The organism is Pseudomonas sp. 31 R 17 (assembly GCF_900004915.1).
GTDB classification, from domain to species: Bacteria; Pseudomonadota; Gammaproteobacteria; order Pseudomonadales; family Pseudomonadaceae; genus Aquipseudomonas; species Aquipseudomonas orientalis_A.
Genome location: NZ_CVTN01000079.1, coordinates 113,730 through 159,251 on the forward strand (window position 1 = coordinate 113,730; position 45,522 = coordinate 159,251).

At 62.2% G+C, this 45,522-nt stretch carries 39 protein-coding genes and 1 pseudogene (1 of these 40 cut by a window edge); 12 read left to right on the forward strand and 28 right to left on the reverse strand.

The window, feature by feature from the left end; translation table 11 throughout:
- The 3 genes in view from BFP89_RS22035 to BFP89_RS22045 are tightly spaced (at most 31 nt apart) and all read right to left on the reverse strand, a layout consistent with a single transcriptional unit that may run on beyond the window.
- Positions 1–840 carry the 5' portion of a DUF1513 domain-containing protein gene (locus BFP89_RS22035; RefSeq protein WP_065887767.1) on the reverse strand. It extends 261 nt beyond the left edge of the window, so 840 of the gene's 1,101 nt are visible here — the first part of the coding sequence; it begins with the start codon at positions 838–840; its stop codon lies off the left edge, out of view.
- Between the two features lie 2 nt (positions 841–842).
- On the reverse strand, positions 843–1,907 hold the full coding sequence (locus BFP89_RS22040; RefSeq protein ID WP_065887554.1) for an imelysin family protein: 1,065 nt from the start codon (positions 1,905–1,907) through the stop codon (positions 843–845).
- A gap of 31 nt (positions 1,908–1,938) precedes the next feature.
- Positions 1,939–3,366 carry a di-heme oxidoreductase family protein gene (locus BFP89_RS22045; RefSeq protein ID WP_065887555.1) on the reverse strand — a complete coding sequence of 476 codons (1,428 nt, stop codon included), beginning with the start codon at positions 3,364–3,366 and terminating at the stop codon, positions 1,939–1,941.
- A gap of 139 nt (positions 3,367–3,505) precedes the next feature.
- On the opposite strand from BFP89_RS22045, the gene BFP89_RS22050 reads away from it, so the two are divergent.
- Positions 3,506–4,069: an NAD(P)H nitroreductase gene (locus BFP89_RS22050; protein ID WP_065887556.1), complete on the forward strand. Its 564-nt coding sequence runs from the start codon at positions 3,506–3,508 to the stop codon at positions 4,067–4,069.
- A 123-nt stretch (positions 4,070–4,192) separates the two neighbouring features.
- On the opposite strand, the gene BFP89_RS29795 is transcribed toward BFP89_RS22050, so the two are convergent.
- From BFP89_RS29795 to gap, 8 genes and pseudogenes are all read right to left on the reverse strand, one after another.
- Positions 4,193–4,948, reverse strand: a complete 756-nt coding sequence (locus BFP89_RS29795; protein ID WP_370671231.1) for a methyl-accepting chemotaxis protein — start codon at positions 4,946–4,948, stop codon at positions 4,193–4,195.
- Positions 4,949–5,050: 102 nt separating this feature from the next.
- A pseudogene (locus BFP89_RS29800) lies at positions 5,051–6,322 on the reverse strand (HAMP domain-containing protein); the annotation flags it as partial.
- A gap of 144 nt (positions 6,323–6,466) precedes the next feature.
- On the reverse strand, positions 6,467–6,871 hold the full coding sequence (locus BFP89_RS22060; RefSeq protein ID WP_065887558.1) for a YbaN family protein: 405 nt from the start codon (positions 6,869–6,871) through the stop codon (positions 6,467–6,469).
- A gap of 93 nt (positions 6,872–6,964) precedes the next feature.
- Positions 6,965–7,573: a biliverdin-producing heme oxygenase gene (locus BFP89_RS22065; RefSeq protein ID WP_065887559.1), complete on the reverse strand. Its 609-nt coding sequence runs from the start codon at positions 7,571–7,573 to the stop codon at positions 6,965–6,967.
- Between the two features lie 136 nt (positions 7,574–7,709).
- On the reverse strand, positions 7,710–10,274 hold the full coding sequence (locus BFP89_RS22070) for a TonB-dependent receptor (RefSeq protein WP_065887560.1): 2,565 nt from the start codon (positions 10,272–10,274) through the stop codon (positions 7,710–7,712).
- A gap of 117 nt (positions 10,275–10,391) precedes the next feature.
- Positions 10,392–11,360 carry a FecR family protein gene (locus BFP89_RS22075; protein WP_065887561.1) on the reverse strand — a complete coding sequence of 323 codons (969 nt, stop codon included), beginning with the start codon at positions 11,358–11,360 and terminating at the stop codon, positions 10,392–10,394.
- 75 nt (positions 11,361–11,435) lie between these two features.
- Complete coding sequence (locus BFP89_RS22080) at positions 11,436–11,954, reverse strand: RNA polymerase sigma factor (RefSeq protein WP_065887562.1); 519 nt, start codon at positions 11,952–11,954, stop codon at positions 11,436–11,438.
- A 199-nt stretch (positions 11,955–12,153) separates the two neighbouring features.
- Positions 12,154–13,155, reverse strand: coding sequence for a type I glyceraldehyde-3-phosphate dehydrogenase (gene gap / locus BFP89_RS22085; RefSeq protein WP_065887563.1), 1,002 nt, complete (start codon positions 13,153–13,155; stop codon positions 12,154–12,156).
- Positions 13,156–13,377: 222 nt separating this feature from the next.
- Here gap and edd point away from each other — a divergent pair, with 222 nt between their 5' ends.
- The 4 genes from edd (at position 13,378) to BFP89_RS22105 (ending at position 18,473) form a co-directional block, all read left to right on the forward strand.
- On the forward strand, positions 13,378–15,204 hold the full coding sequence (edd, locus tag BFP89_RS22090; RefSeq protein ID WP_065887564.1) for a phosphogluconate dehydratase: 1,827 nt from the start codon (positions 13,378–13,380) through the stop codon (positions 15,202–15,204).
- Positions 15,201–16,157, forward strand: a complete 957-nt coding sequence (locus tag BFP89_RS22095) for a glucokinase (protein ID WP_065887565.1) — start codon at positions 15,201–15,203, stop codon at positions 16,155–16,157. Before edd ends, BFP89_RS22095 begins: the two co-directional genes overlap by 4 nt.
- An 83-nt stretch (positions 16,158–16,240) precedes the next feature.
- The gene (locus BFP89_RS22100; protein ID WP_370671229.1) at positions 16,241–17,014 is read left to right on the forward strand and encodes a response regulator; all 774 of its coding nucleotides are present in this window, start codon (positions 16,241–16,243) and stop codon (positions 17,012–17,014) included.
- Between the two features lie 31 nt (positions 17,015–17,045).
- Entirely contained in the window at positions 17,046–18,473 is a 1,428-nt protein-coding gene (locus tag BFP89_RS22105; RefSeq protein ID WP_205929255.1) for an ATP-binding protein, read from the forward strand.
- 120 nt (positions 18,474–18,593) lie between these two features.
- On the opposite strand, the gene BFP89_RS22110 is transcribed toward BFP89_RS22105, so the two are convergent.
- A complete protein-coding gene (locus tag BFP89_RS22110; protein ID WP_065887568.1) occupies positions 18,594–19,523 on the reverse strand; it encodes an AraC family transcriptional regulator in 930 nt (309 codons plus the stop codon).
- A gap of 328 nt (positions 19,524–19,851) precedes the next feature.
- On the opposite strand from BFP89_RS22110, the gene BFP89_RS22115 reads away from it, so the two are divergent.
- A complete protein-coding gene (locus tag BFP89_RS22115; protein WP_065887569.1) occupies positions 19,852–20,193 on the forward strand; it encodes a putative quinol monooxygenase in 342 nt (113 codons plus the stop codon).
- Positions 20,194–20,234: 41 nt separating this feature from the next.
- Positions 20,235–20,480: a hypothetical protein gene (locus BFP89_RS22120; protein ID WP_065887570.1), complete on the forward strand. Its 246-nt coding sequence runs from the start codon at positions 20,235–20,237 to the stop codon at positions 20,478–20,480.
- 107 nt (positions 20,481–20,587) lie between these two features.
- On the opposite strand, the gene BFP89_RS22125 is transcribed toward BFP89_RS22120, so the two are convergent.
- The 5 genes from BFP89_RS22125 to BFP89_RS22145 form a co-directional block, all read right to left on the reverse strand.
- The gene (locus tag BFP89_RS22125; RefSeq protein ID WP_065887571.1) at positions 20,588–21,220 is read right to left on the reverse strand and encodes a flavin reductase family protein; all 633 of its coding nucleotides are present in this window, start codon (positions 21,218–21,220) and stop codon (positions 20,588–20,590) included.
- 91 nt (positions 21,221–21,311) lie between these two features.
- Positions 21,312–22,631, reverse strand: a complete 1,320-nt coding sequence (locus BFP89_RS22130) for an MFS transporter (protein ID WP_057723872.1) — start codon at positions 22,629–22,631, stop codon at positions 21,312–21,314.
- A gap of 272 nt (positions 22,632–22,903) precedes the next feature.
- Complete coding sequence (locus tag BFP89_RS22135) at positions 22,904–24,229, reverse strand: sigma-54-dependent transcriptional regulator (protein ID WP_065887572.1); 1,326 nt, start codon at positions 24,227–24,229, stop codon at positions 22,904–22,906.
- Positions 24,223–25,989 (reverse strand): ATP-binding protein, encoded by a 1,767-nt coding sequence (locus BFP89_RS22140; protein WP_065887573.1) that lies wholly within the window; start codon positions 25,987–25,989, stop codon positions 24,223–24,225. Before BFP89_RS22140 ends, BFP89_RS22135 begins: the two co-directional genes overlap by 7 nt.
- Positions 25,990–26,168: 179 nt before the next feature.
- Entirely contained in the window at positions 26,169–27,692 is a 1,524-nt protein-coding gene (locus BFP89_RS22145; RefSeq protein WP_065887574.1) for a fumarate hydratase, read from the reverse strand.
- 213 nt (positions 27,693–27,905) lie between these two features.
- Here BFP89_RS22145 and BFP89_RS22150 point away from each other — a divergent pair, with 213 nt between their 5' ends.
- Positions 27,906–28,838: an iron-sulfur-binding ferredoxin reductase gene (locus BFP89_RS22150; protein WP_065887575.1), complete on the forward strand. Its 933-nt coding sequence runs from the start codon at positions 27,906–27,908 to the stop codon at positions 28,836–28,838.
- Between the two features lie 668 nt (positions 28,839–29,506).
- Here BFP89_RS22150 and pyk read toward each other — a convergent pair.
- The gene (pyk, locus tag BFP89_RS22155; RefSeq protein ID WP_065887576.1) at positions 29,507–30,958 is read right to left on the reverse strand and encodes a pyruvate kinase; all 1,452 of its coding nucleotides are present in this window, start codon (positions 30,956–30,958) and stop codon (positions 29,507–29,509) included.
- A gap of 175 nt (positions 30,959–31,133) precedes the next feature.
- Here pyk and BFP89_RS22160 point away from each other — a divergent pair, with 175 nt between their 5' ends.
- Positions 31,134–31,508 (forward strand): tetratricopeptide repeat protein, encoded by a 375-nt coding sequence (locus BFP89_RS22160; RefSeq protein WP_065887577.1) that lies wholly within the window; start codon positions 31,134–31,136, stop codon positions 31,506–31,508.
- Between the two features lie 204 nt (positions 31,509–31,712).
- On the forward strand, positions 31,713–32,072 hold the full coding sequence (locus tag BFP89_RS22165; RefSeq protein WP_065887578.1) for a PilZ domain-containing protein: 360 nt from the start codon (positions 31,713–31,715) through the stop codon (positions 32,070–32,072).
- A 55-nt stretch (positions 32,073–32,127) separates the two neighbouring features.
- Here BFP89_RS22165 and BFP89_RS22170 read toward each other — a convergent pair whose 3' ends face one another.
- The 6 genes from BFP89_RS22170 to BFP89_RS22195 are packed head-to-tail and all read right to left on the reverse strand — an operon-like array spanning position 32,128 to position 38,795.
- On the reverse strand, positions 32,128–33,459 hold the full coding sequence (locus tag BFP89_RS22170) for a DUF58 domain-containing protein (RefSeq protein WP_065887579.1): 1,332 nt from the start codon (positions 33,457–33,459) through the stop codon (positions 32,128–32,130).
- Positions 33,460–33,466: 7 nt separating this feature from the next.
- Entirely contained in the window at positions 33,467–34,465 is a 999-nt protein-coding gene (locus tag BFP89_RS22175; RefSeq protein WP_065887580.1) for an AAA family ATPase, read from the reverse strand.
- Entirely contained in the window at positions 34,462–35,619 is a 1,158-nt protein-coding gene (locus BFP89_RS22180) for a DUF4350 domain-containing protein (RefSeq protein ID WP_065887581.1), read from the reverse strand. The genes BFP89_RS22175 and BFP89_RS22180 overlap by 4 nt, the downstream gene beginning before the upstream one ends.
- Positions 35,616–37,145 (reverse strand): DUF4129 domain-containing protein, encoded by a 1,530-nt coding sequence (locus BFP89_RS22185; RefSeq protein WP_065887582.1) that lies wholly within the window; start codon positions 37,143–37,145, stop codon positions 35,616–35,618. The genes BFP89_RS22180 and BFP89_RS22185 overlap by 4 nt, the downstream gene beginning before the upstream one ends.
- Entirely contained in the window at positions 37,132–38,106 is a 975-nt protein-coding gene (locus tag BFP89_RS22190) for a stage II sporulation protein M (protein ID WP_065887583.1), read from the reverse strand. The genes BFP89_RS22185 and BFP89_RS22190 overlap by 14 nt, the downstream gene beginning before the upstream one ends.
- A complete protein-coding gene (locus BFP89_RS22195; protein ID WP_065887584.1) occupies positions 38,103–38,795 on the reverse strand; it encodes an RDD family protein in 693 nt (230 codons plus the stop codon). Before BFP89_RS22195 ends, BFP89_RS22190 begins: the two co-directional genes overlap by 4 nt.
- A 166-nt stretch (positions 38,796–38,961) precedes the next feature.
- On the opposite strand from BFP89_RS22195, the gene sbcB reads away from it, so the two are divergent.
- The gene (gene sbcB, locus BFP89_RS22200; RefSeq protein WP_065887585.1) at positions 38,962–40,389 is read left to right on the forward strand and encodes an exodeoxyribonuclease I; all 1,428 of its coding nucleotides are present in this window, start codon (positions 38,962–38,964) and stop codon (positions 40,387–40,389) included.
- A 90-nt stretch (positions 40,390–40,479) separates the two neighbouring features.
- On the opposite strand, the gene mvaT is transcribed toward sbcB, so the two are convergent.
- Entirely contained in the window at positions 40,480–40,854 is a 375-nt protein-coding gene (gene mvaT, locus BFP89_RS22205; RefSeq protein WP_003175830.1) for a histone-like nucleoid-structuring protein MvaT, read from the reverse strand.
- A gap of 344 nt (positions 40,855–41,198) precedes the next feature.
- Here mvaT and purU point away from each other — a divergent pair, with 344 nt between their 5' ends.
- Positions 41,199–42,047: a formyltetrahydrofolate deformylase gene (purU, locus tag BFP89_RS22210; RefSeq protein ID WP_043050024.1), complete on the forward strand. Its 849-nt coding sequence runs from the start codon at positions 41,199–41,201 to the stop codon at positions 42,045–42,047.
- Between the two features lie 115 nt (positions 42,048–42,162).
- On the opposite strand, the gene BFP89_RS22215 is transcribed toward purU, so the two are convergent.
- From BFP89_RS22215 to BFP89_RS22225, 3 genes are read right to left on the reverse strand one after another with little or no spacing between them, the layout of a single operon-like run.
- Positions 42,163–43,272 (reverse strand): lysylphosphatidylglycerol synthase transmembrane domain-containing protein, encoded by a 1,110-nt coding sequence (locus BFP89_RS22215; RefSeq protein ID WP_065887586.1) that lies wholly within the window; start codon positions 43,270–43,272, stop codon positions 42,163–42,165.
- Positions 43,260–44,012, reverse strand: a complete 753-nt coding sequence (locus tag BFP89_RS22220) for a DUF2334 domain-containing protein (protein WP_065887587.1) — start codon at positions 44,010–44,012, stop codon at positions 43,260–43,262. Before BFP89_RS22220 ends, BFP89_RS22215 begins: the two co-directional genes overlap by 13 nt.
- Positions 44,005–45,126: a glycosyltransferase family 4 protein gene (locus tag BFP89_RS22225; RefSeq protein WP_065887588.1), complete on the reverse strand. Its 1,122-nt coding sequence runs from the start codon at positions 45,124–45,126 to the stop codon at positions 44,005–44,007. Before BFP89_RS22225 ends, BFP89_RS22220 begins: the two co-directional genes overlap by 8 nt.
- Positions 45,127–45,522 lie beyond the last annotated feature (396 nt).

A 45,522-nucleotide genomic window follows, 5' to 3' on the forward strand; every position in this document is an offset into this window, starting at 1 on the left:
CGCGACGCTGGCGGTGTAGTGCCCCATCGCCTGCCACTGCGCATCATCCACCGGGAACGCCATGAACGGCTGCCCCGGGCGCTTGATCGCGAGTAATTCGGAACGCTCCTGGGACGGTCCCATGAACTGTTGCCCGGTGAGGATGGTGCCATCGCTGGCGATCCCCATATGGCGCACGCTGTTCATCTGCTGGCCCAGGGTTTCCTTGCTGATCAGGCCGCCGTCGCGGTGCATCAGTACCAGGCTCGGCTCCATGGCGTTGAGGTTCATCTCCACGCGGCTTTCGGCTTCGGTGCGGATGCCGCCGTTGGCCACCACCAGGGTTTCGCCATCGGGCATCCAGGACACCTGGTGCGGGCCGATGCCGTGGGTGGAGATCTCGCCGCTGTGCACCAGCCGCTCGCCTTCGAACTTGTACACACCCAACAGGCCACGGCCGGGGTCGGAGGTGTCGTTTTCGGTGGCATACAGCCAGTCGCCGCTCTTGTGGATCACCGCGTGACCATAGAAGTGACGATTGGCTTTCGAGGTGATGGTTTGCAGCAACGTGCCGTCACGCAGGTCGATCAGGTAGCTCTCGGTGCCCGGGCGGCGGGCGACAAACAACGCAATGGGCAGCGTCGGGTGGTTGATGATGTCGTGGCAGCGCTGGCCGACCTGGGTGGCGAACACCTGCTTGCCGTCCAGGCGATAACCGACGGCGTAGTGCCTGCCGTCGGCATCATCGCGCGCCGACAGCAGCAGCGGGTGCTTGTCCTTGTGTTTGAACGGCGTCCAGCCGCCCAAGGTGAGGGCGCTGAGCAGCACGCTGCCAACCGCCAAAGCCTGTCGCCTGAGCATCATCAGTCACCGTCGTTGGCGTTGAAGCCCAGTTGGATGCCCAGCGCCTTGGCCAGCTCGCCTTCGTGCAGGCGATGGACCACGTTGAGGCTGTCGTAGAGGTCGTTGAGTTGCTGGCGCCCGGCGTCGTCGTTCAACAGTTCGTTGAGGGTGCGCTGGTTGCTGGCAAACAGTTTGAGGGACGCGGCATAGGCGGCGTCGATCTTGTCGGCCAGAGCTTTCTGATCGGCCGGCAGCAGGCCGCGCAGGCCTTTGTTGTCGACGCCCACCCAGACGGTCTGGGCCGCCGCGAGGCTGGCTTCCAGGCTCTGCAGGGACGACTGGCTGCGCCATGCATCGGCCTGGAACGGTTGCGGGATGCCCTTGGTCTGGCGGCCCATCGGCGTGCCGAGTTTTTTCTTCAGGGTATCCAGGGCGGTGACTTGCACGCGCAGCAGATCCGCGATGGCTTCATGGGAATCGGCGTAGCGCTGGTTGGGGAACTTGGTCATCTGCGCAAGCATGCCGTCGGTGCTGTTCCAGCTGGCCAGGATTTCTTCGGCCAGGGCTTTCTGGCGTTCGCCGATGGCCATCAGCAGCGGGCAGTAACGGGCTTTCTGCGCCGGGTCGGCGACGTCGGGCTTGGCGTCGTAGAGGATATATTCATAGGCCGACAGGCCTTGCACCACCACGCTGGATTTGGCGAGGGCGGCCGCATCGATCTGCGGCTGGGCGCTGACCAGTTGCTCGACCTGGCGACCCACCAGGTTTTTCTTGTCCGGCCAGAACTGGATCTGCCAGGCGCGGTTGCCTTCGGCCAGCGGGCCGATCAGCAGCGGTTGCAACTCGGCCCAGGCTTTTTGCGCGTGGAGGAAGTCGGCGCGGGCGGTGTCCAGGCTCTCTTGATCCTGGCAATAGGCCAGGGCGCTGACGGCCAGTTGGCGGTCGGCTTCAACCCAACGGCTGTAAGTCGGCAGGATGACTTGCTTGGCGATGGCCGCCGAGGTCACCGCTTGCGGGTCCTGGGGCGAGCAGGCGCCGAGGGCAAGGGCGGCCAGGCTGGTGAACAACAACTTGGGACGGAACATGTCGAGCTCCCTTCTGTAATTGGGGCAAAGCTTATAGAGAATTCAGGAACGCCAGCAACGCGGCGCGCTGCTCGGCGTTGAATGACAACACATGCTGCTGCGCCGCTTGCGCCTCGCCGCCATGCCAGAGCACGGCTTCGAGCAGGTTGCGGGCGCGGCCGTCATGCAGAAACTGGGTGTGACCACTCACGGTTTGCGTCAGGCCGATGCCCCACAACGGCGGGGTACGCCAGTCGCGGCCACCGGCCTTGAATTCGGTACGGTTATCGGCGAGGCCTTCGCCCATGTCGTGCAGCAGCAAGTCGCTGTAGGGGCGGATCACCTGATTGGCCAGTTCGGGTTCGGAGGCAGAGGCCGCCGTGGTGAACGTCGGCTTGTGACAGCCCTGGCAGCCGGCCTGGTAAAACAGGTTCTTACCGGCCAGCACCTGCGGCGCATCGACGTCGCGGCGCAGCGGCACGGCGAGGTTACGCGTATAGAACAGCACCAGGCGCAGGATGTTGTCGCTGACTTCCGGCTCGCCCTCGGGGCCGTTGCCGTTGGGTGCCTGTTTGCAGGCCGCCTGGGCGTCGGTGCAGTCATCGAAGGGTCTCAGGGACGTGGTGAGGCCCATATCACCTGAAAATGCGTGAACATTTTGTTGATTGAGGTTGGGTTGCCCGGCTTTCCAGCCAAAGCGCCCTAAAACAGTCTTTTGCTCGGCGTCATCCCACACCTGATTCGCCCGACCGACGATGGCTTCACGGTCGGCGGTTTTCGGCTCGGTGTTGCGCAGGATGTCGGCGTCGCTGATGGCTTCGAGCAAACCCAGGCCAATCATCGGCGGCGCGATGCGCGCAGAAAAGCGCGTGTCGGGATGCATCGGACCATAGCCAAGCTGGGTGATCTGCAGCTCGGGCTTGCGCAGCTCGACCACCGTACCGTCCTTGAACCTGACATTGACCGGCGTGTAATCGACGCGCACCTTGCCCTCCGGCGCCACGCCCGGCACGGCCATGTCCTGCAGTTGGCCGCCGTAGACCGGCTCGGGCACCACGCCGATGTGCTCGATGAGTTTGGCGTAGGCAGGCGCATCCGGAATTGACAGGCGCACCAGCATCGAGACCGCATTGGGCGCATCGGCCAGCGGTGGGTGGCCCCGGCCGTCCTTGATATGACAGTTCTGGCAGGCGTTGGTATTGAACAGCGGGCCCAGGCCGTCGCGCGCAGTGGTGGTCGAGGGCGCGATCACCCAGGGGCTGCGAAAGAAACTGTTGCCGACGCTGAAGTCCAGGCGGCGGGTAGGCGCCAGGTTGGCCGAGGGCAGGGAGAACGCGTTCTGGTCGCGCTTGTTCACGGTCGCCGCGCCGCCGGCCCGCGCTTCACCCGGCTCAGCCTGGGTGAACCTGGGGGCGTCGTCGCAGGCAGTCAGGCCCAGGGCCATCAATGCTGCGCACAGGCGTAGTAGCGAACGGAACATCGAGTTTCCTGAACGAAGGCGAAAAATTCGGTGGCAAAGTCTAACAGGGCAGGGCAGTTTGAATAAGAGCAATTATCGTTTGGTGGCGGCCCGATGCATTCCGCTAGAATGACCGTACATTTTTTTCTGGAGGTGGCCAATGCAGGCTCTCGACGCTTTGCTCAACCGTGTTTCCGTGCCGCGCTTGCTGGAACCGGCACCGACCCAGGAGCAGCGCGATGTGCTGTTCGCCGCCGCCATGCGTGCGCCCGACCACGGCCAGTTGCGCCCGTGGCGTTTCCTCACCGTGGAAGGCCCGGCCCGTGAGCGCATGGGCACGTTGCTGGCCGAAGCGGCGCGTTTGCAGGATGCCGACGCCCCGCAAGCCGCCATCGACAAGGCCCAGAACGGCCCATTGCGAGCGCCGCTGGTGGTGGTGGTGATTGCGCGCCTGCAGGAGCATTTCAAAGTGCCGAAGTCCGAACAATTGCTGGCAGCCGCCTGTGCGGCTCACGGCATTCTGCTGGCGGCGTATGCCCAGGGGATTGGCGCGGTGTGGCGCACCGGTGAGTTGTCCTATTCGGCCCATGTGGCCAAAGGGCTGGGGCTGAGCGCAGATGAAGAAGTGATCGGCTTCCTGTACCTGGGCACGCCGCAAAACCCGCCGCGCACCGCGCCGAAGGAGGATGTTGCGGCGTTCGTCCAGGCCTGGACCGGTCTTTAAGCGGCGCACGGTCAACATGTGGGAGGGGGCTTGCCCCCGATGCGGTGTGTCAGCCACCCATTTATTGACTGATACACCGCTATCGGGGGCAAGCCCCCTCCCACATTGGACCTGCCCTGTTTCTTATACCCTGAACTGATCCATCAACTTCATCTGCTGGCTGGCCAGGGCGTTGAGCTGGCTGCTGATGGCCGCCGACTCGGTGGCCTGGCCGGTGAGGGTTTCGGTCACGGTGCGGATCGCCGAGACGTTGCGATTGACCTCTTCGGCCACCGCGCTCTGCTCTTCGGCGGCACTGGCGATCTGCAGGTTCATGTCGCTGATCACGGTCACGGCGTCACTGATCTTGCCCAGTGCCTGCACGGCTTGATGGATCTGCCCGGCATTGCTCTGGGCCTGATGCTGGCTGGAATGCATGGTCGCCACCACGCCGCGGGTGCCGGTCTGAATGCGTTCGATCACCAGGCGAATCTGTTCCACCGAATCCTGGGTACGTTTGGCCAGGTTGCGCACCTCGTCGGCCACGACTGCAAAGCCTCGCCCGCTTTCCCCGGCGCGTGCGGCTTCAATCGCGGCGTTCAAGGCCAGCAGATTGGTCTGCTCGGCAATGCTGCGGATCACTTCCAGCACGGAGCCGATCTGCTCGCTGTTCACCGCCAGGGCTTCCACTTCCGCCACGGCCTTGCTGACTTCTTCGGCGAGGGTGGTGATGTCGTGGGTGCTTTGCTCAATGATCGACGTGCCTTCACGGGCTGCCTGGTCCGCCTCGCGTGCCGCGTTGGCGGCGCTGGATGCGCTGTTGGCCACCTCATGGGCGGTGGCGCTCATTTCATTGGACGCGGTGGCCACCTGGTCGATTTCGCGGAACTGCACCTGCATGCCTTCACTGGTCTGACGGGCGATCGCCGAAGACTGATCGGCCGTGACCCGCGCTTCGGTGATGCTTTGCTTGATCTGGGCGATGGTCGGTTGCAGCTTGTCGAGGAAGCGGTTGAACCAACTGACCAGTTCGCCCAGTTCATCTTTCTTCGTGTAGGTCAGGCGCTGTGTCAGGTCGCCGTCACCACTGGCGATGTCCTTGAGCATGGCCGCCACCCCATTGATGGGCCGGGTCACGCCGGTGGCGGTCAGCCAGATCAGCAGCAAACCGAACAGCGCGGCGGCGGCTCCGACGAGCAGGGCCTTGAGGGTGCCGCTGGCCTGGGCCTTGTCGAGAAAGTCCTGCAGCTTGATCGAGTCGGCAAGCAGCACCTTTTTGGGCAGGTCGATGACCACACCCCACGTTGCGGCCTCGGCAATCGGCTTGACCGGGTAGACCGCCCGGATCACATCATCCTGTTGAAGAATCTCACGGCGGCCACTGGCCAACAGTTGCATGACTTCCTTACCCTCGACGCTCAACACATCGCCGATGTTCTTGCCGATCTTGTCCGGCTGGCCGCTGTAGGCTGCCAGCAAGCCGCTGCTGGCGACCATTTGCAGGTGCCCCGCGCCGTCGAACAGCTCGTGCTGGGCGGCGTCGGCCGAGGCTTGCAGGGCGTTGAGCGCAATGTCGATACCGACAATGCCGAGCACCTTGCCGTCTATCAGCAAGGGCAGGGAAATGCTGGTCATCAACATGGGTTTGCCCGCCACGTTGTCTTCATACGGGTCCAGCAGGCAAGTGCCGCGTCTTTCCCGCTGGCAGATGTCGCCGGCTGTACCGCTGAGGGTGGTAGAGGTCTTGACCAGGTCCGCTTCCGCCATCACCGAGTTCGCGCCTGCACCGCCGGTGCGGGTCCAGTAAATGGAGAAGCGTCCGGCGTCGTTGGACCCGCGGGCGGTGTCGTTGATGAAGTCGCTGTCCTTGCCGTCCAGGGCGTTGGGGTCGAAGGATAGCCACACGCCCAGGACCTTGGTATTGCGTTCGAAGGTGGTCCTGGTGCTCTGGTTGAGCGCTTCGCGCAAGGTCGCTGCGTCGATCAAGTGCCGGGTGCCCATGGTGTGCAGGTCCTTGACCTGGTCGGCTAGGGCGGTGATGGCCATCAGGCTTTCGCTGAAGGTTTTTTGCACGTACGCGGCCTGTTCGGCGGCCTTGGTCTGCAGCAGGTCCTGCACGCTGGCAGTGAGCGTCCGCGAGCTCGACGCGCTGATCAGTTTGTGGTTCTGGTTGGTTTCGTAGAGGTTGATACCGACTATCAGCGCAATTACGCCCAATAGGCAAAGACCGGACAACAACACGATTTTCAATCGGATGGAGACTGCGTTGAACATGGCGTTTACTCGCGTTTTTACTTATTAGAATGCAAGCGGACAAGCAGAGGCGATTACTCACTCGTATGGCCAAGTCCATTTGACGCTACCTGCACTATCGGCACAGGTGGGGTATTCATGAGATAAATCGAAGAGCGGTGGCGTTTACGGGGGGGTGGAGGCCAAGCGTTCGGGGCGCGACCAGATCCAAAGATTGCCCAGGCTCATCCCGGCAATCGCCAGGTAAATCGGCCAGCCATGGTCGAGAATCACCAGCATCAGGACGGCGCACAGCAGCATGCTCACGGTGGCGCTGACTTTGGCCCGGCGCGCGATGATCTTGCCATTGCGCCAGTTGAACAGGATCGGCCCGAACAGGCGGTGGTTTTCCAGCCAGGCGCTCAGGCGCGGTGAGCTTTTGGTCGCGGCCCAGGCGGCCAGCAGGATGAATTCGGTGGTGGGCAAACCCGGTATGACAATCGCCACCAGCCCGATTCCCAGGCTGACGTAGGCCAGCAGGCCGTAGAGGATCTGCGCGATCCTGGAGGTGGATTGGGTTTTGCCGGTCATAGGTACGATGATCACAAAATCAATATGAAATGCGTTCCAACTGTGGGAGGGGGCTTGCCCCCTCCCACAGTTGATTGCATTTCAATCAGTAGGTCAGGCCAGTTCAGGCGCCGTAGCGTACGCCTGTTCCAGCAATACGGTGAAGCGTACAAACGCATCGATGGCGCCTTTTTCTACCGCGGCTTCTTCTTCGGCGCTGAACTGCAGGCCGTCGAGGATGCGCGTGAAGCGTTTCCAGCCCTCGGCGCGACCGCCTGCCGGTTCGCCCAGGTGGCGGGCGCCGAAGGTCTCGCTCAGGCCCAGGCCCACGGCCCGTTTGATCAGGAAGGCGGCGCCCAGTTTGGAGCCCTCGGAGACGAACAGCCAGCCCAGGGCCTGGGCCTTGTCCGGGTTGTTCACGGCACCGGCAACCGGTGCCGGTACGTCGGTGTCGAGGTCGCCCAGATCAAGCCTGGCCGCTTCGGCGCGGCAGCGCTCGGCCAGGTCCGGGATGATCCGGTTCAGTTCGGCATCGTTGTACAGCGCGACCAGCTCCGATTGGAACAGGTACTGCGCCACCACGAAGCGGGCGAAGTTGGCCTGGGTCTCAAACGGGGCGTGCGCCTTGACCAGTGCGTCGAGCTTGGTGTGCGGCTCATGGGTGATCTGGTTCAGGCGCTGGGAGCGCAGGGCTGGACGTTCTGCGGTAGGAGATGCGGTCATGAAAAAATCCTTGAGGGGGGTAGCGCCTTGTGGCTCTAAAGAGAGCGGTTATCAACTAGACGAACAGGGAGACGCGGCACAGTAAAAAATCCTCACCCCGCCGCACGATCATTGCGGCGAGGTGCGGCAGGTTTCCTCAGATGTCCCAGATCAGGTTGATCGCAAAGTTGCGTCCCGGCTGGGTCAGCCGATCAAGGTTGGCCGGGCCGGTCACTGCGGCTTCGCCGACGCTGTCGTAGCTGCGCACGTCATCCCAGTTCCAGTACTTCTTGTCGGTGAGGTTGTAGATGCCGCCGTTGACGGTCACGTCGTTGGTGACCTTGTAGTAGGCGGTCAGATCAAGAATGCCGAAGCCCGGCGTCTTGAACGGGCCGCTGGTGTCACCGTCGGGGGCGTGGAAGGTGCTGCTGTCGACGCGATCCTGTTTCTTGACCAGGGTCCAGCTCACCAGGCCGCCGTAGTTGTCCTGGTCGTAGCCCAGGCCGAAGACGCCCTTGAGCGGGTTGACGCTGTTGAGCGGCTCGCCGTTGTCGTTGTTGCGGCCATGGGCGTAGGAGATTGCGCCTTGGGTGTACAGGCCTTGCGGCGCGCCGAATGCATCCAGGTTCAGGCGGCCCTTGGCTTCGGCGCCCTTGACGGTGGCGCGTTTGATATTCACGGCCTTGAACTGTTCGACGGTACCGCCGACCACTGCGTTGTCTTCGTCGATGAAGTCGCGGTACTTGTTGTAGAACACGGCGATCTCGAACGAGCCTTCGTCGAACTTGCCGCGCAGCCCGGTTTCGATGCCCTTGCTGGTTTCCGGCTTGAGGTCGGGGTTGGGCTGCACGGTGTAGCCCAGGTTGAGGTTTTCGAAGCGGCCATACAGCGCTTTGGCGGACGGGGTGCGGAAACCCTCGGCGTACTGGCCGAACCAGGTGTACTGATCGGTCAGGGCATAGGTCAGGCCGAACTTGGGCGTGACGCGGTGCCAGGTTTTGTCCTTGCCGTCGACCGTGTCCGCTCCGGTGGGGTTCACGGTGCTGAGGAATTCTTCGGTCAGCTTGGGCTTGAGCCGGGTGTAGTCGTAGCGCACGGCGGGCAGGAAGGTCCACTTGTCCCAAGTGATCTGGTCCTGGGCGAACAGCGAATAGGTGTTGATGGTCGGGTCGGGGAAGTCGCTGGATTTCTTCACGCTGTCGCTGGCCATCGGGCTGGGCGCGCCGATGGCGGTGCAGCCGCTGCCGACCGCCAGGCAGGTGGCGCCGCCTTCACGGGAGCCGGTGACTTTCTGCTGCTTGAGGGTGGTGCCGTAGGTCACCTGGTGATCGGTGTCGCCGAGGCTGAAGGCCTTGTCCAGTTGCGCATCGAAGACCCACTGTTTTTCTTCGTACAGCGTGTCGCGGGTGCGCAAGACACGGCGGCCGGACTGATAGATTTCGGCGGTCGTCTGGTCGGTCTTGGCGATCTGGTAATTGAGGCTGGTCTTGATGCGGTCGGCGATCGGCGACTCGAGGGCGAAGCTGTTTTCCAGGCCGAAGCGTTCGCGGGTAATGGTGTCGTTGCCGCGACGGTCACGGTACAGGTTGAAACCACGGCCACCGATGAACGGGCCGCCTACCGCATTCTTGAGGTTGACGTCGCGATCATCCTTGTACTTCTCGTAGGTCAGGCCCAGGCGGTTGTCGTCGCCATAATTCCAGCCCAGTTTGGCCAGCACGTTGGTGGTGCGCGCGTCTTCCGGGTTGGCGCCGGTGCGGGCGAGGCCGGTGGCGTTGTTGCCATCATAGGATTCGGTTTCGTGGCCGTTACGCTGGCTCAGGTGCAGCAAGCCGTCGACATCCTGCACGCGGCCGGCGACGGTGGCGGAGGTCAGCCAGCTTTCGTCGGCGGAGCTGTAGCCGGTTTTCAGGCGCGCGCCGACGTCCTGACCGGGCTTGATGATGTCATCCGCATCGAGGGTGAAATAACTCACCGCGCCACCGATGGCGCTGCTGCCGTACAGGGCCGACGCCGGGCCGCGCAGGATCTCCACGCGCTTGACGATTTCCGGGTCGACGTAGTTGCGCCGGGTCTTGGCGTAGGGACCGTTGAAGAAGCTGTCCGGCACTTCCACGCCATCGACCTGGGTCAGAATGCGGTCGCCGTCGATACCGCGAATGTTATAGCCCGCGTTGCCCGAGCGGGTGCCGGCGCCGCCCACGGACACGCCCGGTTCGTAGCGCACCAGCTCCCGGCTGTTGTTGACGTTCTGGCGGTCCAGTTCCTGGCGATCGTGCACGCTGACCATGCTCGGTACGCTGTCGACAGCCTGCTCGGTTCGGGTAGCGCTGATGGTCACTTGCTGCAGGTTGAGGACGCTGCCGGCGGCACGTTTCTCCAGGACGATGTTGTTGTTGCCCAGTTTGCGGTAGCTCAGGTTGGTCCCCACCAACAGCCGCTCCAGCGCCTTTTCCGGCGACAACGCACCGCGTACGCCCGGGGACGACACACCCTGGGCCAACTCGGCCGGCAGGCCGACTTGCCAGCCGGTCACGCCGGTAAACGCGTTCAGCGCCGCCACCAGCGGCTGCTGTTCGATGCTGAAGTGGTAGTTGCCGTGGCTGCGCGGCGCAGGTTCGGCGGCAGTGGCGGCCATTGCCGGCACGCCGGCCAGCAGGATGGCGGCGGTCAGCAAGGACAGAACGGGAGAACAAGACCGGCGGTTGAAACGAGAGGACATCGAGAGCGCTCCGGAAATACGAATCTTATAGTTGCGAACAGAAACCAAATAGGAATCAGTTGCATTGGCTATAACGAGACGTATCGCCGGTTAACATCGAGTAAAAATATTTCTCATTCAGTTCAAAATCACCAGCGCCGGGTATTCCGACAGCTTGGCCGAGGTGATGTGGGCCAGGGAACGCACCACGTCCAACGGTTGATCGAGGCGATAGTTACCGGTGACCGCGACGCTGGCGAGCTTGTCGTTGGTGTTGACGATCCAGCCCGGGTAATAGCGGCGCAACTCCGCCAGCACTTCGCTCATCGGGCAGTTTTCGAACACCAGTCGGCCCTGGACCCAGGCCAGGTCCTTGCCGGCGTCCAGCTTGGCCGGCTGACTAAAGCCCTTGGGCCCCACGCGAATGCTTTGGCCGGCACTCAGGCGCACCCGGGCGTCGTCGAAGGTATTGCTCAGGTCGACATCACCGCGTTGCACTTGCACCTGGGCTTCGCCGTCCAGATAGCGCACGGCAAAGGCGGTGTCGCGCACGCTGGCGCGCACCGGGCCGGCGTCGATTTCCAGCGGCAGGCCACGGGCGGGGGCGATGTCGAAGAACGCTTCGCCCTGGTAGAGGCGGGCGATGCGCTGGTGATCCTGGATACGGCTGGAAAACGCCGAATTGGTGTTCAGCAGTACGTTGGAGCCGTCATCCAGTTGCAGACGCTGGCGCTCACCGACCACGGTGAGGTGGTCGGCCTGCAGGCGTACCGGCAGGTTGCTGAAGCTGAACAGACCGAGCAGCAGCACGGCAGCGGTGGCCAGGGGTTTCCAATGCGGTTTGACCCGGCGCCAGGCGCTCGGTCTGCGCGGCGCGGCCAACGCCACGGCGGCGCTGTGCACCGGCGCGCCACCCCAGGCGGACTGGGCCTTGCTGAACGCATGGGCATGCGCCGCGTCCTGCGCCAGCCAAGCCTGGAAAGCGGCTTGCTGGCCGGGTTGCGGGCACTGCAAGGCGATCAGCCAATCGAGCGCTTGGTCCATGGCTGTGTCTTGCAGCACCTCATGAGCCAGCTCATGGGGGCGCAGTTTATTCGGGTCCGTCACGGTGTTCCTCGGGTCTTCGCCACGTTTTATTCATTATTTCCTACAGCTTGGATCGATACCTCTGTCGGATGGAGCTTAAGGCTGATCCAACCGTTCGGCCACACCTACACAGATGGCCATGATCAATTTCAGTTCCTTTTGCACGGTGCTCAAGGACACCTGCAACTGATCGGCAATCTCCTGGTAGCTGCAACCATGCAGGCGGCTGAGGATGAAAATGCGTTGCTGGCGCGCGCTCAGTCGGCCCAGGCTGACGCTCAGGTGCTCAAGCAATTGCTCGGCCTGGGTGGCGTCTTCGGGCGTGCTGATGGGGGCGGCGACGCTTTGCAGGATATCCAGCGGGACATCTTCCTGCAGGGTGCGGGCCTGGATCCTGCGCGAACGCAGATGGTCCAGCGCCAGGTTGCGCGCGGTCTGGTAGACGAAGGGTTCAAGGTGGTCGATCGGCCGTTCACTCAAGGCCCGAGTCACACGCAGGTAGGTTTCCTGCAACAGGTCCTCGGCGGTGCTGTGGTTATTCACCATGCGCTGCAGCGTGCGCAGCAGGATCACCCGTTGGGCGAGAAAGACGTGGTTGAAGCGAGATTGGCTCACAGTGATACCAGACTGACATGCAGTGAATGATAATGCTTATCATCAACTGAAATGGCAAGTGGCGATTTCTGCTGCCCCGCGCAAAGCAAATGTGGGAGGGGGCTTGCCCCCGATGGCGGCGTATCAGCCAGCTTACCTGTAGCTGACCCACCGCTATCGGGAGCAAGCCCCCTCCCACACAAGCGAGATCCCAGAGGGATTATTCGGCGTTACACAGCGCCAGGCAGTTATCCAGCATCCGGTTGGAGAAGCCCCACTCGTTGTCATACCAGGCCAGTACCTTGAGCAGCTTGCCGCTGACCTTGGTGTGGTTGGCATCGAAGATCGACGACAGCGGGTTATGGTTGAAGTCACTGGAAACCAGCGGCAGTGTGTTGTAGCCGAGGATCTTCGAGTGCTGGCTGGCCTGTTTCAACAGCGCGTTGACTTCGTCGGCCGTGGCTTCTTTTTTCAGCTGTACGGTGAGGTCCACCAGCGATACGTTGATCACCGGCACGCGCACGGCCATGCCGGTCAGCTTGCCCGCCAGTTCCGGCAATACCAGGCCGACGGCTTCGGCGGCGCCGGTCTTGCTCGGGATCATGTTCTGGGTGGCCGAACGCGCGCGGTACGGATCGGTGTGGTAGACGTCGGTCAGGTTCTGGTCGTTGGTGTAGGCGTGAATGGTGGTCATCAAGCCGCTTTCGATGCCCAACTCGCGGTGCAGCACCTGGGCGACCGGTGCCAGGCAGTTGGTGGTGCACGAAGCGTTGGAGATGATCTGGTGCGATTGACGCAGAATGTCATGGTTTACGCCATAGACCACGGTCGCGTCCGCGCCCTTGGCCGGTGCGGAGATGATCACCTTGCGCGCGCCGGCGCTGATATGGGCGGCAGCCTTGTCACGGTCGGTGAACAGGCCGGTGCATTCGAACACCACGTCGATCTTGTGCGCGGCCCATGGCAGGTCGGCCGGGTTGCGAATGGCACTCACGGCAATCCGGTCACCGTTGACGGTCAGGCCTTCCTGATCGTGGGTGACCTCTGCGTCGAATGTGCCATGTACGGTGTCGTATTTGAGCAGGTGGGCGTTGATCGAACTGTCGCCCAGGTCGTTGATGGCGACGATCTGCAAATCCTGGCTATAGCCTTGGGTATACAGTGCGCGCAGGACATTACGGCCGATACGGCCAAAACCATTGATTGCGATACGTAGAGTCATTGGAAAAGTGCCTGTCGTCGATTTGTTGTAAGAATTACAAGATTATTCGCATAAAAATAGAAAACAAGCCTTTTTAGTGGCAATATTTTGTTCAATCTACAACGAGTGACCTGAATCAACTGGTCCGATGATCCAAACGACCCCCTGCCATCCCATGAGCCGTGGGCGTTTGATCAGCATAGACTCTCAGGTCGCCACATCCGTTAGCCTGGAGTTCTATACATGCATCCCCGCGTTCTTGAGGTCACCGAACGGCTTATCGCCCGCAGCCGCGCCACCCGCCAGGCCTACCTTGCGCTCATTCGCGGCGCCGCCAGCGACGGTCCGATGCGCGGCAAGCTGCAATGCGCCAACTTTGCCCATGGCGTGGCCGGTTGCGGCACCGAGGACAAAAACAGCCTGCGCATGATGAATGCCGCCAACGTGGCAATTGTTTCTTCATATAACGACATGCTCTCGGCGCATCAGCCGTACGAACATTTCCCTGAACAGATCAAAAAGGCCCTGCGCGAAGTCGGCTCGGTCGGCCAGTTCGCCGGCGGCACCCCGGCCATGTGCGACGGCGTGACCCAGGGCGAGCCAGGCATGGAGCTGAGCCTGCTCAGCCGTGAAGTCATCGCCATGTCCACGGCGGTAGCGCTGTCCCATAACATGTTCGACGCCGCGCTGATGCTGGGCATCTGCGACAAGATCGTCCCCGGCCTGATGATGGGCGCGCTGCGCTACGGTCACCTGCCAATGATCTTCGTGCCCGGCGGGCCGATGCCGTCGGGTATCTCCAACAAGCAGAAGGCCGATGTGCGCCAGCGCTACGCCGAAGGCAAGGCCAGCCGCGAAGAGCTGCTGGAGTCGGAGATGAAGTCCTACCACAGCCCCGGCACCTGCACCTTCTACGGCACCGCCAACACCAACCAACTGTTGATGGAAGTCATGGGCCTGCACCTGCCGGGCGCCTCGTTCGTCAACCCGTACACGCCGCTGCGTGATGCATTGACCCGCGAGGCTGCGCACCAGGTCACGCGCCTGACCAAGGCCAACGGCAACTTCACACCGATCGGCGAGATCGTCGACGAAAAATCCATCGTCAACTCCATCGTCGCCCTCAACGCCACGGGCGGGTCCACCAACCACACCCTGCACATGCCGGCCATCGCCATGTCGGCGGGCATCATCCTCACCTGGCAGGACATGGCCGACCTCTCCGAGGTGGTGCCGACCCTGTCTCACGTGTATCCGAACGGCAAGGCCGACATCAACCACTTCCAGGCGGCGGGCGGCATGTCGTTCCTGATCCGTGAGCTGCTCGAAGCCGGCCTGCTCCACGAAGACGTCAACACCGTGGCGGGCAAGGGCTTGAGCCGTTACACCCAGGAGCCGTTCCTGGTCGACGGCGAACTGATCTGGCGCGATGGCCCCATCGAAAGTCTCGACGAAACCATCCTGCGTCCCGTGGCCCGTGCGTTTTCGCCCGAAGGCGGCCTGCGTGTGATGGAAGGCAACCTGGGCCGTGGCGTGATGAAAGTGTCTGCGGTCGCACCGGAGCATCAGGTGGTTGAAGCCCCGGCGGTGGTGTTCCAGGATCAACAGGACCTGGCCGATGCCTTCAAGGCGGGCCAACTGGAAAAAGACTTCGTTGCGGTGATGCGCTTCCAGGGGCCGCGCTCCAACGGCATGCCCGAATTGCACAAGATGACCCCGTTCCTCGGCGTGTTGCAGGACCGTGGTTTCAAAGTGGCGTTGGTAACAGACGGGCGTATGTCCGGCGCCTCGGGTAAGATTCCCGCCGCGATCCACGTCAACCCCGAAGCCCAGAGCGGCGGGCCGCTGGCGCGGGTCCAGGATGGCGATATCATTCGCGTCGATGGCGTCACCGGCACCCTGGAGCTTAAGGTGGACGCCGACGTATTTGCAGCGCGTACGCCTGCCACTGGCCTGTTGGGCAATAACGTGGGCGCCGGTCGCGAGTTGTTTGCATTCATGCGCTTGGCCGCAAGCTCCGCAGAGCAGGGCGCCAGCGCCTTTACCTCTGCCTTGGAGACGCTTAAGTGAAGTTAGCGCTGGTCGGTGATATCGGCGGTACCAACGCCCGTTTTGCGTTGTGGCGGGATCAGGCATTGCATTCGATTCGTGTGCATGCCACGGCGGACTACGCCAGCCCTGAAGACGCGATCAGGTTCTATCTGGCGGAAGAAGGCTTGAATATCGGCGATATCGGCGCAGTTTGCCTGTCGGTGGCCGGGCCGGTGAGCGGCGATGAATTCAAGTTCACCAACAATCACTGGCGCCTGAGCAAGACCGCGTTTTGCCAGGCGTTGCAGGTGGATGAATTGCTGCTGGTCAATGACTTCTCGGCCATGGCCCTGGGCATGACCCGCCTGCAGCCCGACGAATTCCGCGTGGTGTGCGAAGGCACCCCGGAGCCGTTGCGCCCGGCGGTGGTGATCGGCCCGGGCACCGGCCTGGGCGTCGGCACCCTGCTGGACCTTGGCGCAGGGCGCTTTGCGGCATTGCCGGGGGAGGGCGGCCATGTCGACCTGCCCCTGAGCAGTGCGCGCGAAACCCAGTTGTGGCAGCACATCCACAGCGAAATCGGCCATGTCAGCGCCGAAACCGCCTTGAGCGGCGGCGGTTTGCCGCGCCTGTACCGGGCGATCTGTGCGGTGGACGGCCACACACCGGTGCTGGACACGCCCGAAGCCATCACGGCGGCGGGCCTGGCCGGCGATCCGGTGGCGATGGAAGTCCTGGACCAGTTCAGCATCTGGCTGGGCCGGGTGGCGGGCAACAACGTGCTGACCACCGGCGGGCGTGGTGGCGTGTACATCGTGGGCGGGGTGATACCGAGGTTTGCCGACTTCTTTATCAACAGCGGTTTTGCCAGGAGCTTCGCCGATAAAGGCTGCATGAGCGACTACTTCAAGGGCATTCCGGTATGGTTGGTGACGGCACCGTATTCCGGGTTGACCGGGGCGGGTGTGGCGCTTGAGCAGGCATTTGCTTAGGCTCTGAGGGCCCCATCGGGGGCAAGCCCCTCCCACATTTGAAGGTATTCACAAATCGATAGGTGGGAGGGGGCTTGCCCCCGATGAGGCCCTCAAGAACACCCCATAACAAGGAGGACCCCGTGAGCGTAATCAGTAAATCCATTCTCCTCGTCGACGACGACCAGGAAATCCGCGAATTGCTGCAGACCTACCTCAGTCGCGCCGGCTTCCAGGTCCGTGGCGTGGCCGATGGCGCGGGGTTTCGCCAGGCGATGAGCGAGGCGCCGTGCGACCTGGTGATCCTCGATGTGATGTTGCCGGATGAAGACGGTTTCAGCCTCTGCCGCTGGGTTCGCCAGCACCCGCGCCAGGCGCAGGTGCCGATCATCATGCTCACCGCCAGTTCCGACGAAGCCGACCGCGTGATCGGCCTGGAGCTGGGCGCCGATGACTATATCGGCAAGCCGTTCAGTCCCCGCGAGTTGCAGGCGCGGATCAAGGCGCTGCTGCGTCGCTGCCAGTTCGGCCAGGAACGCAGCAGCGGTGGCGAAGTGCTGGTGTTCGACGAATGGCGCCTGGATACGGTCAGCCACCGCCTGTTTCACGTGGACGGCGAAGAGGTGATCCTCTCCGGTGCCGACTTTGCCTTGCTCAAGCTGTTTCTCGACCACCCGCAACAGATCCTCGACCGCGACACCATCGGCAACGCCACCCGTGGCCGCGACCTGATGCCGTTGGACCGTATCGTCGACATGGCCGTCAGCCGCCTGCGCCAACGCCTGCGCGATACCGAGAAACCTCCGCGGCTGATCCGCACCGTGCGCGGCAGCGGCTATCAACTGGCAGCCAGCGTGGTTGCCGGCAATGCCCACTGAACACCTGAGCGAACGCCGCCGCCGTTTTCCCGTGCCACGCTCGTTGCTGGGGCGCATGTTGCTGCTGACCTTGCTCGCCGTGTTGTTCGCCCAGGCGCTGTCCAGCGTGATCTGGCTCTCGCAGCTGCGCGCCACGCAGTTGGAAGGCCTGGTCACCAGCGCCCGTAGCCTGGCGCATTCGATGACCGCCAGCGTGAGTTACTTCCGTTCATTGCCGGTGGCCTATCGCCCGCTGGTGCTCGACCAGTTGCGCAGCATGGGCGGCACGCGTTTTGTGGTGACCCTCAATGATCGTCCGCTGGACATGCAGGTATTGCCCGAAACCCCGCGCAAGCAGGCGGTGCTGGTGGCTGTGGACGACGTGTTGCGCCAGACCCTCGGCGCCGATGTGCACATCTCGGTGGAGTTCGTCAGCGCCGAAGACCTGCGCATCTTCAATGCCGGCCTCAAGCTCGACGAACTGCCGCGCTCCTGGGCCCACTACGCGCTGACCCTGGAGCCGGTCAACCCGCCGGTGCTGGTCACCCAGATTCAGCTGGCGCAGGGTGAATGGCTGTACATCGCCTCGCTGTTGCCCGAACCCTACACAAGCCTTGAAGAGCAGGGCCTGCCCGCCCAGCAGGTGTGGTTTATCGTGTTGACCAGCGGCTTCCTGCTGCTGTTTATCGGCCTGCTGGTGCATTGGCAAAGCCGACCGCTCAAGCGCCTGGCACGGGCGGCGCGGGACATGTCCCTGGGCGCGGATGTGGAGCCGGTGGCCGAAGGCGGCGGCAGTGAAGTGGTGGAAGTGGGGCGTGCGTTCAATGCCATGCGTGAGCGCATCAGCCGCTACCTGACCGAGCGCAGCCAGTTGTTCAGCGCCATCTCCCACGACCTGCGCACACCCATCACGCGCCTGCGCCTGCGCGTGGAACTGCTCGACGATGAGAATCTGCAAACCAAGTTCGGGCGTGACCTGGATGAGCTGGAATTGCTGGTCAAGGGCGCGCTGCAGTGCGTGAAAGACACCGATATCCACGAGAACATCCAGCCGGTGGACCTCAACCACGTCCTCGAATGCCTGGTGGAGCCCTACCTTGCGCCCAACGGCAACGGGCGAGTGACCCAGCATGGGCAGGCCCTGGCCACCTACCCGGGCAAGCCGCTGGCGCTCAAGCGCTGTATCGGCAACCTGATCGACAATGCGCTGAAATACGGACAAAACGCCCATTTGCACATCGAGGACGATGGCGCCGAGTTCATCCTGCACGTGGACGACGAAGGCCCCGGCGTGCCGGAACAGCGCCTGGAGCAAGTGTTCGAGCCCCACTTTCGCCTGGCCGGGCAGCAGCAGGGCTATGGGCTGGGGTTGGGCATTGCGCGCAACATTGCCCACAGCCATGGGGGCGAAGTGAGTTTGCAGAACCTGCGCGAAGGCGGCCTGCGCGTCACCCTGAAGCTACCCCGCGGATTGGACTGACTGAACTCGGACCAATGTGGGAGGGGGCTTGCCCCCGATTGCGGTGGGTCAGTTGCAAATGAGCTGACTGATACACCGCTATCGGGGGCAAGCCCCCTCCCACATTAGGTCCGCGCGCGGTCAGATGCTTTGGCGCAAGCGGGCCAAGTCGCGCAAGGGCGGCGCACCAAACAACCGGCTGTACTCCCGGCTGAACTGCGACGGGCTTTCATACCCCACCCGATACCCCGCTGCCGAGGCCTCCAGCCCTTCGGCAATCATCAGTCGCCGAGCTTCCTGCAGGCGCAGCTGTTTCTGGTATTGCAGCGGGCTCATGGCGGTGATCGCCTTGAAACGGTGGTGCAGGGTCGAGACGCTCAGGTTCACTTCCCGGGCCAGGTCATCGATGCGCAGCGGCTGTTCGTAGTTGCCGTTCAACCACTTGATCGCCTGGCTCACCCGGTGGCTCTGGCTGTTGGCGACAGCAATTTCATACAGGCGGTAGCCCTGGGGCCCACGTAACAAACGGTAGAGAATTTCGCGGCTGATCAGCGGCGCAAGCATCGCGATATCTTTGGGCGTGTCCAGCAGGCGGGTCAGGCGCAGCACGGCGTCGAGCAGTTGATTGTCGATGCGGTCGACGTACATGCCACGGGACGTAGGACGCGACGGCACACCCATCGGCCCGGCTTCGGCAATCAATGCGGTGAGCTGGGCCGGGTCGATATTGATGCGCACCGACAGGTTGGGGGCTTCCGGCGTGGCCTCGATAATCCGCCCGGCCACCGGCATGGCCACCGAGAACACCAGATAGTTGAGCGGGTCATAGGCGAAGATTTCGTCGGCCAGGCGCACTTCCTTGCTGCCACTGGCGAGGATGCACAATGCCGGCTCCACCAGCACCGGCATGAAGTCGCGCGGCGTGTTGTGGCGGTTCAGGTACAGCGAGGTGATCGCCGTGCCGTAGGAACCGTCTTCCCAGGTATGGCGGTGCACGATGCTGGCCAGTTCGGCACGCTGCTTTTCCATCTCGGCATCGAGAGGCGTGGGCTTAAGGTCGGGCGACGACATGAGGCGTCCTCTACACGCGGGTTTGATGGGGCTCAGCTTAGCGGTGGAGTTGCAAACAGTGTTACGTCGATTCTGCACAATCCTTGCCTGATCCTGCGGCCTTCCGTGAATCAGGCAAGCAAAGCGCCTGTCATGTCCCTGAAACAAGCCGCTCGGGCGTGGAATAAAACGGCTGCGCAAACGTCCTGCCTACGCTTCTCGCAGGATTGTGCAATAAGCCTGCAGGAATTGACTAACCGCGCCCCACCCTGCGCCGCTATCTTTGATCCTGTGGCAACACGCCCTCACAGTGCTTGCCGAGCATCACTTCTCAACGGGAGAGTCGAACATGTCCACCCCCATTCCCGCGAGCCATATGGCCTTTATCCGTGCCCGTAACGGGTGCAGCACCGAACTGGGTGCACGCTTGAGCAGTTTGATCGAACCGGGCCGACAGGCTCAGGGTTGCCTGCAATTTTCGTTGCAGCATTCCCAGGTCGACCCCGATGTGTGGTTGGTCACAGGTTTATGGAGCAGCGAGCAGGCGATGAGCGCCTACTTCAATTCCCCGGCCCTGATGATCTTCACCGAGTTGTTGAACGACATGGTCGTGCGCAGCATGGACTTCCAGACCTTCACCGACGCATCCGCCGTCAACGCCTACGGCGAGTACCTGCAACTGGCGGGTTAGGGGTTAGAATGGCCGACTTTTCATTGGCCAGGACCTGCAACATGGCACGTAAACAGTTTGCCCACCACGAAGCCGTTTCCGCCGTCGTACCGGGAGAGAGTGGCTACAGCGCCGCCGTTGCCGTCAAGGCACTCGATGGCATGGGCGCTCCGAGGTTTCACAAGATCCTGGACGGTCAGACCTTCAAGACCGCGTCCGATGCCGATGATGCGGCGGCGGTGGAGCTTGAGCGCCTGGTCGATGTGGATGCGGAAGGCCAACTGGTTTGGGCGCCTGCCGCTGACTAAATGTGGGAGGGGGCTTGCCCCCGATAGCGGTTTGTCAGCCAGCAAATTTGCAACTGATACCTAGTCATCGGGGGCAAGCCCCCTCCCACAGTTTGACTGCATTTCAGTCAGGGTTTTGTGGCGCCTGGTCGGTACATTTTGAACAGCGCTTCAGGGCCTAACTGGAAATAATCCGCCGGGCCGCCACCGCGCAGAATCGGCTCGGCGGCTGCCGTGTCGTAGATCCCATCCTTGAGCAGCCATTTGGCGATATGCACCGCGACCACTTCGCCCAGCACCAGCCAGCTGGGGGCCAATTGCTGGTCGGCGCGTTGCAGCTGGATAATCTGCGTCACCTTGCATTCGAACGACACCGGGCTCTCGCCCACTCGCGGTACGCCGACGACTTTCGACGCCACCGGCGTCAGGCCGGCCAGTTCGAATTCATTCACGTCCGGCGCAACAGCCGCGCAACTCTGGTTCATCCGCTCGGCCAGCGGGCGGGTCGCCAGGTTCCACACAAACTCGCCGGTCTGCTCGATATTGTTCAGGCTGTCTTTGCGCCCGACGCTGGAAAACCCGATGATCGGCGGGACGTAGTTGAACGCGTTGAAGAAACTGTAAGGCGCCAGGTTCAGGCGACCTTCGCGGTCGTGTGACGAGATCCAGCCGATCGGACGTGGGCCGACGATGGCATTGAACGGATCATGGGGCAGGCCGTGGCCGTTGGCGGGTTCGTAGAAGTGGATATCGTCGGACATGGGCCGGTCCTGCTCTCAATTCTGGAGCCCACATCATATCCAATGTGGGAGGGGGCAAGCCCCCTCCCTCAGGTTTTATCTCATCATGCAGTTAGTCGGTGGTGATCCGCGAATGCTTGCGGGTGTCTTTCATGGTCACATAGACCAGCAACGACACCGCAATACACGCGGTCACGTACCAGTAGTAGCCGGTCTCCATGCCGATGCTCTTGAACCACAAGGCGATGTATTCAGCGGTACCGCCGAAGATCGACACGGTCAGGGCATACGGCAGGCCCACGCCGAGGGCGCGGATTTCGGTCGGGAACAGCTCGGCCTTGACCACCGCATTGATCGAGGTATAGCCGCTGACGATGATCAGCGCGGCCATGATCAGGAAGAACGCGCCCCACCAGGTCTGGATGGTGTGCAGGGTGGTGAGGATAGGCACGGTGAACAGGGTGCCGAGGACGCCGAAGGCGATCAGGATCGGGCGCCGGCCAATCTTGTCCGACAGCCCGCCCACCAGGGGTTGCAGGCACATGAACAGGAACAGCGTCGCCGCCGAGATGGTGGTGGAGTCGGAGATGCTCATGCCGACGGTGTTCACCAGGTATTTCTGCATGTAGGTGGTGTAGGTGTAGAACGCCAGGGTGCCGCCCATGGTCAGGCCGACCACGGTGAGCAGTTCCTTGGGGTGGCGCATCAAGGTGCGCATGGCGCTTTCCTTGGCTTTTTCCTTCTTGGTGAACGACTCGGTTTCTTCCATGCCGCGACGCAGATACAGCGCCACCACTGCACACAGGGCGCCGATGGCGAACGGAATGCGCCAGCCCCACGCATACAGCTGTTCGGTGGTCAGGGTTTGCTGCAGTACGATCAGCACGCCCAGCGCGATGAGCTGGCCGGAGATCAGGGTGACGTACTGGAAGCTGGAGTAGAAACCGCGACGTTCCTTGGTCGCCATCTCGCTGAGGTACGTGGCGGAGGTGCCGTATTCTCCACCGACCGACAGCCCCTGCAGCAAGCGGGCGAATACCAGCAGAATGGGCGCACCGATACCGATGAGTTCATAGCTTGGGCTCAGGGCGATCAACAGTGAGCCGAAGCACATCAGGTAGACCGAAGCCATCAGGGCTTTTTTACGCCCGACTTTGTCGGCGTAGAGGCCCATCAGCCAGCCGCCGATAGGGCGCATCAGAAAACCCACGGCGAAGATCGCGGCGGTGTTGAGCAATTGGGCGGTGGTGTCGCCTTTGGGAAAGAAGGTCTTGGCGAAGTACAGCGAGAAGGCGGCATAGACGTACCAGTCATACCACTCGACCATGTTGCCGACGGAGCCGCTGAAGATCGATTTGATCCGGCTGGAGGTCGTGCGTTCTTTCGCCGGCGCAGCGGCCGACCCCAGAGGCAAGGTATTGGAGTTATCCATTGAAGGATCCTTCATTTAGTTGTTTTTATGAAGCGTGCCTGAGCACTGCCTGGCTTGGGCTATAGCAGAAGCTGTGCCAGGTGGATGAAGGCCCGGGATAGAAGGGTTGCGCGGTTTTTTTGAGCGGAAAGCCGCTGATGGTTTTGGGGTGATGAGCGGAAATCCGCTTATGGCTGCGGGCGCCATCGGGGGCAAGCCCCCTCCCACACTTGAATGTGTTCACAAGTCAAAATGTGGGAGGGGGCTTGCCCCCGATGGCGATCGGAAGGCCGCTAGAGAAACATCTCCCTCACCAACCCATGCCGCTGCATCTTTTCATTGAAGGTGCGGCGCGGCAGTTGCAGCTCCGCCAGCACCGCCTTGATATCGCCTTTATGCCGGGCCAGCGCAGCTTTCAGGCAATGCGCCTCGAAGGCTTCCTGTTGCGCCGCCAACGATTGCCCGGCCTCGACGCCTTCAGGTTCCGGCTCTCCAAGCCCCAGCACCTGGCGCTCGGCAACGTTCGCCAGTTCACGTACGTTGCCCGGCCAGTCATGGCTGAGCAGGCGTCCCAACTGCGGCCCGCTCAAGGGCTCGACCTGGCGGCCCAAACGCTCGGCAGCGTTTTGCGCAAAATGTTCATACAGCAACGGGATGTCTTCGCGGCGCTCGCGCAACGCTGGCAGGCGCAGTTGCGCGACGTTCAGGCGATACGCCAGGTCTTCGCGAAAACGCCCGGCACGGGCCTCTTCCAGCAGGTCCGGCTTGGTGGCGGCAATGATGCGCAAATCCACCTGGATGCTTTGATTGGAGCCCAATCGCTCCAGCTTCTGCTCCTGCAGCACCCGCAACAATTTCACCTGTTGGGCCAGGGGCATGCTTTCGATTTCATCGAGGAACAGCGTGCCGCCGTGGGCATATTCCAGCTTGCCGATACGCTTGCCCTGGGCGCCGGTGAACGCGCCGCTTTCATGGCCGAACAACTCGGCCTCGAACAACTGCTCGGGAATGGCCGCGCAATTGAGCGCGACAAACGGCTTCTTCGCCCGTGGTCCGAAATCATGCAGGCAGCGGGCGACCAATTCCTTGCCGCTGCCGGTCTCGCCACGGATCAGCACATTGACCGGCAGCGTGGCCAGGTCCAGCACCTGGCGGCGCAGGTTCTGCAAGCTGCGCGACACCCCCAGCAGGCTGGATTCGAGCTGGGCGCGGTGGTCGGCCTGCTGATGCAGGCGGCGGTTTTCCAGGACCAGGCCGCGTTTGTCGAGCGCTCGACGCAGGCTATTGAGCAGGGTATCCGGGCTGAAGGGTTTTTCCAGGAAGTCGTAGGCGCCGTCGCGCATGGCGTCGACGGCCATGGGGACATCGCCATGGCCGGTGAGCAGGATGACCGGCAGGTCGGCATCGCGCCGCTGTACTTCAGCCAGTAACTCCAGGCCGCTGAGGCCGGGCATGCGCACATCGCTCAGGATCACGCCGGGGAAGTCCCTGGGCAACTGCGCCAGGCATTCTTCGGCACGGCTGAACAACTGCACCTCGAAACCCGACAGGCTCAACCATTGTTCGACGGCCGTACGAATGCTGGCTTCGTCATCGACCACAATCACCGCATTCAACATAGATCGGGCGTCTCCAGCGCGACAGGCAAGGTCAAGGTAAACACTGCGCCGTCGCCCCGGTTGCCGGCGATCAGGCGTCCGCCCAGTTCGTGCACGATAGCGTAGGACACCGCCAACCCCAAACCGAGCCCGTCGCCCACTGGTTTGGTGGTGAAGAAGGGGTCGAATACGTTGTTCAAGTGTTCTTCGGCAATCCCGCCACCGCTGTCGCTGACGCTTAACTGCCAGAGCTGCTGGTCGGCGTGCAAACGAATCTCCAGGCGTTTGCGCGGTTTGTCGGCCATGGCATCCAGGGCGTTGCGCAGCAGGTTGATCAACACCTGTTCGAGGCGAATCGCGTCGCCGCGCACCCAGGCAGGGCGGGTCAGGTCCAGCGCTACGCCGATATGTTCATCGCGCAGGCGCGCGTCGAGCAGGTGCAGGGACTGGTCGACCACGGTGGCCAGGTCCAGGCGTTCGCGCAGGCCGCTGGGGCTTTTGCGGGCGAAGGTCTTGAGGTGGCCCGTCAGCGCCGCCATGCGCGTGAGCATGTCGTCCAGCGGTGTGAGTGCCTTGTAGGCATCGTCCACGCGGCCGTGGTCGAGCAACAGCCGCAGCGTCGCCAATTGCATGCGTTGCGCGGTCAGCGGTTGGTTGATTTCGTGGGCAAGAGCAGCGGACATCTGCCCCAGCGCCGCCAGTTTGGCCGACTGCACCAGGCCATCCTGGGCGGTGCGCAGGGCCTGGGTGCGTTCCTCGACCAATTGTTCGAGCTCTTCGCGGCTGCGTTGACGCAGGCGCGCCAGGCGCCAACGCTGGCTCAGGAACAGCACAAGAAACACCAGGGCCAGCCACGAACCGGCGGCGGCAAGGCCGGCATTGCGCTGGTCTTCCAGCGGGAACTGGGGTTTGCGCAGCAGGTGCAGGGTCCAGCCTTCGGCCTTGAGCGGCAGCGACTCCCAGATGTAGTTGGCACTGCCGTCGGGGCCGTTGACGCGCATCAAGTGGCTGTTGTCGTCGAAGCGTTGCAGGGTGCGGGTCTCCAGCGGCTGCAGTTGTTTCTTGTCGTATTGACGGGTGGCCTTGAGTTCAGCCAGGTCGCTCTCTGACAACGGCCGCAGGTTGCGATAGCGCCAGCCCGGCTGGTTGGCGATAAACACAATGCCGCGCGCATCGCTGACCAGCAGCAAGTCATTGCCCTGGGCCCATTCGCGTTCCAGTTCGGGAAACTCCAGCTTGACCACCATGGCGCCAAGGAACTGCTCGTGCTCATCGACCACCGCGCTGGAAAGGAAGTAGCCCGGGATGCCGGTGGTTACCCCTACGGCATAAAAGCGCCCGGTGCCCTGGCTCAGGGTCTGGCTGAAATACGGGCGGAAGGCATAGTTGTGTCCCACGTAACTGCTGGGCAGCTTCCAGTTGCTGGCGGCCACGGCCAGGCCGGTGCGGTCCATCAATTCCAGGGTGGACGACTGCGCGGCGCTGTTGATGCGCTCCAGTTTGCGGTTGAGCAGGTCCTGGGTGCCGGCATCCAGCGGGCCCTTCAAGGCGTTGATCATCTCCGAGTCCAGGGCCAGCACGGCGGGCAGGGCGCGGTAGCGTTCGATCAGGGTGTGCAGCGAGTTGGCATACAGCGCGAGCTGCTGGTTGGCGCGAGCGGCATCGTCCACCAGGGCCTGGCGTTCGGCATGGCGCGTGGCCAGGGCGGCAGCCAGCACGGCACCGGCGATGATCAGCAGGGAATAGAACGTCAGGCGCAGGGGGCGAGGGATCGCGATCATACGATGATGAACAGGCCGGTAAGGGGCGAGCACCATACCATGAGCCATTGGGTAGTGCAGTGAGGGGGGGGGCTTGTGTGGGAGGGAGCAAGCCCCCTCCCACATTTGACTGCACTCATCATGAAAAAAGGCGACTGGGCCGTGGGGCCGCAGTCGCCTTTATCCTTGGAGGGAGGTGCTTACTGCACTTCCACCGCCAGGCTCTCACTGATCTTCTTCTGCCAGATGGCAGGACCGGTGATGTGTACCGACTCGCCGTTGCTGTCCACCGCAACGGTGACCGGCATGTCCTTCACGTCGAACTCGTAGATCGCTTCCATGCCCAGTTCGGCGAAAGCGACGACGCGCGATTTTTTGATGGCTTGGGCCACCAGGTAAGCGGCGCCGCCTACGGCCATCAGGTAGACGGCCTTGTGGTCCTTGATCGCTTCGATAGCGGTCGGGCCGCGCTCGGATTTGCCGATCATGCCCAACAGGCCGGTTTGTTCGAGGATCTGACGGGTGAACTTGTCCATCCGCGTCGCGGTGGTCGGGCCTGCCGGGCCAACCACTTCTTCGCGCACCGGATCAACCGGGCCGACGTAGTAGATGAAGCGACCCTTGAGGTCCACCGGCAGGGTCTCACCCTTGTTCAGCATCTCGACCATGCGCTTGTGCGCGGCGTCGCGACCGGTGAGCATCTTGCCGTTGAGCAACACGGTTTCGCCCGGCTTCCAGCTCTGCACTTCTTCCGGGGTCAGGGTGTCGAGGTTGACGCGTCGGGCCGATGGGCCGGCTTCCCAGACGATTTCCGGGTAGGCGTCCAGCGGTGGCGCTTCCAGCGATGCTGGGCCCGAACCGTCGAGCACGAAATGCGCATGGCGGGTGGCGGCGCAGTTGGGGATCATGCACACCGGCAGGGAAGCGGCGTGAGTCGGGTAGTCCATGATTTTCACGTCGAGCACGGTGGTCAGGCCACCCAGGCCCTGAGCGCCGATGCCCAGTTGGTTGACCTTCTCGAACAGCTCCAGGCGCATCTCTTCGATACGGTTCTGCGGGCCGCGCTTCTTCAGTTCATGGATGTCGATGGATTCCATCAACACTTCCTTGGCCATCACCGCAGCTTTCTCGGCCGTGCCGCCGATGCCGATGCCGAGCATGCCCGGTGGGCACCAGCCGGCGCCCATGGTCGGAACGGTCTTGAGCACCCAGTCGACGATCGAGTCGGACGGGTTGAGCATGGCCATTTTCGACTTGTTTTCGGAACCACCGCCCTTGGCGGCCACGTCCACTTCCACGGTGTTACCCGGGACGATGGAGTAGTGGATCACCGCCGGGGTGTTGTCCTTGGTGTTTTTGCGCGCGCCTGCCGGGTCGGCGAGGATGGATGCGCGCAGGACGTTTTCCGGCAGGTTGTAGGCGCGACGCACGCCTTCGTTGATCATGTCGTCCAGGCCCATGGTGGCGCCATCCCAACGTACGTCCATGCCCACGCGCACGAACACGGTGACGATGCCGGTGTCCTGGCAGATCGGGCGATGGCCGGTGGCGCACATGCGCGAATTGATCAGGATCTGGGCGATGGAGTCACGGGCCGCCGGCGATTCTTCGCGCAGGTAGGCCTCGTGCATCGCCTGGATGAAATCAACCGGGTGGTAGTAGGAAATGAATTGCAGGGCGTCGGCAACGCTCTGAATCAGGTCGTCTTGCTTGATCACGGTCATGAGTCGCGCTCCTCTATAAGGGAACATTCAATAAGGTGGCTTCAGTGTTGCATCGGTCGGCTGAAGCCACCTTCCACAGGCACGCCATTGGTGCAGGCGCGACGCTAAAAAGGCGCGGCAGTATAACCCGTGGCGGTGGCCGATACACCCGACTATGGTCAAACTGTCGCAGGCATGATTCCCTGTGCGCGTCCCTTCTGTTAGAGCCTTTATATGCCTGAACTGCACGTCGGCGAACGCCACTGGTCGGTCGCCACCGGCAGCAACCTGCTGGATGCCCTGAACCAGGCAGGTGTGGCCGTGCCCTACAGCTGCCGCGCCGGCAGTTGCCATGCCTGCCTGGTACGTTGCCAGGGCGAGGTTCAGGACCGCCAACCTGACGCGTTGAGCCCGCAGCAACGCCAGCACGGTTGGCGCCTGGCGTGCCAGTGCCAGGTGGTTGGCGATCTGCAGGTCGAAGCCTTTGATCCTGTGCGCGATGGTGTGGCGGCGAAGGTGGTGGGTGCCGATTGGCTGACGGCGTCGGTGCTGCGTCTGCGCCTGCAACCGCAGCGCGGCCTGCGGTACAGCGCGGGGCAGCACCTGGTGTTATGGGCGGGGCAGGTGGCGCGGCCGTATTCCCTGGCGAGTTTGCCGCAGGAGGACCCGTACCTGGAGTTTCATCTGGATTGCCGTTTACCCGGCGAATTCAGCGATGCGGCGCGGCAGTTGAACCTGGGGGATTGTCTGCGCCTGGGCGAGTTGCGCGGCGGGGCGCTGCATTACGATCCGGACTGGCAGGCGCGACCGCTGTGGCTGCTCGCCTCCGGTACCGGGCTGGGGCCGTTGTGGGGGGTGTTGCGTGAGGCGTTGCGGCAGGATCACCAAGGTGCCATTCGCGTGGTTCATCTGGCGCATGATGCTGATGGGCATTATCTGGCCGGGCCCCTGATGGCGCTGGCCGCGCAGCATCAGAACCTTACAGTGGAGTTGTGGACCGCACATGAGTTGGCCCAGGCATTGGGGCAACTGCGGCTCATATCGCGGCAAACCCAGGCTTTACTGTGCGGGCACCCTGGCAGTGTCGAGGTGTTTGCCAAGCGTTTGTTTTTGGCGGGGTTGCCGCGTAGTCAGTTGCTGGCTGATGTGTTTGTGCCTCGTGGTTGAGGGGGGACGCGATTGACTGTGGGAGGGGGCGTGCTCCCGATGGCGACCTCTGGGCCGACCAGGATTTTGTGTCGATCCTGGCCCAAATGTGGGAGGGGGCTTGCTCCCGATGGCGGCCTCTGGGCCGACCAGGATTTTGTGTCGATCCTGGCCCAAATGTGGGAGGGGGCTTGCCCCCGATGGCGACCTCTGGGCCGACCAGGATGTTGGATTGGGCCGAGTACATATCCGTTTCTGCGGTAACGGCTGCTAATGGTTCCGCTTTTACAGCGGCTCACTTTTGAAAAGCGCAAAAGTAAGCAAAACGCTCTTGCCCCACCACTCGGCACCTCGCTTAGGCTCGGTGTGCCCGTAATCCGCCATGGATTTGGGGGGCCGCCGCCACGCGCCATCCATGGCGCGGGGCGGCTAAACCGGCATCCCTGCCGGTTTACCCCCCAAATCCATGGCGAATTCCGGCCAGCGTGGTTTAACGGGGCGCCTAAGATCAAAAGCCAGATCAAGAGCAAGAGCGACTCGCTTCGCATCGTGGTTACGGTTGAGCGCTACAGAGTTGTGTAGATACCTTTGCCCCGATGAGGCCTGACGGTGCAACACCTCAACCGGCATTTGAAATGAAAAAGCCCCGCCATTCTCATGGCGGGGCTTCTGTTTTTTCAGCGTGTCACTCAGTACTGCGGGTCGCCCACGTGCAGGATCTTCATGCCATTGGTGCCACCGGTGGTGTGGTAGCTGTCGCCCTTGGTCAGGATGACCCAGTCGCCTTTCTCTACGACGCCGCGTTTGACCAGTTCGTCGATGGCTTTCTGGCTGACTTCGTTGGGTGCCAGCGAGGCCGGATCGAAGGGGATGGTGTACACGCCGCGGAACATCGCCGCGCGGGCCTGGGCTTCGCGGTGAGGGGTGAACGCGTAGATCGGCACCGAGGAACGGATGCGCGACATGATCAACGGCGTATAGCCACTTTCGGTCAGGGCGATGATTGCCTTGACGCCCGGGAAGTGGTTGGCGGTGTACATGGCCGCCAGGGCGATGCTCTGGTCGCAGCTTTCGAAAACCTTGCCGATGCGGTGGCTGGAGGTCTTGCTGGTGGGGTGCTTTTCAGCGCCGACGCAGATGCGCGCCATGGCCTGGACGGCCTCCAACGGGTACGGGCCGGCGGCGCTTTCAGCCGAGAGCATCACGGCGTCGGTGTAGTCGAGCACGGCGTTGGCCACGTCGGACACTTCGGCGCGGGTCGGCATCGGGTTCTGGATCATCGACTCCATCATCTGGGTCGCAACGATCACCGCTTTGTTGTGGCGGCGCGCGTGCAGGATGATTTTCTTCTGGATACCGATCAGCTCGGCGTCGCCGATTTCCACGCCCAGGTCGCCACGGGCAACCATCACGGCGTCCGACGCCTTGATCAGGCCGTCGAGGGTTTCGTCATCGGCCACGGCTTCGGCGCGTTCGATCTTCGCCACCAGCCAGGCGGTGCCACCGGCTTCGTCGCGCAGTTTACGGGCGTATTCCATGTCGGCGGCGTCGCGCGGGAAGGACACGGCGAGGTAGTCCACTTCCATCTCGGCGGCGAGCTTGATGTCGGCCTTGTCTTTTTCAGTCAGGGCCGGCGCGGTCAGGCCACCGCCGCGACGGTTGATGCCTTTGTGGTCGGACAGCGGGCCGCCGATGATCACGGTGCAATGCAGTTCGGTCGGGGTCGCGGTGTCGACGCGCATGACCACGCGGCCGTCGTCCAGCAGCAATTCGTCGCCGACGCCGCAGTCCTTGACCAGGTCCGGGTAGTCGATGCCGACGATGTCCTGGGTGCCTTCAGTCAGCGGATGGCTGGTAGAGAAGGTGAATTTGTCACCGATCTTCAGCTCGATCCGCTTGTTGGCGAATTTGGCGATACGGATCTTCGGGCCTTGCAGGTCACCCAGCAGCGCCACGAAACGACCGTGTTTGGCGGCCAGGTCACGCACCAGCTTGGCGCGAGCCTTGTGCTCGTCCGGGGTGCCGTGGGAGAAGTTCAGACGGGCAACGTCCAAACCAGCCAGAATCAGCTGTTCGAGGACTTCCGGCGAGTTGCTGGCCGGGCCAAGGGTGGCGACGATTTTGGTACGACGGACGGACATGCACAGACTCCTGAGTTCAAGCGCTGGGGAAGGCTACTATGCTCTTTCGTTGTAGTCATTGTTCGTTTGCACTACTTATTGACGAACGGCTTGTTTTTGCTGAGGTTGAAAAGACGAACAGTCTTGAAGATTTTCGGCGCGGGGTCGATACACTGCACAAGACAGGAGAACCCCCATGCGAATTTTGCTCGTTGCTGCCCTGGCCGTCAGTGTTGTCGGCTGCACCCGCTGGTCAATGGACCACCATTTGAACAACGCTTACCGTGCCTATGGGGTGGGCGATTGCGCGCGGGTCACGCTGGAGTTGTCCCAGGTCGACCGCGAGAGCCGCACCCGTCGTTATGTGCAACCCGAGGTTTCGATGCTGCGCGGGCAGTGCCTGGAGCGGCAGAAGCTGTTCGTCGATGCCGCGCAAACCTATCAATTCATCATCAGCCAATACCCGTCCAGCGAGTACGCTTATCGCGCCCGTGCCCGGCTCGATACCTTGCGCCAGTTGGGGCATGACTCCGGCGCAAGTGTGGCGCAACCACGGCCGACCTCGCTGTAGTGCTATTTGTCGCTTGAGAACTGGCCTGGTGCCAGTCTTGGGCTATTCTTTGAATATCAGTTTGTACAACTTTCTATTCAAAACAGTGCAACGCCCGGATTCGGCAGCGGTCGCGTGACAACGCGCGCTTTTCACACCGATATCAGGGAGAGCGAGCGATGGGCTCGTTTCGAATCACTGGCTTTATGGGATGGCAACCTCACCATGTTTATCGAACGACGGATCGAACGGCATCAGCTGCCTTATTTCTTGCAGGTGTTCAATCGGCTTACGGACAAGCCAATCGGTTTTCTGGGCGACGTTTCCGAAGACGGGCTGATGCTGATCAGCCAGTTACCGATGATGATCGGTGCAGACTTCGAGCTGCGCTTGAAAATTCCCGGGCTGCACGGCGAATTCCAGGCTGTTGATCTTACCGCGACTTGTCTGTGGAGCCGGGAAGACGTCAACCCGCAACATTACGATTCGGGGTTCCGCGTGCTTCAGGCATGCGAAGAATACGCACAGCTGATCAGCGCCTTGTTGCATTACTTCAGTTTCGATCCGCTGCAGGCATCCGCCTGAACGGCGGGTGCAGTCGGCTACGGCGGCCGTGTCCACCGTGGCCGTGCGCGTGCGTTCAGAACACGCCGGCTTTTTTCCAGCGCAGGTAACGCGTCACCAGCGCGGCGCCCAATGTTGACGGCAAGCTATCCAGCACGGTCAGCCCATGGGCACCCAGGCGGTCATGCAACTGGTTACGCATGTTGAGGTAGTCAATTGCGCCGCTGTAGGCCAATGCTTCGGGCAGGGTTTGTACCGGGGCCTGGCGCAGTTGATCGAGCACTTCCTCTCGCAAACTCGCGATCAGCACCCGATGGTGCCGACCAATGCGCTTGATCGCACTCACCAGTGCTTCATCGTCTTCATCACGCAGGTTGGTGACCACGATCACTAATGCGCGCCGTGTTTGCCGAGCCAGCAATTGGCTGGCGGCGGCCTCGTAGTCGGCTGTCTTGCGTGTGCTGTGCAAGTCATAGACGGCATTGAGCAAGACGTTCAACTGACCGCTGCCCTTGACCGGCGCCAGGTAACGCGGCTGGTCGCTGGCAAAGGTACACAGCCCGACTGCATCGCCTTGGCGCAAGGCGACGTAACTCAGTAACAGACAGGCATCCAGAGCGTGGTCGAAGTGGGACAACTCGTCGTCCTGGCTGCGCATGCGCCGGCCGCAATCGAGCATGAACACAATCTGTTGGTCACGTTCATCCTCATATTCCCGGGCAATCGGCGTGCGTTGTCGTGCCGTGGCTTTCCAGTCGATCTGACGCAGGCTGTCACCGTCGCGAAACTCGCGTAATTGATGAAACTCCAGGCCCGGTCCACGCCGCTGATGCTGGCGCACACCCAGTTGGCTCAGCCAGTTATCCACCCCCTGCAACTGCGCACCGGATAAGCGTGCGAAGTCCGGGTACACGCGAGTGGCGTCCGTGACGTCGAGCCAGCGCCGCGCCGACCACAACCCCAGGGGGCTGGGCAGATGGATTTCGCAGCGGCTGAAGCTGAAATGTCCACGTCGCACGGGGCGCACACGATAGCCCAGTTCACCACGCTCGCCCGGACGCAGCAAAATGGATTGCGGCAGGTTATCCACAACCAGCCCGTCGGGCACGTGATCGAACACCTGCACGGTCAGCGGCTGTGGATAGTCGTGTTCCAGTGACAGGCGCACTTCTCCCCAGCGCCCCAATGCCAGGCTGCCGGGCAGTGTCCTGCGCACACGTACCGAAGGGCGGCGGCGTAACCGTATGGCGTCGAGCATCGCCAGCACCAGCAGGGCCAGTAGCAGGCCCCAGGCGATTGCGTGCAAGGTCTCGGGCACCTTGACCTGCAAGGCCATCGACGCGCCCAGCAGGATACTGAGGGCCAACAGGACACCCAGCCAGGTCAGGAACAGACGGGTCGGTTTCATGCCGGCGTTACTGCCTGGGGGCCGCAATCTGGTCGAGCAACTGCTTGATCACCTGGTCCACCTCCAGGCCATCGATGTCCAGTTCGGGCGCAAGCCGTACGCGGTGACGCAGCACCGCCAGGGCGCATCCCTTGACGTCATCCGGGGTCACGAAGTCGCCGCCGCGCAACAGCGCACGGGCACGGGCGCCGCGAATCAGGGCGATAGAGGCCCGTGGGCCTGCGCCGATGGTCAAGCCCGGCCAACTGCGCGTGGCCCGCGCCAGGCGCACGGCATAGTCGAGCACCTGTTCATCCAGAGGCATGCCGCTGGCGATCTGCTGCATCTGTACCACGTCTTCGGCCTGCAACACGGTACGCAACGGTTGCACATCGAGCATGTCGGCCCTGGATGAGCGCGTCACTTCGCGCACCATGTCCACTTCCTGCTGCGCGTCGGGATAGTCCATGCGCACCTTGAGCATGAAGCGGTCCAACTCGGCTTCGGGTAACGGGTAGGTGCCTTCCTGCTCGATCGGGTTCTGGGTGGCAAGCACCATGAACGGCGCGCCGATGGGCAATGCCTCGCCCTCCAGGGTGACCTGGCGCTCCTGCATGGCTTCGAGCAGTGCCGCCTGGGTCTTGGCCGGAGCGCGGTTGATTTCGTCGGCCAGTAACAAGTGGGTGAACAACGGCCCCTTGCGCAGCTTGAACTGTTCGGTCTGCAGGTCGTACACCGCGTGGCCGGTGACATCGCTGGGCATCAGGTCCGGCGTGAACTGGATGCGCGCGAAATCGCCGCCGAAACAACGGGCCAGCGCACGCACCAGCAACGTTTTGCCAAGACCGGGTACACCCTCCAGCAGCACATGGCCACCTGCAATCAACGCGGTGAGCACGTCATCGATCACCGCGTCCTGGCCAATCACTGCCTTGCGTAATTCAATGCGCAGGGCCTGGGCCTGTTGCGTGGCGTTTTGGACAGTCTGTTCTGCGGTCAGGGTTGTAGCCGTTGGAGAGTCGCTCATAGGGCATTCCTGAGGGTTTGCAGGCACGCCACCTGTTGGCTGAAATCGGCGCTGGAGAGCCGTTTCAGCGCAGGTGCGCCGAGTGCCTGGCGGATGATAGGGGAGGGTTGTTGCGTCAGGTGTTCCAGCACCTGACATTGTTCTGCCATGTCGAGGTGTTCAAAGCCGGGGTGACGGCGCCGGGCGGCGCGCAATAAATCCTGCTGCAAGGCTTGCAGCAAGGCGCCCTGGCCGCTGCGGCGTAGCAGGAAGTCGGCGCTGGCGCGCAAATGCTCCTGTAGCTGTCGACGCGCCTTGGGCGCGGGTGCCTGGATCGGGCCCTGGCGCATGCCGGCGTGCCAGAGTGCCAGGGCAAGCAGTGCGACCAGCGCGACGAGGGCCTGGGGGAAGTAACGGACCAGCAGGGTCAGCAGGTTGTCCGCGCCGCCGTTGAACAGCAGGGTGACGTCGGTGCCCTGGTTCAGGTACCACAGCAGCCAGGCATTGTCGTGTTTGCCGATGCTCGGGGTTTTCCACAGGTCGCTGTCGGTGAGCACCGTGACGCGGCCTGACCCGAGGTCAAGTTGCATCAGATGGCTGGACTTGGCGCTGTTGGCTGAAAACTGCGCCAGGTGCCTGGGGTCGGTAAGGTTGAAGTCGGTGTCAAAACTGAAATACGCCGGCGCGGTTTCATTGTCGACATACAGTTTAGTGAGGTCCGGCGCGATCTTTTTGCGCGGCGCCGCCGGCTCGTCGAAGTCATCGCTAAGGGTTTGGTGAAGATTGAGACGATCGAGCAGCAGGTCGCCGCTTTTACCGGTCTCTTCATCCCATAACGCCTCGGCCACCAGTAACAGGTGCCCCCCGGCTTTTGCCCACGCCAGCAGTTGTTCGACCTGGCCTGGGGTCATGTTGCCACGCTCCCCCAGCAACAGCAGGCTATGGCCTGGGGCGGGCAGATCGGCAAGCCGCTCGAGCCCGTTGGCATGTGTTACCGCCAGGCCTTGCCGGCGCAGGAAGTCCTCCGCCGCGAGGTAGGGGTTGGCCAGTGCGTCCGGCGATGGGCCACGATCCACAACCTCCTCATAGGGAATTGCCTTGTGCCAGGCATACAGGCCGCCCGCTCCCAACAGGCAGGCCAGCAGCGCGGCAATCCACAGTAATGGCCGTTTCATTGGCTGGTCCTGCTACTGAAGAGTGCGCGCCAATCGCTGCACAGCTTTTGCTGGGCGGTGGCGGGAGGCAGTCGATGGCCATAGGCAAGGTTTTGCCAGTGAGCGGTCAATTCGCGGCTGAATGCCAGCAACTGCGGTTGCTGCAACTGATGAACACGCTCCAGTACCTGGCCCTCGGTATCGGCACTTTTGAGTGGCAGGTCGAACTCATGCAGCAGCCGGCTGAGCAGGCCGCGATACAGCAGGCCGAGGGCCTCCCGTGGGCGGGTGGGCCATAGCTGTTCGGCGGCGCTGGCGATATCGTCGGGCAATGTCTCGACCCCCAGTTCCAGGCCGAACAATTGGGCAGGCGCAGGTCTTGCGGTGATGGGCTGAGGTCGCCGCCTGCGGCTGACAAATGTGCGCAGCCATTCACGGTAGCGCCACACCACCAGGGCCTGCCCGCCAATCACCACGCTCCATAGCAGTATCTCCAGGCCTTGGGCCACGTGCCTGAAGGTGTTGCTGTTGAGGTTGTCGAGCAATTGCTGGAGCCAGGCAGGTAATTTACCGTCCCCAGGGGCTTTGCGGGGCGTGGCGGGTTTTTCCTCGCCAAAACGATAACGGGTGACGGTTTGCGGATTCTTGAACGGCGGTTTTTCCAACAGCGCCTTGATCGATTGGCTGGCCGCCTGGGTGCCGAGGGGCTTGGGATCAGCTGTCTGATCGGCCAGCGCCGATGGGCTCAGTTGCACCAGCGTGAGCCCGACGACCAGCAGCAACAGCGGCGCGACACCGCTCAGGCGTTGGCGCAACCGGCGAAACACCAGTTCCAGGTCCCAGGCTTCCAGGACGGTGCGACGGTTGAGGTACAGGCTGAAACCGCAGGCGACGTAGATGGGTTCCCAGAACACCAGGACCAGCGCATAGAACGCGTTGCTCAGGTGTTCCAGCCAGAGCCCCTGCGGGCCTGTCGCCAGTACCAGCCGCTGCCAGTCCCACTGCAGTTCAACCTGCTCGGGGATAAATAGATAGAACAGCGCCATGCACCCGAACCATAGGCCGATCTCCAGATGCACCCCGATGATCGTCAGCCAGCGCGCGGCGCCTGCATTACGCTGTTGCAGTATGCCCAGGCGCTGTTGACGCACTGGCCCATCCAGGCCTTCGAGCTGGCTCACCGGCAGCATGAAGCTGCGGCTCAGGCTCAGCCGGCGCCAGGTCAGGCTGGCGAACAGTTGCCCCCTTAGCAGGCGTGGCCACTGGCGAACGGCCTGTTTCAGGCTCGGGGTTTCACCAAACAGGGCCTTGGAAAGAATGTACAACGGCAATCGTTCGAAGGCGGGCTTGAGCCACCAGAACAGGAATAGGGCGTAAGACGGGTACTGCCACAGCAGCGAGGTGAGCAGCAGGAACACAGGCAGGCTGACCAGGGCCCAACTGCCCATCAGCACTGCACGATGTTCACGGGCCATCAGTACGCCGAGGTCCATGGCTTCCCAGGAGGTACGCGGGCGGATGACCACGCTGGCGTCAGTCAGGCGCATGGCGAGTCCGGCCGGCGAAGATCAGGTAGGCGGCCACCAGCAGCCATAGTGCGCTGCCCACCAGGTATTTGATCCAGGGCGCAATGCTTGTGGTGGATGACCAGTAGGCTTCGATGAACGCTGCGATCAGCAGGAACACCATGACTGCGCAGAGCATCTGCACGCTTTTGCGGGCCGCCAGGCGCAGGGATTCGCTACGTGCCAACGGCCCTGGCGCGATCAGTGACCAGCCCAGTTGCAGGCCCGCCGCACCGGCCAGTGCGATGGCGCTGAGTTCGAAGGCACCATGGCCGATCACGAATGACCAGAAGGTCTGGCCGTAGCCGATTTCACTCAGGTACCCGGACACCGCCCCGATGGTCAGGCCGTTGAAGACCAGGAAGAACACGCTGCCCAGGCCGAACAGCAAACCGGCGGCAAAGGTCTGGAAGGCGATGCCGATGTTGTGCATCACGTAGTAGCCAAACATCATCCAGTCTTCGCTGGAGGCGCGTTCGGCCGCGCGGCCCAGGCGACTGGCGGCGGGGTCGTACATGCTTTGCATCTCGGCCACCTGTTGCGGGCTGACGATGCTGTAGATCAGGTCGGGAAACAGGTAGACCAACAGGGCTATGCCCAGCAGGCTGCCAAAGAACAGCAGGCTGGCGATCAGCACGAAGCGCCATTGTTCGCGTACCAGGCGCGGGAAATCGGCGAGGATGAAGGCCACCACGTTCGCCGTCGTTTGGCTGCGATGGCGATACAGTTGCTGGTGGCCGCGCAGCGCCAGTTGTTGCAGGCGGTCCACCAGGTAACTGCTGTAGCCGCGCTCCTGGGCCAGGGCCAGGTGTTGGCACAGACGTCGATAGTGATAAGGAAAGTCGGTCACCTCGCAGGCTTTGCCTCGCTCCAACTGGTTCAGTTGTTCGGCGAAAGTCTGCCATTGCTGCTGGTGCCGGCTTTCAAAAAGGCTCTGCTTCATGTCGGCCCCAACAAACCACGGGCCACACCGTTAAGTTGCTCCACGGCGCGGGCCGGGGACACCTGCAAGGGCGCGGCGAGGATTGCAGCCAGTTCATGCACCCGCTCGGCAGACAGGTCGGCCTGGCGTTCGGCGAAACCGAGGATTGCGCGCTGTTCGCTCAACGCCAGCGCGAAGGGCAGGCGCAGGGCGGCTGCCTGAGGTAGTGGCGGGCGGGCCAGCGACTGCTCGCGGTAGACCACCAGCGTACCCGCCGCCAGGTCGCCGAGCCGCTTGAAGTGCGGATGTTGCAGGCAACTGATGGCGCCGAAGAAGTAGCCGAAGGGCAGCATGTCGACAAACCGCAGCAGGTTGCGGATCAGTGATGCCGACCAACCGATGGCGGTGCCGTCATCCTGTACTACCCGCAGGCCCATTACTTGCTTGCCGGGCGAGCAGCCCTGGTTGAGCACTTCGAACAGCACCATGTACCACCAACTGACCAGGAACAGCAGCAGCGCGCCCAGGCCGAGGCCGAGGTTGCCAAGCAGCGCGAGGGGCACCAGCAGGATGCCCATGATCACGCCACGCGCGAGCAGATCGAAGGCGTAGGCCAATGCCCTTGGCGCAAGGCCGGCAGGGCGCAAGGGCAGGTCGATACCCTCGGGGGTCTCGATCTGGTAGCAGGTATCCAGAGGAGCTGTTGGCATTGCGATCCTTGGCAGTGCGAAGCGACTGAGAGACACGGATGCTAGCAGTGTCGAGGCGGGAAGCAACCCTTCAAGATTTTGCTGGATATTTGTCCAGTAAGGTATCGCTGGCCCCTGGCCCCTTGCAGCGCCTAGACTTTGCCGGTCTTCAGCACAGGAACAGCCCGTGACCTCCATTTTCTGGTACGACTATGAAACCACCGGAATCAACCCGCGCAGCGATCGCCCGCTGCAGGTAGCCGGCATTCGTACCGACCTCGAGCTCAACGAGGTCGGCCCGCCGATCAATCTGTATTGCCGGCCCAGCGACGATATCCTGCCCCATCCGGCAGCGTGTGCGATCACCGGTATCACGCCGCAGGTCCTGGCGCACAAAGGCCTTGCCGAAGCTGACTTCATGACCCGTGTGCACGCCGAACTCGCGGCCCCCGGCACCTGCGGCGCGGGTTATAACACCCTGCGCTTTGACGATGAAATGACGCGCTACAGTCTCTATCGCAACTTTTTCGACCCTTACGCACGCGAGTGGCAGGGCGGTAACAGCCGCTGGGACTTGATCGATGTGATGCGTACCGCCTATGCCCTGCGCCCGGAGGGGATTGTATGGCCCGAGCAGGACGGGCGCGTGACGCTCAAGCTCGAACGCCTGACGCAAGCCAACGGCATCGACCACGGCCAGGCCCACGATGCGTTGTCTGACGTGCGCGCGACCATCGCCCTGGCGCGATTGGTGCGGGACAAACAACCCAAGCTGTATGAGTGGCTGTTCCAGTTGCGGAGCAAGCAACGGGTGATGGACCAGGTGCGCCTGTTGCAGCCGCTGGTGCATATTTCCGGACGCTTCAGCGCCGAGCGGCATTATCTGGGGGTGGTCTTGCCGCTGGCCTGGCATCCGCGCAATCGCAATGCATTGATTGTGTGTGACTTGGGACTCGATCCCCAGGCCCTGCTCGAACTGGATGCCCAAACGTTGCGCGAGCGCCTCTATACGCGGCGCGATGAGCTGGCGCAGGGTGAGCTGCCGGTGCCTCTGAAGTTGCTGCACATCAACCGCTGTCCGGTCGTCGCGCCCTTGAAAGTGCTGCGCGCGCAAGATCGCGAGCGGCTGCAATTGGATATGGAGGTTTACCAGGCACGGGCGCTGCGACTAACTGACGCACAGGAAGTTTGGCGTGACAAGTTGGCGAGCGTTTACGCCGAGGAGGAATACGCGCCGAATGCCGATCCGGAGCAGCAGCTCTATGAGGGTTTTATCGGCGACCGTGACCGGCGCTTATGTGAACAAGTTCGCATGGCAGAGCCGGTACAACTGGGACGCCAGCAATGGCCGTTCGATGATCATCGATTGCCTGAATTATTATTCCGCTATCGCGCGCGTAACTTTCCTGAAACCTTGAACAATGAGGAGCAAGAGCGCTGGAGACTTTTCTGTCAGCAACGGTTGTCAGACCCGGTATGGGGCGCACCCAATACCCTGGCGGCATTTAAGCTGGCCCATCAGGAATTGAAAAACAGTGCGACAGCGTTTCAGTGCCAGGTACTGGATGAATGGCAAGACTATGCTGACTCTTTAGCGGCCCGCCTGAATCTGTAGCCGAGCAACTGCAAAACATTCAGACAATAAAAAACGCCAGCGAGCTGGCGTTTTCAATGTGTCGCGTATCGGGTGCAGATCCGACCAGGCTTAGCCCAGCAGGGTAGCCCAACCTTCTACCACGTCACCGCCCCACTTGGCTTTCCACTCTTTCAGCGTCTTGTGATTGCCGCCTTTGGTTTCAATCACTTCACCGTTGTGCGGGTTTTTGTACTGCTTGACCTTGCGAGCACGTTTGGTGCCGGTAGTTTTCACAGCGCCACGCGGTGCTTTAACTTTCGATTCCGGATCCAGCAGCGCGATGATGTCACGCAGGGATTTGGAGTATTCGCCCATCAGGGTGCGCAGTTTGCCTTCGAATTCCAGCTCGGTTTTCAGCTTGTCGTCTTGCGACAGGTTCTTCAAACGGGCTTGCAGCTCTTTGATAGCTTCTTCGGTGGCGCGGTATTCGTTGATCAGAGACATGTGGACTACCTTATGTAGAACGCTGATTGACAGGGTGAGTGGCCTAATAATAGTCAGGCAATTTCATCAAGTAAACATTTAAGCAGCTATTTACCTGAATTAGATTGAAGTTTTTCGCCCCGGTGTGAAGTCGAGTTAATTATCGGGCGCGCGGCTAAAAACAAACAGCTTAATTCTGCTAATTGCCGAGCTTGCTGTGTAAGGCCATATAATGCTGGTAAGACCTTACGCTGTTAAGGGGTGTTGCCAGCGCCAGGGATCAGAATAAGGCACAAGGAGTACTGCAGTTTTTCTGCGCAATCGCTAGAATGGCGGCCTTTGCGAAGTTCTGGAGTTTCCCCCTAATGCGCACTTTTCGGCTGGTGATTGCTTGCCCGGACCGGGTTGGCATCGTTGCCAAGGTCAGTAACTTTCTAGCTTCTCATAACGGTTGGATCACCGAGGCGAGCCATCACTCGGATGATCTCAGCGGTTGGTTTTTCATGCGTCACGAAATTCGTGCCGATACCTTGCCTTTTGGTCTGCAAGCCTTCCGTGAGGCGTTTGCGCCGATCGCCGAAGAGTTTTCGATGACCTGGCACATCACCGACACGGAGCAGAAGAAACGCGTCGTGCTGATGGCCAGCCGTGAATCCCACTGCCTGGCGGACCTGCTGCACCGCTGGCACAGCGATGAGCTCGATTGCGAGATCGCATGTGTGATCTCCAACCATGACGACCTGCGCAGCATGGTCGAATGGCATGGCATCCCGTATTACCACGTGCCGGTCAACCCGCAGGACAAGGAGCCGGCGTTCGCCGAAGTGTCGCGCCTGGTCAAGCAGCACGATGCCGACGTGGTGGTGCTGGCGCGCTACATGCAGATCCTGCCGCCGGAACTGTGCCGCGAATACGCGGGCAAGGTGATCAACATTCACCACAGCTTCCTGCCGTCGTTCGTGGGTGCCAAGCCTTATCACCAGGCGTCCCTGCGCGGCGTGAAGCTGATCGGCGCGACCTGTCACTATGTCACCGAAGAGCTGGACGCCGGTCCGATCATCGAGCAGGACGTGGTGCGCGTCAGCCACAGCGACAGCATCGAAGACATGGTGCGTTTCGGTCGTGACGTCGAAAAGATGGTGCTGGCCCGTGGCTTGCGTTATCACCTGGAAGATCGTGTGTTGGTGCACGGCAACAAAACCGTGGTGTTCTGACCGACGCGCCTGGTTGAACAAGCAAGGGTCCGGGAGTAAAACTCTCCGGACCCTTTTTATTTTCAGGAGGCGACCATGACCGACCCACTCGACAAGGCGACTTCCAGGCCACCCGCTACCCTGTGCGAGGGCTGTCTGAGTCGTTACGACCCGGATGCGCTGGGTGCTGAGGATGGTACTGACTTTCCCGGCGCCGCCCAGTTGTGGGAGCAGTTGCAGGGGGATGAGAAACCGTGTGCTTTTCCCGAAAAAGACGCTTGAGCAGCGGCTTGCCCACCATCAACAGAAACACGGGCGCACCGGCCAGCAGATAGAAGTAATAAGTCACTGCCCGCCAGATCAGAATGGCCGCCGCCGCTGTGGCATTGCCTACCATCGGCGCGAGCAGTGCCGCCGACGTCAACTCCGCCGCCCCGGCCCCGCCTGGCAGCAGGCTCAATTGCCCTGCAGTCAATGACAGCATCTGGATCAGGAAGCTTAAGGCCCACTGCACCTGCCCACCCAGGCCGCGCAGCGCCAGGTACAACACGCTGTAGCGTAATAACCAATGCAGGCTGGTCAGCGCGAACACCCCGAGCAGGGTGCTCCAGGGCAAATTCAGCGTTTGGGTGAAGGCCGCAAGGAAGTGCAGCAACCGGCGGGCCCACCGCCGGCGGGTGCCGACGCGCACCTTCATGGCTTTGAGTACACGTCCGGCCAGGCGAATCAGGCGGCGATGAAAGCGCACCACCACCACGCAGCCGACGACGCCACCGACCATCGACACGGCACTGAGCCCCAAAAGCTCTTCCAGGCGTGGGCTGAGGCTATGAAACAGCGCATACAGCACGATGCCCAGCAGTGCGCAGAAAAAGAACAGCAAGTCACTCAACTGGTCCATGGCGAACACCGCGCTGCCATGGGCGGGCCGTATGCCGTTGCGTGCCAGCAGGCCCATCAGCGTGAGGGGCCCGCCGCTGCCGCCAGGGGTGGCGCACATGGCGAATTCGGTCGATATCACCACGCCCAGGCTTTTGCGCCATCCCAGCCGACTGCGCTGCTGGCCAAGCAACAACCGTATGCGCAGGCTGTTGATCAGCCAGCAGCCGATGATCATGGCAAACATTCCCAGTAAAAGGGGCAGGGGAAACTGGCGCAGGCGCGCAACGGTTTCGCCGCCGCCCAGCCACACCGGGATCACCAGCGCGACCAGCAGCGCCAGGCCCAGCCAGATCAGCTGGCGCATGGCAGCGTCGACAGCCACGCGGACTTGGTCTGTGGCGTGCGTCCATCGTCAAGCAGGCGCTCCAGGGTCTGCAGCCAATACTGACGGGAAAATTCGTGACGCATATCGACGGGGTGCAACCCTAATCGGATCACCGGTGCGCTCTGCCAGCGCTGCTCGCGTCGATCGCTCAAGACCTTGGACAAGCCTCGGCGCCATGCACTGCGCGCGCTCCACACCAGGCCGGGGGCGTGGATGGCCGTGAAGTCGGGCAGGCGATACAGGTGCTGCGGGTCGCTGGTGTAGCTCAGCGGTAACTGGCGCAATGCCAACCGGGTGCCCTGGCTCATCAGCCAGGCAGGTGCGACAAACCCTTGCAGGGGCCAGTCATTGCGCTGGAATACCTCGATGCCGCCGGTCAGGCGCTGCAAGGCTTCGGCTTGCGATAACTGGTAGAACTCGCCCTCATGGGTATAGATGCGCCGCATGAACCATTCCCGGGGTGTACGCGGCCGGGGTTGGTCGTCGCAGTGGTAATACCCGTGCAAGGTGAGTTCATCGCCCTTGGCTACCCGGTTGTCGAGCAGGCGCCGGAAGTCGGCATGGGTGGCCAGGGCGTTGTGATGATGAAAGTCCGGAACCACCAGCCAGGTGACAGGAATATTACCGATGGCATCGACGGCTTCGACAAAGGGCCGGTAATCGGCCCAGGTGCTCGGCGCCACGTCGTGCAGCACCAGCATGACTGAACGTTCAACCATGGGCGAGCATCGGCTTTTGTGTGCCGAGCACGGCGTGGTAATGCCCCAGCAGGCTGTCCACCACCGCATCCCACGCGTAATGCTGTTCGACATGGCGCCGCGCCTGTTCCCCGAGACGGCGACTGTCGGCGCCAAACAGTTCGCGTACCGCATTGGCCATCGCATTGGGGTTGTTGGGCGCGCAGAGCAGGCCGCAGCGCTCGTCGACAATCTCGGTAAAGGCTCCCGCCGCCACGGCGACCACCGGAATGCCGCAGGCCATGGCTTCCAGAATGACCAGGCCGAAGGTTTCCTGGTCCCCGCCATGCAATAACGCATCGGCGCTGGCCATCAAGCGGGCCACGTGATCGGCCGGGCGGAAGCCATCGACTACGGTGACATTGTCCGGCACATTGGCCGGCATGCCGGAACCCACCAGCAATAAGTGATAACCCTCGCCCAGGCGCTTCATGCAGTTGAGCAGCACCGGCAGGTTTTTTTCCTTGGAGCCACGCCCGGCGAAAATCAGCAGCCGGGTGTCTTCAGCGATCCCCAGTTCGGCGCGCAGGCCGGGGTCGCGTACCTGTGGCGTGAAGGTTTGCAGGTCGACGCCCAAGGGTTGCACGAAGACGTTTTTTACCCCAAGCCCAATGAGTTTGTCGGCCATTACCTGGCTGGGCGCCAGTACCCGGTCAAAATTCCCATAGAGTTTGCTGACATAAGCTTCGACGTTGGGGGTAAACCAGGCGCCCATGCGGTTACGCACCAGCAGGGGGAGGTCGGAGTGGTAAAAACCGATGACGGGCACATCCAACTGGCGCCGGGCGTCCAGGGCGGCCCAGGCGGTCAGGTAGGGATCGCCGACTTCGATCAGATCAGGCTGCAAATCGTGCAGGACATTTCGCCATGGGGCGAGGCGCAGGGGGAAGCGGTAGCCTTTGCCGAAGGGCAGCGGCGGCGCCGGCACCTGGAAAATGCCATCGCGCTCGCTCAAGTGGGCGCCCGGCACCAACAGGCTGTGGCGAATGCCGGGCTTGAGCGCCAGGCGCCGGTGCTTGGCGTCCAGATAAGTGCGTACGCCACCGCTGGCCGGGGCGTAGAACATGGTTATGTCAGCGATATGCACGATGAACATCCCTCCGATCCATTGCTCTCCTTAACGTGGACCTGAGGTAAGGATAGATGTTCGATCGGGATTGGGGTCGTGCTGCGTGTTCGAGCTTGAAATGATGGGGGAGGGGGCTTGCCCTGATACCAGTCAGTTAAGCGAACACCGCCCTCTGTAGGAGCGAGGGGGGCGCCTAGCTCTTGCTCGCGAAAAACGCCAACGATAACGCGTGCTTCCTGAATGAGCGCGGCGCCTGTGAGTTTTTCGCGAGCAAGCTCGCTCCTACATAAAGCAGCCGCACCCACCCGTAACCACGATGCGAAGCGAGCCGCTCTTGATCTTGATCTTAGGCGCCCCGTTAAACCACGCTGGCCGAACGCAGGCTTGAATCCGTGGGTAACCCGGCAGGACGCCGGGTTAGCC

What these genes read in the sequence shown, in the direction of transcription:
- BFP89_RS22180 (WP_065887581.1), bottom strand. Translation starts at nt 35,619, where the DNA reads ATGAAACGGCCATTACTGTGGATTGCCGCGCTGCTGGCCTGCCTGTTG.
- BFP89_RS22215 (WP_065887586.1), bottom strand. Translation starts at nt 43,272, where the DNA reads ATGCGCCAGCTGATCTGGCTGGGCCTGGCGCTGCTGGTCGCGCTGGTG.
- BFP89_RS22175 (WP_065887580.1), bottom strand. Translation starts at nt 34,465, where the DNA reads ATGAGCGACTCTCCAACGGCTACAACCCTGACCGCAGAACAGACTGTC.
- BFP89_RS22190 (WP_065887583.1), bottom strand. Translation starts at nt 38,106, where the DNA reads ATGAAGCAGAGCCTTTTTGAAAGCCGGCACCAGCAGCAATGGCAGACT.
- BFP89_RS22070 (WP_065887560.1), bottom strand. Translation starts at nt 10,274, where the DNA reads ATGTCCTCTCGTTTCAACCGCCGGTCTTGTTCTCCCGTTCTGTCCTTG.
- BFP89_RS22040 (WP_065887554.1), bottom strand. Translation starts at nt 1,907, where the DNA reads ATGTTCCGTCCCAAGTTGTTGTTCACCAGCCTGGCCGCCCTTGCCCTC.
- BFP89_RS22100 (WP_370671229.1), top strand. Translation starts at nt 16,241, where the DNA reads ATGAGGCCCTCAAGAACACCCCATAACAAGGAGGACCCCGTGAGCGTA.
- BFP89_RS29795 (WP_370671231.1), bottom strand. Translation starts at nt 4,948, where the DNA reads ATGCAGGTGCAGTTCCGCGAAATCGACCAGGTGGCCACCGCGTCCAAT.
- purU (WP_043050024.1), top strand. Translation starts at nt 41,199, where the DNA reads ATGCGCACTTTTCGGCTGGTGATTGCTTGCCCGGACCGGGTTGGCATC.
- BFP89_RS22135 (WP_065887572.1), bottom strand. Translation starts at nt 24,229, where the DNA reads ATGTTGAATGCGGTGATTGTGGTCGATGACGAAGCCAGCATTCGTACG.
- BFP89_RS22125 (WP_065887571.1), bottom strand. Translation starts at nt 21,220, where the DNA reads ATGTCCGACGATATCCACTTCTACGAACCCGCCAACGGCCACGGCCTG.
- gap (WP_065887563.1), bottom strand. Translation starts at nt 13,155, where the DNA reads ATGACTCTACGTATCGCAATCAATGGTTTTGGCCGTATCGGCCGTAAT.
- BFP89_RS22160 (WP_065887577.1), top strand. Translation starts at nt 31,134, where the DNA reads ATGCGAATTTTGCTCGTTGCTGCCCTGGCCGTCAGTGTTGTCGGCTGC.
- BFP89_RS22060 (WP_065887558.1), bottom strand. Translation starts at nt 6,871, where the DNA reads ATGACCGGCAAAACCCAATCCACCTCCAGGATCGCGCAGATCCTCTAC.
- BFP89_RS22225 (WP_065887588.1), bottom strand. Translation starts at nt 45,126, where the DNA reads ATGTTCATCGTGCATATCGCTGACATAACCATGTTCTACGCCCCGGCC.
- edd (WP_065887564.1), top strand. Translation starts at nt 13,378, where the DNA reads ATGCATCCCCGCGTTCTTGAGGTCACCGAACGGCTTATCGCCCGCAGC.
- BFP89_RS22130 (WP_057723872.1), bottom strand. Translation starts at nt 22,631, where the DNA reads ATGGATAACTCCAATACCTTGCCTCTGGGGTCGGCCGCTGCGCCGGCG.
- BFP89_RS22115 (WP_065887569.1), top strand. Translation starts at nt 19,852, where the DNA reads ATGTCCACCCCCATTCCCGCGAGCCATATGGCCTTTATCCGTGCCCGT.
- BFP89_RS22195 (WP_065887584.1), bottom strand. Translation starts at nt 38,795, where the DNA reads ATGCCAACAGCTCCTCTGGATACCTGCTACCAGATCGAGACCCCCGAG.
- BFP89_RS22110 (WP_065887568.1), bottom strand. Translation starts at nt 19,523, where the DNA reads ATGTCGTCGCCCGACCTTAAGCCCACGCCTCTCGATGCCGAGATGGAA.
- BFP89_RS22185 (WP_065887582.1), bottom strand. Translation starts at nt 37,145, where the DNA reads ATGCGCCTGACTGACGCCAGCGTGGTCATCCGCCCGCGTACCTCCTGG.
- mvaT (WP_003175830.1), bottom strand. Translation starts at nt 40,854, where the DNA reads ATGTCTCTGATCAACGAATACCGCGCCACCGAAGAAGCTATCAAAGAG.
- BFP89_RS22170 (WP_065887579.1), bottom strand. Translation starts at nt 33,459, where the DNA reads ATGAAACCGACCCGTCTGTTCCTGACCTGGCTGGGTGTCCTGTTGGCC.
- BFP89_RS22045 (WP_065887555.1), bottom strand. Translation starts at nt 3,366, where the DNA reads ATGTTCCGTTCGCTACTACGCCTGTGCGCAGCATTGATGGCCCTGGGC.
- pyk (WP_065887576.1), bottom strand. Translation starts at nt 30,958, where the DNA reads ATGTCCGTCCGTCGTACCAAAATCGTCGCCACCCTTGGCCCGGCCAGC.
- BFP89_RS22065 (WP_065887559.1), bottom strand. Translation starts at nt 7,573, where the DNA reads ATGACCGCATCTCCTACCGCAGAACGTCCAGCCCTGCGCTCCCAGCGC.
- BFP89_RS22150 (WP_065887575.1), top strand. Translation starts at nt 27,906, where the DNA reads ATGCCTGAACTGCACGTCGGCGAACGCCACTGGTCGGTCGCCACCGGC.
- BFP89_RS22050 (WP_065887556.1), top strand. Translation starts at nt 3,506, where the DNA reads ATGCAGGCTCTCGACGCTTTGCTCAACCGTGTTTCCGTGCCGCGCTTG.
- BFP89_RS22145 (WP_065887574.1), bottom strand. Translation starts at nt 27,692, where the DNA reads ATGACCGTGATCAAGCAAGACGACCTGATTCAGAGCGTTGCCGACGCC.
- BFP89_RS22220 (WP_065887587.1), bottom strand. Translation starts at nt 44,012, where the DNA reads ATGGTTGAACGTTCAGTCATGCTGGTGCTGCACGACGTGGCGCCGAGC.
- BFP89_RS22140 (WP_065887573.1), bottom strand. Translation starts at nt 25,989, where the DNA reads ATGATCGCGATCCCTCGCCCCCTGCGCCTGACGTTCTATTCCCTGCTG.
- BFP89_RS22120 (WP_065887570.1), top strand. Translation starts at nt 20,235, where the DNA reads ATGGCACGTAAACAGTTTGCCCACCACGAAGCCGTTTCCGCCGTCGTA.
- BFP89_RS22165 (WP_065887578.1), top strand. Translation starts at nt 31,713, where the DNA reads ATGTTTATCGAACGACGGATCGAACGGCATCAGCTGCCTTATTTCTTG.